At 52.5% G+C, this 57,671-nt stretch carries 38 protein-coding genes (1 of these 38 running past the window's edge); 7 read left to right on the forward strand and 31 right to left on the reverse strand.

Annotated features, from left to right (window positions below; genetic code table 11):
- Window positions 1-83 precede the first annotated feature (83 nt).
- From ACYVI1_RS03705 to ACYVI1_RS03715, 3 genes are read right to left on the reverse strand one after another with little or no spacing between them, the layout of a single operon-like run.
- Window positions 84-3,467, reverse strand: a complete 3,384-nt coding sequence (locus ACYVI1_RS03705) for a DUF6443 domain-containing protein (protein ID WP_460906829.1) — start codon at window positions 3,465-3,467, stop codon at window positions 84-86.
- Window positions 3,464-6,442, reverse strand: a complete 2,979-nt coding sequence (locus ACYVI1_RS03710) for an RHS repeat domain-containing protein (protein ID WP_460906831.1) — start codon at window positions 6,440-6,442, stop codon at window positions 3,464-3,466. The genes ACYVI1_RS03705 and ACYVI1_RS03710 overlap by 4 nt, the downstream gene beginning before the upstream one ends.
- Before the next feature lie 13 nt (window positions 6,443-6,455).
- Window positions 6,456-6,935, reverse strand: coding sequence for a hypothetical protein (locus ACYVI1_RS03715; RefSeq protein ID WP_460906833.1), 480 nt, complete (start codon window positions 6,933-6,935; stop codon window positions 6,456-6,458).
- A gap of 274 nt (window positions 6,936-7,209) precedes the next feature.
- Here ACYVI1_RS03715 and polA point away from each other — a divergent pair, with 274 nt between their 5' ends.
- Both polA and ACYVI1_RS03725 read left to right on the forward strand, forming a co-directional pair.
- A complete protein-coding gene (polA, locus tag ACYVI1_RS03720; protein WP_460906835.1) occupies window positions 7,210-10,287 on the forward strand; it encodes a DNA polymerase I in 3,078 nt (1,025 codons plus the stop codon).
- Window positions 10,288-10,469: 182 nt separating this feature from the next.
- Window positions 10,470-12,212 (forward strand): serine hydrolase, encoded by a 1,743-nt coding sequence (locus tag ACYVI1_RS03725; RefSeq protein WP_460906837.1) that lies wholly within the window; start codon window positions 10,470-10,472, stop codon window positions 12,210-12,212.
- A 101-nt stretch (window positions 12,213-12,313) separates the two neighbouring features.
- Here the strand turns inward: ACYVI1_RS03725 and ACYVI1_RS03730 are convergent, their stop codons facing one another.
- Together ACYVI1_RS03730 and ACYVI1_RS03735 are read right to left on the reverse strand one after the other, a co-directional pair.
- Complete coding sequence (locus tag ACYVI1_RS03730) at window positions 12,314-12,817, reverse strand: hypothetical protein (protein ID WP_460906839.1); 504 nt, start codon at window positions 12,815-12,817, stop codon at window positions 12,314-12,316.
- A 13-nt stretch (window positions 12,818-12,830) separates the two neighbouring features.
- Complete coding sequence (locus ACYVI1_RS03735; RefSeq protein WP_460906841.1) at window positions 12,831-13,985, reverse strand: zinc-dependent alcohol dehydrogenase; 1,155 nt, start codon at window positions 13,983-13,985, stop codon at window positions 12,831-12,833.
- Window positions 13,986-14,189: 204 nt separating this feature from the next.
- Between ACYVI1_RS03735 and ACYVI1_RS03740 the strand changes: the two genes are divergently transcribed.
- On the forward strand, window positions 14,190-15,155 hold the full coding sequence (locus ACYVI1_RS03740; RefSeq protein ID WP_460906842.1) for an SPFH domain-containing protein: 966 nt from the start codon (window positions 14,190-14,192) through the stop codon (window positions 15,153-15,155).
- A gap of 161 nt (window positions 15,156-15,316) precedes the next feature.
- Here ACYVI1_RS03740 and ACYVI1_RS03745 read toward each other — a convergent pair whose 3' ends face one another.
- From ACYVI1_RS03745 to ACYVI1_RS03790, 10 genes are all read right to left on the reverse strand, one after another.
- Complete coding sequence (locus ACYVI1_RS03745; protein WP_460906844.1) at window positions 15,317-16,864, reverse strand: hypothetical protein; 1,548 nt, start codon at window positions 16,862-16,864, stop codon at window positions 15,317-15,319.
- Between the two features lie 33 nt (window positions 16,865-16,897).
- Window positions 16,898-20,542 carry a putative Ig domain-containing protein gene (locus ACYVI1_RS03750; RefSeq protein ID WP_460906846.1) on the reverse strand — a complete coding sequence of 1,215 codons (3,645 nt, stop codon included), beginning with the start codon at window positions 20,540-20,542 and terminating at the stop codon, window positions 16,898-16,900.
- Window positions 20,543-20,682: 140 nt separating this feature from the next.
- On the reverse strand, window positions 20,683-23,838 hold the full coding sequence (locus ACYVI1_RS03755) for a hypothetical protein (protein ID WP_460906848.1): 3,156 nt from the start codon (window positions 23,836-23,838) through the stop codon (window positions 20,683-20,685).
- A gap of 78 nt (window positions 23,839-23,916) precedes the next feature.
- Entirely contained in the window at window positions 23,917-24,330 is a 414-nt protein-coding gene (locus ACYVI1_RS03760; protein ID WP_460906850.1) for a hypothetical protein, read from the reverse strand.
- Between the two features lie 225 nt (window positions 24,331-24,555).
- Window positions 24,556-25,200: a hypothetical protein gene (locus ACYVI1_RS03765; protein WP_460906852.1), complete on the reverse strand. Its 645-nt coding sequence runs from the start codon at window positions 25,198-25,200 to the stop codon at window positions 24,556-24,558.
- Between the two features lie 511 nt (window positions 25,201-25,711).
- Window positions 25,712-26,077, reverse strand: a complete 366-nt coding sequence (locus tag ACYVI1_RS03770; protein ID WP_460906854.1) for a hypothetical protein — start codon at window positions 26,075-26,077, stop codon at window positions 25,712-25,714.
- A 62-nt stretch (window positions 26,078-26,139) separates the two neighbouring features.
- On the reverse strand, window positions 26,140-26,457 hold the full coding sequence (locus ACYVI1_RS03775) for a hypothetical protein (RefSeq protein WP_460906856.1): 318 nt from the start codon (window positions 26,455-26,457) through the stop codon (window positions 26,140-26,142).
- A gap of 299 nt (window positions 26,458-26,756) precedes the next feature.
- Window positions 26,757-28,358, reverse strand: a complete 1,602-nt coding sequence (locus tag ACYVI1_RS03780; protein WP_460906858.1) for a hypothetical protein — start codon at window positions 28,356-28,358, stop codon at window positions 26,757-26,759.
- A gap of 428 nt (window positions 28,359-28,786) precedes the next feature.
- Window positions 28,787-29,452, reverse strand: a complete 666-nt coding sequence (locus tag ACYVI1_RS03785) for a hypothetical protein (RefSeq protein WP_460906860.1) — start codon at window positions 29,450-29,452, stop codon at window positions 28,787-28,789.
- Window positions 29,449-34,959 carry a hypothetical protein gene (locus ACYVI1_RS03790; protein ID WP_460906862.1) on the reverse strand — a complete coding sequence of 1,837 codons (5,511 nt, stop codon included), beginning with the start codon at window positions 34,957-34,959 and terminating at the stop codon, window positions 29,449-29,451. Before ACYVI1_RS03790 ends, ACYVI1_RS03785 begins: the two co-directional genes overlap by 4 nt.
- Window positions 34,960-35,848: 889 nt before the next feature.
- Between ACYVI1_RS03790 and ACYVI1_RS03795 the strand changes: the two genes are divergently transcribed.
- The gene (locus ACYVI1_RS03795; protein ID WP_460906864.1) at window positions 35,849-36,580 is read left to right on the forward strand and encodes a universal stress protein; all 732 of its coding nucleotides are present in this window, start codon (window positions 35,849-35,851) and stop codon (window positions 36,578-36,580) included.
- Between the two features lie 7 nt (window positions 36,581-36,587).
- Here ACYVI1_RS03795 and ACYVI1_RS03800 read toward each other — a convergent pair whose 3' ends face one another.
- Genes ACYVI1_RS03800 through ACYVI1_RS03810 form a run of 3 tightly spaced genes read right to left on the reverse strand, consistent with a single transcriptional unit; the run spans window position 36,588 to window position 38,172 of the window.
- Window positions 36,588-37,055 carry a GNAT family N-acetyltransferase gene (locus tag ACYVI1_RS03800; protein WP_460906866.1) on the reverse strand — a complete coding sequence of 156 codons (468 nt, stop codon included), beginning with the start codon at window positions 37,053-37,055 and terminating at the stop codon, window positions 36,588-36,590.
- Window positions 37,052-37,552 (reverse strand): GNAT family N-acetyltransferase, encoded by a 501-nt coding sequence (locus tag ACYVI1_RS03805; RefSeq protein ID WP_460906868.1) that lies wholly within the window; start codon window positions 37,550-37,552, stop codon window positions 37,052-37,054. The genes ACYVI1_RS03800 and ACYVI1_RS03805 overlap by 4 nt, the downstream gene beginning before the upstream one ends.
- A complete protein-coding gene (locus ACYVI1_RS03810) occupies window positions 37,549-38,172 on the reverse strand; it encodes a pyridoxamine 5'-phosphate oxidase family protein (protein ID WP_460906870.1) in 624 nt (207 codons plus the stop codon). The genes ACYVI1_RS03805 and ACYVI1_RS03810 overlap by 4 nt, the downstream gene beginning before the upstream one ends.
- Before the next feature lie 147 nt (window positions 38,173-38,319).
- Between ACYVI1_RS03810 and ACYVI1_RS03815 the strand changes: the two genes are divergently transcribed.
- Window positions 38,320-39,816 carry an aminotransferase-like domain-containing protein gene (locus tag ACYVI1_RS03815; RefSeq protein WP_460906872.1) on the forward strand — a complete coding sequence of 499 codons (1,497 nt, stop codon included), beginning with the start codon at window positions 38,320-38,322 and terminating at the stop codon, window positions 39,814-39,816.
- On the opposite strand, the gene ACYVI1_RS03820 is transcribed toward ACYVI1_RS03815, so the two are convergent.
- The 5 genes from ACYVI1_RS03820 to ACYVI1_RS03840 form a co-directional block, all read right to left on the reverse strand.
- Window positions 39,810-39,995, reverse strand: coding sequence for a hypothetical protein (locus tag ACYVI1_RS03820; RefSeq protein ID WP_460906874.1), 186 nt, complete (start codon window positions 39,993-39,995; stop codon window positions 39,810-39,812). The two genes, ACYVI1_RS03815 and ACYVI1_RS03820, sit on opposite strands and share 7 nt — an antisense overlap.
- A complete protein-coding gene (locus ACYVI1_RS03825) occupies window positions 39,970-40,452 on the reverse strand; it encodes a Uma2 family endonuclease (protein WP_460906876.1) in 483 nt (160 codons plus the stop codon). Before ACYVI1_RS03825 ends, ACYVI1_RS03820 begins: the two co-directional genes overlap by 26 nt.
- A gap of 56 nt (window positions 40,453-40,508) precedes the next feature.
- A complete protein-coding gene (locus ACYVI1_RS03830) occupies window positions 40,509-40,769 on the reverse strand; it encodes an Ada metal-binding domain-containing protein (protein WP_460906878.1) in 261 nt (86 codons plus the stop codon).
- Window positions 40,766-41,467 (reverse strand): 2OG-Fe(II) oxygenase, encoded by a 702-nt coding sequence (locus tag ACYVI1_RS03835; protein WP_460906880.1) that lies wholly within the window; start codon window positions 41,465-41,467, stop codon window positions 40,766-40,768. Before ACYVI1_RS03835 ends, ACYVI1_RS03830 begins: the two co-directional genes overlap by 4 nt.
- A gap of 98 nt (window positions 41,468-41,565) precedes the next feature.
- On the reverse strand, window positions 41,566-42,417 hold the full coding sequence (locus tag ACYVI1_RS03840) for a methylated-DNA--[protein]-cysteine S-methyltransferase (RefSeq protein WP_460906882.1): 852 nt from the start codon (window positions 42,415-42,417) through the stop codon (window positions 41,566-41,568).
- Between the two features lie 193 nt (window positions 42,418-42,610).
- Between ACYVI1_RS03840 and porU2 the strand changes: the two genes are divergently transcribed.
- Window positions 42,611-45,871, forward strand: a complete 3,261-nt coding sequence (porU2, locus tag ACYVI1_RS03845; protein WP_460906884.1) for a putative type IX secretion system sortase PorU2 — start codon at window positions 42,611-42,613, stop codon at window positions 45,869-45,871.
- Between the two features lie 47 nt (window positions 45,872-45,918).
- On the opposite strand, the gene ACYVI1_RS03850 is transcribed toward porU2, so the two are convergent.
- Window positions 45,919-46,611: a hypothetical protein gene (locus ACYVI1_RS03850; protein ID WP_460906886.1), complete on the reverse strand. Its 693-nt coding sequence runs from the start codon at window positions 46,609-46,611 to the stop codon at window positions 45,919-45,921.
- A gap of 206 nt (window positions 46,612-46,817) precedes the next feature.
- On the opposite strand from ACYVI1_RS03850, the gene ACYVI1_RS03855 reads away from it, so the two are divergent.
- Window positions 46,818-48,716 carry an asparagine synthetase B family protein gene (locus tag ACYVI1_RS03855; protein ID WP_460906888.1) on the forward strand — a complete coding sequence of 633 codons (1,899 nt, stop codon included), beginning with the start codon at window positions 46,818-46,820 and terminating at the stop codon, window positions 48,714-48,716.
- Between the two features lie 23 nt (window positions 48,717-48,739).
- Here the strand turns inward: ACYVI1_RS03855 and ACYVI1_RS03860 are convergent, their stop codons facing one another.
- The 7 genes from ACYVI1_RS03860 to ACYVI1_RS03890 form a co-directional block, all read right to left on the reverse strand.
- Window positions 48,740-49,939, reverse strand: a complete 1,200-nt coding sequence (locus tag ACYVI1_RS03860; protein ID WP_460906890.1) for a nucleotidyltransferase domain-containing protein — start codon at window positions 49,937-49,939, stop codon at window positions 48,740-48,742.
- The gene (locus ACYVI1_RS03865) at window positions 49,936-50,856 is read right to left on the reverse strand and encodes a serine kinase (protein WP_460906892.1); all 921 of its coding nucleotides are present in this window, start codon (window positions 50,854-50,856) and stop codon (window positions 49,936-49,938) included. Before ACYVI1_RS03865 ends, ACYVI1_RS03860 begins: the two co-directional genes overlap by 4 nt.
- 104 nt (window positions 50,857-50,960) lie before the next feature.
- A complete protein-coding gene (locus ACYVI1_RS03870; protein WP_460906894.1) occupies window positions 50,961-51,299 on the reverse strand; it encodes a PqqD family peptide modification chaperone in 339 nt (112 codons plus the stop codon).
- Window positions 51,300-51,346: 47 nt separating this feature from the next.
- Complete coding sequence (locus ACYVI1_RS03875; protein ID WP_460906896.1) at window positions 51,347-51,490, reverse strand: lasso RiPP family leader peptide-containing protein; 144 nt, start codon at window positions 51,488-51,490, stop codon at window positions 51,347-51,349.
- Between the two features lie 147 nt (window positions 51,491-51,637).
- Window positions 51,638-52,693: a T9SS type A sorting domain-containing protein gene (locus tag ACYVI1_RS03880; protein ID WP_460906898.1), complete on the reverse strand. Its 1,056-nt coding sequence runs from the start codon at window positions 52,691-52,693 to the stop codon at window positions 51,638-51,640.
- A 90-nt stretch (window positions 52,694-52,783) separates the two neighbouring features.
- The gene (locus ACYVI1_RS03885) at window positions 52,784-56,719 is read right to left on the reverse strand and encodes an Ig-like domain-containing protein (protein ID WP_460906900.1); all 3,936 of its coding nucleotides are present in this window, start codon (window positions 56,717-56,719) and stop codon (window positions 52,784-52,786) included.
- Between the two features lie 416 nt (window positions 56,720-57,135).
- Window positions 57,136-57,671: the 3' portion of a lysoplasmalogenase gene (locus ACYVI1_RS03890; protein ID WP_460906902.1), read on the reverse strand. The gene runs 166 nt beyond the window's last position; 536 of the gene's 702 nt are visible here — the last part of the coding sequence; its start codon lies beyond the right edge, outside the window — the gene reads right to left on this strand; the stop codon is at window positions 57,136-57,138.

The following is a 57,671-nucleotide window of genomic DNA, read 5'->3' on the forward strand; positions in this document are numbered from 1 at the left end:
CTTCGGCCGAGTGCCCGTTTTTGCGTAAATTGACACTACCACAGCGGGAGCAGGTGTATTGTTTAACTTCGCTTATCATCGGGCTAAGATAAGTCATCAGCGGCTATCTTACCACTACCCCAAGCTCCTCCATTGTGCTTATCTACATCCATTGAATAGTACTTGTTTTCATAACGAAAAACTTTTTGTCCGTGAAGTCTCCCAAACTCTTTAACTTCAACTAATTTTTTTCCTGCTTTAGCAGCCAACTCAATTAAATCTGCTGTTGCTTTAGCTTTTCCAACAGGATTAATCTTACTTAGTAGCGTGAGTCCCTGCAAGGCTTTAAGCGGGCTAAAGATAGCCAATATATTATCCGCCCAATCCACCCACTCACTACCTTCTGATTTGGGCACGATCATCATTTGGCTACTAAACAGATTAGTTGGGTCCCAATAGGCGCTGCCATTCCGATTGATGCGTTGCCCGCTTTCGTTGACCAACCACTCCCCCGACGATGTGCCTGATGAGCCGGTATCGCCCTGTCGCTGAGCTGTCACTGTCAACGCATTCAGCAGGACATCATCCCGCTGGGTGTCAAAGGTGTGCATATCCAACTGGTTGTAGGGCACGGTCGTATCGCCGGTGGGGTCGATGTTGAAAATCGGATTATTCAAGCCAAAACTATAGCCCGACACCGGGGCAAACATCTCGGCGGCTGCATCCACCTGATGCATGCGTCCAATCAGGGCATCATACCCGCGTCGGCTGAAATCCAGCCAACCAGTCCCCAGTTCGGGCAGGCTCTCCTTTCCGTTGAAGCGCAGCCGGTTGGGGTTGGTAGTGCTCTGGTAGGCCAGCCCCGATAGCTCCAGGCCCCAGGGGTCGTAGTCGGTGCGCTGGGTCAGGGTAGCCACCCCCGCCGAGTCCCGAAAGAGTGCCCGGATGCTGCCCAGGTGGTCGGCGTAGGCATACTCGTAGATGCCCGGCGCATAGGCCCGCCCTTCGGGGGTCATCTGGTGGCCAAACGCACCGTTGACAAACTCCGCGTGGGGCAGGTAGTCGCGCACTTCACCTGTGGAGGTGCTCATGCGGAGTTTTTGGCCGCTGGCGGTGTAGGTGAAGGAGACAACTTTGCCCGTGCTGAAACTGATTTGCTTAGGCAGCTTGAGGAGGTTGTACTGAATGGTGGTGATGCCCCGGTTGAGGTCCTGCTTCAAACTGCCGTCGGGCCAGTAGGCGTAGTCGTTGCCCGCTGTGTTGCCATCGGCGAACCCGGCGGTATTGCCGCTGGCATCCGAGACTGAGAGCAGCTTATTGCCTTCGGCGTAGCCATAGCTCAACTGGTCGATGCCGGTCCGGTTCAGGGCGGTGATGTTGCCATTGGCATCGTAGGCCATAGCCGACAGGGAGTAGTTCTCGCCCGACGCCCCGGAGTAGGTGGCCGCTGTCAGGCGTTTGGCCGCATCGTAGGCGTAGGTGTAGTGGCGTATCTGGCTGGGCTGCTGGCTACCCAACCAGCTTTGCTGGCCGATATTGCCATCATAATAGCCTGCGGTTTCGTAGTCTAAGCCGAAGGCGAAGAGGTCGTTTTGTGCGGTATTGAGGGAGGGCTGGCCGCTGGCATCGGTGTTGATACCCCGCAGCCAGCCCCGGATGTGGTAGCGGTAGTCGAGGGTTTGCAGGGCGGGGGTAGGGGTTGGGCTACCTGTGTTTGGCCCAATGCGGGCTTCGTAGATTCCGCTGGGGTTGCTCTGGTGATTGATGTCGAAGTTTTGGGGCAGGATTTCCACAAAATCCGGGGCCTGATCCAGCGTGGTGCCCACCGGTGGATTGGCCGTGCGGGTAATGGAGTTTCCCCCGCCGGTTGCCGTGCCACTGCTGCTTCCGGTGGGCTGAATCAGTTTCTGGCTCATCCGCCCGATGGCATCATAGCCGTAGCGGGCCATTTCGAAGAATTCGTCGGATGGCGTATAACTCACGCTTACCGGGCGGCTGAGGTGGTCATGGGTATATAGCTCCCAGGAGGAACCTCCCGAACCATAGACCGGTACATCCTCGAAAACTCTTTTTTCGGCTACCTCCCCATTAAAACGATACTGTACATCGGTCAGGTTGATACCATTCAGGTGATTCTGAATTTGGGTCTGAATGGGCCGGGCTTTGTCGTCGTACCAGAAGGCCGAGGAATACCAGGCTCCTGTTTCTAAGTTTCGTTCGCCGGTGCGGGTCAGCAGGCCGGTGGCATTGGCCCAGGGAGTCGAGTAGGCACCATCAGGATTGAAACTCAGGGGCGAACCTATGTAATTGTCATAAATGTTCTCGGTCAGCAGGTCGGTTCCGGCGGGGCTAACGGTGGCTGGAAAAGTTTCCTGACTCACGCCGATAAAATCGGTACGCAGGTCGTCGGCGGTCCGACTCAGGGGGAGTCGCCCGGTTTGACTGGCCCGGCTCAGGCCGTCGTAGCGGGTAAACCGCCAGGCGTTGTCGGCCTTGTCCTGCCGGTCCTGGCTCATCACGGGCCGGTCCTGCCGGTCATACACTAAGTCGGTCCAACCCGCCGACGGAATGTGTTTTCGGATAACCCGGCCCCTGGCGTCGTGCTGATACACGTAACAATTGTCGGTAAACTGCGGATTGGGCGTGTTGGGATCGCCACCGAGAGAGAAATACAGGGCGGTGGTGTAGCCCCCGGCCACAAACCAGTCGTAGAGCTTAGGCGGTATCACGGCGGCTAATCGCTCATACGGGTCGTAGACATACATCGTCGTCAGCGTCTGCGCGGGCAGCAGCACGTCGTGCCGGATCAGCCGCCCCTGCAAATCGGTGTAGTCGATGGTTTGGTTAGTCTGCTCGTCGGTCAGGGTCCGGGTCGCCACGTCGTGCGGGCCAAAATAATCCCAGCCCGACGAGCCTTCTATGTTGGCGTAGATGACGCTGGAGAAAAAATTGACCTTAAAGCGCAATACGGTATTGGGGGCGGCCACCCCGTAGCTCACCTGCTGTTTTCGGTTGGCGGTGCGCCAGTTCTGGCCCGGCCCCCACTGCTGGGCGGGGCGGTTGAGCGGGCTGGTTTCGTAAACGGTTTCGCTGTAGGGGTTGGCATCGCCGTAGAACCCGGCTCCGGCAGTCTGGGGGTTGTTCAGCAAAGCCCCGCCCACCCCGCCGGGCACGGGCAGAAAACGCTGGCTGGGTCGGCCAAAGGCATCGTACGTGGTGGCGTTGGTCACAATATCGGTGGTGGCATCACCGGCTCCCCGCACCTGCACGGTTTGGGCAGGCCGCCCCAGTCCATCCAGATACGAGACCGTAGTGGGCGTGTTCACATAACTGCTGCTGAGCGATACGGCACTTTGGGCGGTGCGGGGTGTTTGCTCCACCACGTAGGTCTTTCCAGCGCTGGGTGATACCTGGGCAGAGGCAGAAAATATTCCTGAAAAAATTATGAAAGTTCCTGCAATAATCTTGTTGAAAAAATATCGTCTCATGGCTGGGTTGCATAATGGTATGAATATTGCTTGAGCACGAATCCGTCTTTGTCTTTAAGGGTTATCAGCCGCCCGAAGCCATCATAAACGTAAGTAGTCGTTATGCCCCGCGCATCGGTGGTGGTCTGCGGCCCCAGCAGCGGGCGCGTGTAGGTGAAGGCGCTGGTTTGGGCGTTGGGCTGTCCGGCATTGAGTGTCTGCTGACTCACCACCGAAAACAGGACCCCGCCCGCCGGTGTGTAGGTATTGTAGGCGAAGGCCGTTGCTGACCCATGGGTGAGCGTGTAGCCCGTCAGATTCCCGTTGGCATCGTAGCTATTCAGGGTGAGCCGCAGCGCCATGCGCGGATCGACGGGAAAAGTCCCCGCGTTGCCCGACGCCACATACCGCTGCGCTGACGATTGATAGGGATTGCTGCCCGGAAACGAAGTATACAGCGATTCGAGCCGGTACGTCCGGTAGGGCAGGGCGGTGGCGCGGCCGTTGAGCGTAGTGGGCGTATAGGTGGTCAGCTTTCCCGTTTTATAGTCTTTCCCGGCTGTGGTAGTTTCCTGCCTGAACTGAACTTCCTCAACGGGCAGATAGGCGTTTCGGGCCTGCAAAGCCCGGATACCCAGCAGTTCGGCGCTACCGGCACCGGCCGGAATAGAACCGAAATCCTGCGGATAGCTAAACTGTGTCCCAACGATGGCATTGCCCGACGAAGCCGGTCCTTCGGTCAGCAGGCGGATTTCGCGGGGCATATAAAATCCCGCGTCATAGGCGGTTTGGGTAGTTTTGAGGGTGTAGTTGCCTGAATTGTCGTCGGCATACAGATACTCGCTGCTGCTGCTGAGTTTGGTGGTTCCGTAGCTGAAAGCATAGGTTTGAAACGGCTGATACACGTCATCGACCGTGTTGCACGAGCCATTGCTTTGCTTAAACCCAATCTGTTTAACGGTTCGGTGAATCAGAATCCCTGCCGGGGTTGCCGTGCTGCCTACGCCCAGGGAGGTATAGGCATTCTGGGTTTTGGCGCGTAGTTGTCCGTTGGTATCCGTGATTGTTTTCTGCACCAATTGCCCCCGGTCCCAGCTTCGGCTGGTTCGGAACCCCCGCCCTCCGCCAACCTCGATGTACGAATCCACAGCCGCATCCCGAAACTCATACACGGTTTTTCCGGTCGTATTGCTGCTGGCATCTTCCACATATTCAGCCACTTCCGGGTACGTAACGGGGCTGCCCTCATCGGGCGATAGGGGATAACTCGGTACAGAACTGTAGGTGTATGCCTGGTAGCTGTAACTTTTGGGCGAACCGGTTCCGGCGGGCTGAAAGAAGTTGAGCGTCAGCAGGTCGGTGTAGGTTCTGGCTATGTTGGACCGAAACGTCCCCACGCCCGATTGATTAAGGCCGTAGTAATACGTTTTCTTCGTGGCCAACTGAGTAGGAGCCGTATAGGAACGGATTTGCCGAACGCGCAGCCCGCCCGCCAGGCGTACCGTGCTGTTGTCGGTATAGCGGTTGGCCTCAAAGTCAAATTGGGTGGAGCCACCCGTCGGGTACTGAATACCTGTCAATATCCAGGCTTTCATCCGGCTCTCGTCGGGGTTGCGGTTGGCGTCGCCGATGGTAAAGGTAGTGGTAGCCGGGTTGTTGGTTCGCTCCTGCACCGTCAGGGTTTGGGTGGCAATCAGCGTCAGGCCCGCGTTGGTGTTGTAATAGCCCCAATAGTCCTTTGCTTTGCTGCCAGCGTTGGGCAGCGCAACCGCTTCGTTATACGCAAACGAATACGCTCCCACCACGGTGGTTCCGTCGTTCTGCATAAGCCGGATGGCATCCAAAAAGATTTCGGAACCTCCTCCGCTACTCCGTACTTTGCTGACGTACTGAAAATCAAATCGTTTGATGAGCGAAAATCCACTGCTGACTATGTCGTAGCTGAACACGTCGATATAATCCAGCCCATAACCACCGTCCGTCCGGCTTTCAAGAGCAAACTCGATTTTCCCGCCCGGAAACTGAATTTGGGTGGGTAGTCGCGCACTGATGAGCAGTGCGCCGTCGCGATTGGTTTGGCTCGTAATGCCGGTCTGTACCCCAGAGCCGCCGATTTCGGTTTCGGTCAGGTTGGCCTGTACCACCCAGGTGTCGATGGGTTCGGGAGCTGATGGCTGAGTGAACGGTGCTGTGTAGGTATAAACCGCCCGTTCGGAGGTATTCAGGCTACTAATTTCGTTCAGATACCAGGCACTGGTGTAGGTGCTGTATCCATTGGCGGGCGGGCTTGATATGTTCGTTGCTTCGCCATCGGTAAACCGAAAGCGGGTGCCGGTCGCATCGGTGAGCGTAAACGACGTAAGGTTAGTGTCTGTGGTCAGGCTAATGGGTTCGCTATTCAGCAGGGCAAAGCCCGTAGCCGTGGGTGTTAGGATAAACGAGTTGCTGCCTGCCGGAGTCCGATACGCAAATAAATCGCGCTGACTATCTTTTAGGTTGTCGGCCAAATCGCTGACCGCCAGGTTACTGGCATCGGTAGGACAGGAAGGATTGTAGGCAGGCGACGTAATGGTTTGACCCAATACGCCCGTTGTGGGTGCGCCCTGTTCATCGGGGCGGCTCTGCACGTTCCGGGTGATCATACCGCCGGTTTGCAGGCTCCAGCCCAGTCCTACCCAGGAGGCATGGTCGTTAACTTTGTTGCCCGATGCATGATAGGTTAGCTTGATCGGCACGGTGAGGCTACCCACCTTAAACTCGTGAATCGGAATCTCAATCGTTGGCAAACCAGTGTACATACTAACCGGGTATTCACCGTACCGACTCAGGGCAGCCGCCGTTGGCGATTTAGGGGTAATCTGAGGAATCAGTTCATCCTGAACCGATTGACTGATGGACGGAATAATGACCGAATCAACAGGCATCTTCTGGGCCAGTGCTACACGAAAAGGCACAGCCAGCCACACCAGCAGGGCGTAGCAAAAGGTTAATTTCATCTGAATGGAGGGATTAACGATGACGTGGATTCTGCCGCGCTACCCGTCGGCGTAAACGGGCAATTTCAGCCTCCTGACGAATGACGTACAGGGTTAGTTCTTCAATCTTGCTCATCATCCGGGCCTGCATCTGCGCCACATCAATACCTTCCTGAGCAACCTGGCTGGCGGATGGAATACCGGACAAATGGCCATGCCGACGCACATACTGTTGGACCTCCGAAAGTGGCGCTAATCGGTAGCCTGGCGAAAAAACATAATCGGCCCAGTTAGTGCCATTTTTGGTGGCTACCCGCAACCGTTCCGTCAGAATGCCCCCTTCAACCAGTAAATTGTAGCCGGTCGGCGCGGTTAGCGTATAACATGTAGGACCAATGGCTACGTAGTGCGGAAAATCGACCCGATTGTCTGGCTGAGCTTGCCCGACCATAAAAAATGAAGCAGCAACAACTAAGAGAAGAATCTGAAGAATGGATAAATAAATTGATTTCATTAAATTGGCTCTTTGATATTATATTTACTGACCAAAATAAAGTACAAAACGTATGCCAAAACTTGTTTCTCCTGATTGTTAGCTGTTGATAAGCTGATTTAAAATTCGACCCACTGCGTCGAACCCCAACGAATAAAGCAGGAATCAAAACCTCCTCCCGGCTGTTGTATATATGCCGGGATTGGCCCGTTTTTTTAGCAATTTGTCAAGCCTAAAGCGCGTGATTGTCCGCAGGACTTTCGACCTTTGAGGCCTTGATCTGTGACCCTATCGAATGGCTAAACCACAAAAAAAACTCTTTCTGTTAGATGCGCTGGCCCTGATTTACCGCGCTCATTTTGCCTTCAGTAAATCGCCCCGCATTTCGTCGCGGGGCGTGAATACGTCGGCTATCTTCGGCTTCATGAATGCCATGATTGAGGTACTGACGAAGGAAAAACCCACGCACATTGGTGTCGCTTTCGACTCCTCGAAAAAAACCTTCCGGCATGAGCAGTTTCCGCTGTATAAGGCTACGCGCCAGTCGCAGCCCGAAGACATCAGCGTGGCAACGCCCTACATCAAGCAGATCGTGGAAGCCATGCACATTCCCATCCTGATTCTGGATGGCTACGAAGCCGACGACATTATTGGAACCATTGCAAAAAAAGCGGTACTGGCTGATTTTGAGGTTTATATGATGACGCCCGATAAAGATTACGGGCAGTTGGTGGAAGAGCATATTCACATCTATAAACCCGCCTTCATGGGTAAACCGGCCGAGAAGCTGGGCGTAAATGACATTCTGGACCGCTGGCAAATTGAACACATCGGACAGGTGACCGACATGCTCGGACTGATGGGCGATTCGGTCGATAATATTCCGGGAATTCCGGGCGTGGGCGAAAAAACAGCCCAGAAACTCATCGCTGATTTTGGCTCGGTCGAAAACCTAATTGCCCGCGCCGATGAACTCAAAGGAAAACTCAAAGAAAACGTTGTCAATTTCGGGCAGCAGGGCTTGCTGTCGAAAGAGCTGGCAACCATTCATTTAGACGTGCCGGTGGCGTTCGATGAAGATCGACTCCGGCATACCGAATACGACAAACCCCGGCTGGCAGCCCTGCTGGATGAACTCGAATTCCGGCAGATGAAAACCCGCTTGCTGGGTGCCGGTTATGACGAGCCGCCCCTGCCAGCCGCCTTTAAAACCATTAGCCCGGCAACTCCCAGGCAGATGGACCTGTTCGATTCGCCGGGAGGTGACAGCCCGGCGTTTTTGCCATTCCCGAACATGAGTGCGCTGAAGCCCTCCGGTGCCGACGATTTGCCGTTCGATTTTGAATCGCAGCCCTCAGTTGCGGCTCCACCAGCCGAAAAGCCGAAAGCCAAACGCACCGCCGTGAAAGCTCCCGTTGCATCGGCGGCAGAAGCCACCCCAACGGCCGTGACTGACACCATCACAACGGACGATAAGGTTGGCGCAGAAGTGACAGAACAACCAGCTTATCTCGATGTTTACCCCGACTACGAAATTGACGAAAACCAGCCCGAACGCCGGAAAACCATCCTGTCCGTAAAGCATGATTATCGGTTGGTCGATACGCCCGAATTACGGGCGAGTCTGGTGCATTACCTGAGCCTGCAGGAAAGCATCTGTTTCGACTCCGAAACTACCGCCATCGACCCCGTTGAGGCCGATCTGGTGGGTATGTCGTTTGCCTACCGAGCCGGCGAAGCGTTTTATGTGCCGGTCCCGGAAGACCGCACCGAAGCGCAGGGTGTTGTCGATCAGTTCAAGCCGGTTTTTGAAAACCCGGCGATTCTGAAAATCGGGCAGAATCTGAAATATGATTTGCTGATGCTGAAAAAATACGGCGTGGAAGTGCAGGGCAAACTGTTCGACACCATGATTGCCCATTACCTCATTGAGCCGGAAATGCGCCACAACATGGACATGATGGCTATGACCTACCTCAACTACCAGCCTGTCGAGATTGAATCGCTGATTGGCAGGAAAGGCAAAGGCCAGTTGACGATGCGCGATGTGGACGTGCAGAAAGTGGTCGAATACGCGGGTGAGGATGCCGACATCACGCTCCAGCTCAAGGAAGTGTTTGCACCCCGGCTCGAAAAAGACAGCCTCTACAAACTCTTCGATCAGGTCGAGATGCCCCTCGTGCAAGTATTGACCGACCTCGAACTGGAAGGCATTAGCTTAGATACGAACGCTCTGGCCGACCTGTCGGCCACGCTCGAGGTGGACATGAAGCAGGTGCAGCAGGAGATTTTCGACATCGCCGGTGAACCCTTCAACATCGGGTCGCCCAAGCAGTTGGGCGAAGTGCTGTTCGACCGGCTCAAACTCGACAAGAACGCCAAGAAAACCAAAAGCGGTCAGTATGCAACGGGGGAGGAGATTTTGTCGAAACTTGAAGCCGAGCACGAAATTGCCCGGAAAATTCTGGACTACCGCGAATTGATTAAGCTTAAGAATACCTACGTTGATGTGCTGCCGCTGCTGATTAGCAAGCGCACGGGCCGGATTCATACGTCGTTCAATCAGGCAGTTGCCTCCACCGGGCGGTTGTCGTCGGTTAACCCCAACCTGCAAAACATCCCGATTCGTACTCCGCGCGGGAAGGAAATCCGCAAAGCATTTGTGCCGCGCGGGCCGGAGTTTGTGATTATGTCGGCCGACTATTCGCAAATTGAGTTGCGGATTATGGCCGCCTTCAGTGGCGACCAAACCATGCTCGATGCGTTTAATAATGGCGTCGATATTCACACCCAAACTGCCAGCAAAGTGTTTCATGTCGGGCTGGACGAGGTAACGGGCGACATGCGCCGGAAAGCCAAAACCATTAATTTTGGGATTATTTACGGCATTTCATCGTTTGGTCTGGCAGCCCGGCTGAAGATTCCGCGCAAAGAAGCCGCGCAAATTATCGACGACTATTTTGCGGAGTTTCCGGCGGTGAAAGCCTACATCGACCAGTGCATCGAGAAAGCGCGGGGCTTTGGCTACGCCGAAACGATTCTGGGTCGGCGCCGGTACCTGCGCGACATTAACTCGCGCAACATAACCGACCGGATGTTTGCCGAGCGCAACGCCGTGAACGCGCCCATTCAGGGCAGTGCCGCCGACATGCTCAAAATTGCCATGATTCGCATTCACGAGTTCATGCGGGCCGAGCGGTTGAAGTCAAAAATGATTCTGACCGTACACGACGAATTGGTTTTCGATGCCCACCGTGGCGAGATAGAGTTGCTGCGGGAGCGCGTCAATGACATCATGAGAAACGCCATTCCGATGGGCGTGCAGATGGAAACCGGCATCGGCACCGGCGCAAACTGGCTGCTGGCGCATTGAAAACACCGCTCATCTTTCAATCTCATGCCTGCCCCGTCCCGAACCGCTGAGTTCAGGCCGGGGTTTTTTCTGCCATTTATCCAGACGGTCAACCGACCAATAAGTTTGTCGGTGGTTGAAACGAGGAAAAGACTAATCTTAGCCGACAATTGGTCAACCATCACATTTCCATCGTGTCTCCCATGAAAAAACGAACTACACTCAACCAGCTAAGCCTAACGCTGATTGCTATCCTGCTGGCTGTGTCAGCGACGGTTGCCCAAACCAAATCGGCTAAAATTGACGCACTTCTTCAGCAATACGTGGCCAATCGGCAATTTAACGGGTCGGTGCTGGTAGCCGAAAAAGGACAGGTGATTTTCAAAAAAGGGTATGGCATGGCCAATATGGAGTGGAACATTCCCAACGCGCCCGATACCAAATTTCGGCTGGGTTCCATCACCAAGCAGTTTACGGCCATGCTCATTATGCAGTTGGTTGAACAGGGCAAGCTGAAACTGACGGGGAAAGTCACCGACTATTTGCCCGATTACCCGAAAGCTACGGGCGACAAAATTACGATTCACCACCTGCTGACGCACACGTCGGGTATTCCCAACTATACCAGCTTTACCGATTTTTTTGCGACCAAAAGCCGCAACCCCTACAACCCCGAAGCGTTCACGAAGGAATTCGCCGGCCTACCATTGGAGTTCGAACCCGGCTCGAAGTTTTCATACAGTAACTCCGGCTATTTTCTGCTGGGCGTCATCATCGAAAAAGTGACGGGAAAAGCCTACGCCGATGTGCTGAAAGCCAACATCCTCAGTCCCGCGCAACTGCAGGATACTGGCTACGATTTGTTCAGCCCTATTTTACCGAAACGGGCAACGGGTTACGAGAAGCGCAGCAATGGGTATGTCAATGCGCCCTATTTAGACATGTCGATCCCCTATGCGGCTGGGTCGTTATACTCAACCGTCGAGGATTTATACCGCTGGGATCAGGCCCTCTACACCGATAAACTACTGCCAGCCAGCGCAAAAGCAACGATGTACACACCGTATTTGCAGGGATATGCCTACGGATGGGGCGTTGGCAAAGTGAAGGTTGGTCAGTTAACAGACAGTCTGCTCGTGATTGAACATGGGGGCGGCATTAATGGCTTTAATACATTGATCAGCCGGCTGCCAAAGGATAAACAGTTCGTGGTTCTGCTGAACAACACAGGCGGGGCACCGCTAAACGACATTCGTAAAAACATCGTCAGTATTCTCTACGATCAACCCATTGAAGCCCCGAAAAAGCCCGTTTCTGTGGTACTTCGGCAGTCGGTGCTGACTGATCCGCTGGAAAAAACGAAGCAGAAGTTTAGTGCCTGGAAGGCCGATAAAGCTTATAGCCTGAACGAAAACGACCTGAATAGTCTTGGCTATACGTTCCTGGAAGAAGGGAAAACGGCGGAGGCACTAACCGTCTTTACCCTTAATGTGGAGTCGTTTCCAACATCCGCCAATGTGTATGATAGCCGGGGCGAAGCGTATATGAAAGCTGGCAACAAGCCGGCGGCCATTCAGGATTATAAAAAATCGGTGGAACTAAACCCCCGAAACGCCAACGGCTTCGCTAAACTGAACGAATTAGGGGAAGCCGCTGAGGCCCCTAAGGCGGTAGTCATGGCGGTCGATACGGCCATGCTGGCCTCTTACGTTGGCAATTACCAACTGGCTCCGGCATTTGCCATCCTCATTACGCGGGAGGGCGACAAACTCTACGGACAAGCCACCGGACAGAGCCGGTTTGAGTTATTTGCTGAGTCGAAAACCAAATTTTACCTCAAAGTCGTCGATGCACAGATAACCTTTGCTCCCAACGATAAAGGCGAGGTGGAGCAACTCGTTTTGCATCAGAACGGACAGGATGTGCTGGGTAAGCGGGTGCGGTGAGCCGCTTAACGTTTAAAATCAGGTTAAAAAATAAGTCACGCTGCGGTTCGGTATTCCCGGAATCGCAGCGTGACTCTTTACCTAACCCATTAAACCGCTTCCTATCTCCTGCGTTTTTTGGGTTTGTTGCTTCTGCCGAAGAAAGCCACAACACCCGTTACGACAACGGCGGTTATAACAATGGTTTGCACCAGGCCTTTCTTATCATATTTCCAATCGGCTTTCATGCCCTTCTCCGCAAAAATATTAGGAATATGGCCCCGTTTCAGATCGTCGATGATGCCCTCAATCACATTAACCCGGTCGGCCAGAATTAAGGGAAGCCAGTGCCCATATTCCGATTCGCTTTGTTTGAAAGCCAGCCGGCGGATGGCCCCACTCAGCCCTGAGGGCGGTACGGACGTTCCGAAAACGGCACTCGTATTGGGGCGCTCAATAGACTTAAGCACTTCTATGTCGGTTGGCTGCTGCGAAGGCCGTTCCCAGTTGTAGCCCTCATGCTCGTCGTTGGCGCGGTTTCGCATGGGATATGTCGGATCATTTTTGGGGTCGGCGTCGATACCCCAACCTGGAATATGCGCGTACTCTTTAGGTGTATTTTCCATAAGTTTTGGCTCGTTATGATCGGGCTGATGGTGGAATAAGAACGGTTTTGATGCAGTTATCCAGCTTTGACGAGAAAATGTGATAAGCCTCCGCTACTTCTTCGAGCGGCACCCGATGGGTAATCATTGCTTTCGGATTAAGCACGCCGTTCTGCACGTGCTCAATTAACCGGGGCAGAAGCCGCTTCACCGACGCCTGATTGGCCCGGATCGTAAGCCCTTTATTAAGAACATTGCCAATGGGAACCAGATTATCCGTAGGCCCATAGACCCCGACAATGGAAACAACCCCGCCTTTTTTTACTGAATTGATGGCCCAGTGAACGGCCGTAGCCGAACCCGCCTGCAGCAGCAGTTTTCGGCCGGTAATCGTTTGCAGGGCGCTACCCCTGGCTTCGGCGCCAACCGCATCAATGCAGACATCAGCGCCTAACCAGTCCGTTGTTTTTTTAATGAACACCACGGGGTCGTCCATCTCCCGGAAGTTATAGGCTTCGCAATGCGCGTAGCTGCGGACAAACTCAAGCCGGTACTCAACCTCGTCGATCACGATTACCCGTCCGGCTCCAAACAGCCAGGCGCACCGTGCCGCCATAATACCCACCGGGCCAGCGCCAAACACCACCACCGTATCGCCGGGCTGAATGCCGCCCATTTCGGCGGCCTGGTAGCCGGTTGGTACTACATCGGTCAGCAAAACGGCATCATCGGGGTCCATGTCGGGCGGAATAACGGTAGGGCCGAAATTGGCATACGGCACCCGAACATACTCGGCCTGCCCGCCATCGTAGCCACCCGCCGTATGCGAATACCCAAAAATACCCCCTACGGCCGAGGCCTGGGTATTTGATTCATGGCAATTGCCATACAGCCCCTGTTTGCAGAAATGACACTTCCCGCAGGCAACATTGAACGGTACCAGTACATTGTCGCCCACTTTTAGCTTTTCCACCTCCGGGCCTATCTCTTCAACAACCCCGATGAATTCATGCCCAAACGTCGTGCCCACCCGTGTATCTGGCACGTTGCCATTGTATAAATGCAGATCAGACCCACAAATGCAGGAGCGGGTAACCCGAACAATACAATCTTCGGGATGCTTGATTTCGGGCATGGGTTTGTGATCGATACGGACCCGACGGGGTCCCCGATAATTCATGGCTAACATAAACTGACTTGTTTTAGGATTTCCTCTGTGTATTTGTTAGGTCTCAACCTTATGAATACCCTGCTGGTTGCATTAAATGAGCAAACGGCCGTAGGCAGAAAGCTTCTCCGTATTGAGGCCGGCTACCGGTCAGGCAAAATTTTAACCACCAAAACAAGGTATTCTGTACCTTGCAGTGTCCCATTTACTAAACCACCATTCCATATGAGTTTTTTAGCCATTTTTTTCGTACTGGCGCTTATTATTATTTATCTCTCAGTCGTCATTGTGCAGCAGGGCACGGTGGCGGTCATCACGGTTTTTGGGAAATATGCCCGCGTCATGACGCCCGGTCTGAACTTCAAAATTCCGTTTATCGAGTTCATCTATCGGCGCATTTCGATTCAGAACCGCTCCGTCGAACTGGCGTTTCAGGCCATCACCGCCGACCAGGCCAACGTTAATTTTAAGGCGATGCTGGTGTATTCCGTGCTCAACCAGGGCGAGGAGGTCATCAAAAACGTAGCCTTCAAGTTTATCGACGAAGCCTCGTTCATGCAGGCCCTGATTCGGACCATCGAAGGCTCGATCCGCTCGTTTGTGGCTACCAAACGCCAATCCGAAATTCTGGCTCTGCGCTCCGAAATCATCGAACACGTTAAGTCACAACTCGATGTGCTGCTGGAAAGCTGGGGCTATCACCTCACCGACCTCCAACTGAACGACATTGCCTTCGATGAGGTTATTATGCGGTCGATGGCGCAGGTCGTGGCTTCCTCGAACCTGAAAGCAGCCGCCGAAAACGAAGGGCAGGCCCTGCTCATCACGAAAACCAAAGCTGCTGAAGCCGAGGGAAACGCCATCCAAATCTCTGCCGAAGCCGAAAAAACGGCCTCGCAGTTACGCGGGCAGGGTGTAGCGCTGTTCCGCGAAGAAGTGGCGAAGGGCATGGCCGAATCGGCCAAAGTGATGAACGAAGCCAAACTGGATGCATCGCTGATTTTGTTCTCGATCTGGACCGAGGCCATCAAGCATTTTTCTGAGCATGGCAGGGGAAATGTCATTTTCTTAGATGGTTCGACCGATGGCATGGAGAAAACCATGAAGCAACTATTGGCCGTTGAGAAGATGAACACGCTGCCCGAAGTAGCGTCTATCGCGACACCCGCGCCGAAGCCGAGAAATTCATGATGAATGGATAGCGTGATTTTAGTAGTTAAGCTTGGGTGGAAGGTTAAAAAAGGGCTTCTCGCAATAACTACCTCACCAAAAAGCCACACGATGAGAATATGTGTGGCTTTTTGGTGGCGAAATGAATCCGCTGGAATGGGTTGAGTCGGGCTGTAAACAGCTTAGCGTTTGAGCAGAACTTGTTTTTCAAGGCGTTCAATCCGTTTCTGCTGCTCGATCATATACAAGGTCAACTCCTCTATTTTTTGCAATAGTTTAACATTCATCTCGCCCAGCCCCACACCGTTTGCTTTCACGTCGGCTTCGGACGGAATTTCGGGTAAGTGTTGATGAATTTTTATATAATCGGATACTTCGGTTAAAGGTCGTAAGCGATAGTTGGGCCGAAACACAAAATCAGCCCAGCTTCCGGTTTTAACCTCTACCTCCCGTGCGCCGATTTTGCCTTCAACAGCCAGACGATATGCACCGGGTGTATCGGTTCCAATGCCGATATTGCCAGAAACGGTTATATCGCCGTTATTCTTGAATTTAGTTTGTTTAGCCCAATCCCAGTAAGCGGGAGCAGGTGCGCCGGGTGCTAAAAACAGGTCTGAACGTCCATCATCCGGTGTATGGAAAACCCATGAATTCGTACCAGTGCTGACAATGTCTCTAAACGAGCCGTTTCCCGCTGTTATAATTGACCCGTCGCTATACAATTGAAGCGGCACAATGCCATTGGTATGAACACGGAATGTGTTGCCATAAACATCCATTTGCCAGTTTTGATTTCCGGCAGACCCCTGAAGCGAAATTTCCCCGCCTTCGTCGGTGGTATTCTGCGGATAAACATTTAAATAATCGACCGAGGTTGCTCCCCCCCGTACCTCTAATTTTGTCGCAGGATTAGCCGTGCCGATGCCCACATTGCCGTCTTGTGTAATACGTACCTGTTCCGCACTGGCAGCCCCTGTGTGAAAGGTCAAAAAGGGTTGGTCGGAGAAAGGACCGACATTGGCATTTATCTTAGCCATCCATACGTTTTCACCCGATGTTGGAAATTCAATCCCGCCAATGACCGTATTGACCTGGGTATTTTGGGCTGTAGAATTACCAATCCGAAAGATTGGGTTTACGCCCCGAACCTCTAAAGCACGCGTTGGAATAATTCCTCCAAATCCTACTGATCCATCGCCCCGCAGATAAGCCAGCATTTTCTTTGAATTTGCACCCATCATTTGCCAGAAGCTAAATCCCCCGCCAGAGGTATTGGCAATGTTGCTATTTATCAGCGATAAATCGGTGTAGCCAGCGGTCCAGTTAGCCCCAATGCTCAACTGGGCATCCCCGATGGTGTTTGCATAGGTGGTGGGGTAGAGTCCATCGGTATTTTGGGAGTAAATAGTACTGAATCGACCGGTTGTCGTGCGAAAATCCCCCAATACCTCTAGGGTAGAGCTGGGTGAACCACTAAAATAGGAGCCAATACTTACTTTAGCAGGCAAAATAACATCCCCGGTCGATTTAAACTGAGTGCCCAGCCCCCAATCCCAGGTGCCGTTGTTCCAGGGCGTGAGAAATAATGTTTTTCGGCTGTCTTCAGGATTGTGCAGAATCCATTTGTTAGTTGGCGAGCCATTATCAATAACGGTGCCCTGCGCCAATACAACGGTTCTGTTTAGTATTAGTAACGTGATTACTGCCGCGCAATGTCGTAAAAAGCTCATGATGGTAGGTGCTATCAGGTGATTTATGATGGATTAATTACAAGGTTTATTGTAAGCTCGAAAAGTGGCTCCGGGCTTAATGACAAAGCCGGGTTTGATCTGAATAAGTTGCCCGGCTGTCAGGGTCAACGATGCCGTCGAGTTAACCACAACCGGCTGAACAGTATCCGTCTCCATGCGATTGGTTGCGCTAAAAGATACGGGTGTTGGTGACGAGAACGTGCCGGTCAGGATATAAGGATCATCAACCAGGCACAAATTAACCCTTATTGTAAAGGTGGTGCTTATGGATAAACTGCCCGGATCGGTGGCTGTAACGGTGATCGTTGAGGTGCCAGTGACCGACGGCGCACCCGTGATGGAAAGACCAGTGGCCGATAAACCGGCTGGCAGGCCACTAATCGTGTAGGTCAATAGATCGCCATTCGGGTCAGCGAAAACAGCAGACGAGATAGTATAGCTAAAGGCTTTACCCGGCTGCGCTTGTTGAGCCGGAATCGTATTGACTACAATAGGCGCTAAATTTCCACTTGATAAACCGCTGCTGGTTAATAGTACGGGGCTGCTAACCGAACTGCCCCGGTCGTCGGTAGCCGTTGCCGTTAGCGTGAATGTTCCGCTCTGGGTGGGCGTTCCCTTAATCGTGAGTCCCGAAAGCGAGAGACCGGTGGGCAATGGACCTGTCAGGGTTAGCCCAGTAATACGGCCATCTGGATCAAAAAACAGACCTTCCGGCAAGGTGTACGTTAAGCTATCACCTACCATGCCCTCAATTTGAGGAGGAGACATGGTGACAACAGGGGGTTGATTGGTCGCTTGTCCAATCTGTACCTGCGCTGTGGTTTCGGCAGTAGCCCCGCCGTCATCGGTTGCAATAACGGTCAGCGTATACGTACCCGTCGTAGTAGGTACGCCTAACAACTGGTTTTGGTGGACAGCCAGGCCAGGGGGTAAACCGGCAGCCCGGATACGCACATTGATGAGCTGACCATCGGGGTCGGTGAAGGTTCCAGCCGGCAGTGTCCAGGCAACTACCCGTCCAATCAATGCACTAAATGAATTCAATGGCGTTTGTACCTGCGGTGGTTGATTGCCGATCAATAGCCAGCTCACCGTTGAAGTACCTTCCTGACTATCCTGTGCCTGAGCCGTTAGGGTATAAGGGCCGGGATTGCTCAACGTACCCTGTAGAGTCGAACCAGTTACAAGAAGCCCATTGGGCAGGCCCGCCGATAGAATAGACACCTGGGGTATTTGACTGTCGGCGTCAGTAAAGACCCAGTTCGGTAGGGTATAGGTGAACGATTGACCAATGGTAACGGTCAAATTAGGCAGGCCCGACACGGACGCCGGGGGTTGATTTACGGTCAACGAGAAGGTCGTTGTCACTAAATACCCATCAGACTGGCTTCCCTGCACGGTAACCGTATACGTACCTGCCCGAAGCGGTATGCCACTCAGCATAGGCCCGGTTGCTGTCAGGCCGTTTGGCAATCCCTGCGCCAGAATGCTTGTCGTAATGCCGACATGTTCAGGATCGGCAAAGACGGAATCGGGCAGAACATACGTGAAGGGTTGGTTTACGGTAGCCTGCTGACCAGCTAATGGGCTTACCACATAGGGAGATGCACCGGGACTAACCGTGCTCGATGCGCTTACTGTGGCAGAGGCCGACTGCCAGTTAGAGACGCTTCCATCTTTATAGACTGCCTGAATTTTGTATCGATACGTACCCGACGAGATAGCTCCTTCATCATCCGTAGCCGATTCAAGCCTGGACACCATGCGCCATAAACCAAATGGCTTAGCATCGGTGGCCCGATAAAGCTGGTATTCGCTTACATCGGAGCCGTTGTAACTCCAGCTTAGCCGGATACCGGCCAGATTTGGGTCTGGCCGGGCATTGAACGCGGCCAAAACGGGCCGTCCGGTTCCCTGTGAAGCAGGAACTTCGATGCGCCGGATCGCGGTCGAGTCTGAATTCAGGCCAGCCGCATCCTGTGCCAATAACAAATAGTGATAACTCCCGGTGGGCTGAATATCGGCATCCACGTAAGTAACTTCATTAGGCGATAAGCCCGTCAGTAACTGCCAGGGAGCGGAATCTGATTCCCGGCGAAGTAAGAGCTGCCGAACTACATCGGGTGAGGAGCTGGGTGCCCAGGTCAGGCGTAGTTGCCCATTCTGCAACGTATCCGACAAAAAAAGCGGTGCCGCTGGTCGGACAATATCCGGTTTAAGAAGTTGCAGGGGTAGCGATAATTTCGATGTGTTGTAATGGGTATCCAATGCCTTTACCTGATAATACAAAGCTGGATTGAGGTTATTTAGAAGGAGTGAATCACTAAATTCAGCCTGTAGCAGGAGCATCGTGTCAGATACCGCCGATGCTTCTTCTCCTGACCGTTGACTTCGGAATACTTTGTAGCCCAGCAGGTCAGGCTCCTCGTTGGGTTGCCAGCTCAGATAAACCTGCCCATTGCTGCCAATATATCCTTTTAGCCCTGTTGGAGCGGCTGGGGGAATCGTGTCTACTGGTTCAACAAACAGGGAAGCCGACAGTACTGAATCCCCATCCAGACGCACAGCCCCCACAGTAAAATACAGCGTTGACCCTCCCGGTACTTTGCCCGTATAATTGTCAATGTAAGCCAGCGTATCGGTTGGGTTAATATTGTATTTGACCGTTACGGGCTTATCGGCAGGTTTAGCGGCTACGCTAATGAAGAAGCTTTTCAGAAGTGAATCGGCCCCGGCCTGACTCGATTGGCTCAGGGCTGTATCGCCGGGAAACTGCCAGGTCATGTACACCCGGTTATCGGATTGTAATCGTAAGGTCTTGATGCGGGGAGCAAAAACCAGCGTGTCTTTCGACTGGCCGCTCACTACCAGCGATCCGTTAATCTCATCAAAAGGCGTTTTTCCAACAATGCGGTAATAATAGGTCCTGCGCCCTTTGGGAACGGGGTCCTTATACGCATAGAGGTTGGTCGCCCCGTCAAGCGAAACAAAGGGACGATCATTGACCCGCTTAAAACTGGTTCCGTTCACTGACCGTTCAATCCAGTAACTGACATAAGGCGACTGAAGCGTATCATGGAGCCATTTCAGATCAGCGTAGTATCGCTCAAACGACAATTTTGGCTTCATCGGCGGGGATAGTGGCCTGTAGTCGGCTAAGCCAACAGGATCGGTTACCGGATAATCGACCATAACACCAACCGGTGGCACCGCTAATACGACCCGATACGCATACCGCTCATTGCTTTGAACCGAAGCGTCAATGTAGCCTAATGCGGCTAACCGGGCTGCCGAGTAACTCTGGCTGGCAGCCAGTAACCCAAAAAAGAAGCGTCGATAGGAATCGGGTTCCTGCCGAACCAGATTGGCACTGTCGGCCCCGGTAGCTACCGTATCCTGCCCGGTCACTAACCGGTACAGCGTCTGGTGCTGTACACTATCGGGCAGTAGATAAGGTGTCCAGGTTGATGCTGAAGCCGGTTTTAGTGGCTGGACCATTAAGCGGGTAAACGCTTCGGTTACGGGCGCATTGTTACGGGACACGACCTTTCGCTCCACATAATAGCCATCCCGAATACCCGCTGTCCAGAGCGGCTCCGTAGTTGGCTCCCATCGAAGCAGGATTTGATTCGGCTGCGCCCGGGTTAGGGTTCGCACTGCCGGTGGCTCAGTCTGCGCCAGGACGTCCGCGCAAGGACACAGGAGCAAGGGTACAAACAGGAAAAATAAAAATCTGAACATAATGACGGGTAGGCCAATAAATAAACGGCCAGCTAATGAATCGATTAGTGCGCGGACTAAAGCGCACAAACCTGCCCCGACTGGATGCCGAAGGACAAGCGAGGCTTAATGAAAAGGAGTTTGACCTGAGCGGCCAGCGTACCCCGGAACCAACTGGGGTTGGGCACCCCGCCTTCCAGCAGAACAGCCGCCGAGGCACTAATCAGCTTAAAGCCAAATACACTCAGCCCCGCATTGGCCAGAGCATAGATTTGCCCCCGGCCATACCACCCATTAACACCAATTGGGGTGCGTCCGCAATAGGTGCCGGGATAGTCCCGAAGCATAATGTCGAAGCCAGCCAGGGCCTGCGCTTCCAGACAGCCTACCCAGGCGCAGCCACCCAGTTTCACGTTCATACTGGCACCAAAGGCGAAGCCTCTACCGAGCGTAATGTCCTGTTTTTCGCCAGATGTTCGCGTTTGCTTCAGGTCACGGCCAATCACGCTGAGTACCTCGGCGGGTGGGCGGGGCATTTCAGGGATGCCGTAGCCTGCCATCATGTAGGCTCGGGTGGTTGCTTTGACGCCGAAGTTGATAGTCAGGTCAAAGGGCTGGGCAATCGTGCCGATGTAGATGTGCCACTGGTCGGGCGAGAAATAGAGGTCGATGAGACCCATCCGGTTGCCCGGCCCACCCCCATAAACAATGTTGTCGATATTGACGTAGGCATCCGAAGTGCCTTTGAAAATACGATTCTGATTGTCGTAGAGCAACGCCAGCCGGGCATAGAGGGGCGCTTTGCTGGCGTTGCTGGCGGCCTGGTATTCCACCTTCGCTTTCCGGTCGAGTTCGGCATTGTCGAATGTCTGGGCAGTTTTGTAGGGCTGGCTGTAGAGAATGCTTTGCTTGGCGGCAAAGAAACTGGCGTTGTCCGTTTTATCTTTCCGTCCGGCGGTAAAGGCACAATCGCCATAAAGTCCGACACTGTTCAGGCCCCCGCTCTTGTTGAAGAGCATTTCAAAGCCAGCCGATCCTTCAAACAGATCGTTACTCACCGCTACCAGTCCCATGCCTCCTTTAAAGCCCAACCCAAACGAATTATCAGGTTCGTAGGCGACAGTGGGAGATGGGACAGGTTTCATGTGGTAATAGGCCCCCGCATAGAGATAATTAATTTGCAAGGGACCAACCAGGGGGATATTGGGTACCGAAGCTCCCCCCGAAACATACCAGTATCGATAATCCCTGGTACCGAACATCGCGGCTACATTGACCTGAACTTTAGCCGGTTTAGTCATGCCAAAATCAATGCTGCCCCGAAAGCCGGTTCCGTACCTTGCGTCATTCTCGAAAATCTCAACGCAGCCTTTCAGACTAAACGTGCTGGTGGTACCGCCCACACAAATTTCCGATAGCTTGACCCGTTTGAACGACCAGCGGTGAACGCTGCCTGTTTCAATGGCACCCAACACGGTGAAACCAGCCTGAGCACCAAACGAGCCTTCCATCAGATTGACTTCCATATTGAGCCGTAAGCCGACCGAATCACCCTGAAACAAGGCATCAATCTGATGGATGGTAACAGGAAAGCCCGCCAGTTTGACATCGCCTTCGTAACCAAACGAACTGGCTCGAATATAAGGCCGCTCGGTTTGCAGCACCAGTCCGGTAAAGTTGATTCCCTCGAACTTGAACTGGGCATCATCTTTAGTTTTCTGGCTACCACTCGTATTGGTGTAGATGCCTAATTTACCGTGCAGAATGGCTCGGGGTTTGAACTCCCCATCCACCACGTTTAGCTCAACCGTAGAATTAGGTAACAGGTCAGCCTGTGCCCGCCACATCGCAACGGATAGCGTACTGACATTCGTCAGGTGAAGACCGTAATTATCCGAATCGTCGATGTGCCCATCGTAGCGGATGGGTGTGTCGGGGGCGATGGGTAATTTCAGGAAGCCGCCAAACGCCCCTCCGATCAGGCGGCTTTTCTCAACGTTCAGCTCAAAATCACTCAGCGACATCGACCAGCCCGAAGCGGTCATGCCGTAAGGATTAGTTGGGCGGTGCATTCCGATCTGCCCACTCACGCCCTGCCGGTCGAACAGCAAATGATTGGCGTCGATGGATAGCCGTCCTGGGCTATCGGCGGGTTTAAATTCTTTGGGCAGGATCAGCTTAAAGGCATCGATGTACACCCCCCGCCAATTGCTGTTGCCCGGAGCCGCATCGGCGACCTGATTCTGGGGATTGTCGAAATACCCCGGCGGAAACACCACGCCCGGCGAATTTCGGGTATCGCTCAAATCCAGCGATGCGCCCGTTAACGCAAAACCAAACTTCGGGTATTTAGTGATCGCAAATGGCTGACTGAAACTGATGTCAGCCAGTAAATCACCGAATTCGGGAGCATCGACCCGAAACCGGGCTGACACTCTTATATCAGGTATTACTTCTCCGGTCTGGATATTAATCGGAACCACCAGTGAACGCTCAAAAATAACCTCGGCGGCTACGCCCAATCCAACCAACTTCACGCAACTGACGGTAGCATACGTCAGCGCATCAGTAGCGCCCGTGTAGCGGTTGAGTCCTCCAATAAATCGCAGCGTCATGTTGCCCAGCGGTTGCACAAAGTCCCCCAGCAACACCAGTTTGAAGTCACCCGCCAGTCCTCCATCCCGGCTGAAGACGACATCATCTGCACCGAAGAACAATTCCCGTTCCTTAATGCTCGAATTGGGATCGGGCGACGGAATTTTCAGCCGGACATAAACGGTCAATAAAGCTCTGTCGGCCAGAAAACGCACTTTCAGAATACCAATCTCCAGCGAACCGTTACCACTTCCCAACGCTTTGCGGAGGCCCACTGGCAACACCGTCAGATCACTCCCGCGCAGGCTATCGACATACCCGCCCCGGCTGTCGAGGTAACTGAACAGGCCCGCAGCCGTATCGCGCTCCGATTGGGCCGCTTCGCTGACATGAGCGCCATATGCCAGCCCTTCTGTCTGGAGGTAGGCGGTTCGGGCTGCCAGGCGGGCTTTAGTTTCGAGGATGGATAGCATCAGCGCGGGCGAAAGCTGGCTCTGACCGGTGCCCCAACCGGGCTTGGCCGCTAACGGAATATCGTTGGTGGGGGCCGTGGCTGCTCCTGCCTGGGGAAGGACCAGCGTTACCCAGAGAAAACAGGCACTCAGCAGCCGCGTGAGAAATGTAGCGATTGGGTTCATACAGAATTAGTAGGCAAAGTGGGTGCGGGTCCAGCCGTTGAGGGGACAAAACAGGGCACAAAAAGAAGTTTGGAGGGATTAGTCGAGGAGCCGGGTCGCCCGTATCTGGTACGTAACTGGATGGACGCCACCCAGTTCATTGAGCGTAATACGCAGACTGTCAGCTACCCGAGTCGCCACGCCCCTAAGGGTTCGGCTTTCGGTCGGGGGGCGTTGCGGAAACACCGTTAACAATCGGGGCTGAACCGTAGCCATCAAGGGTTTAGGAAAGAAATTGTTCCGGTGGAGCAGGTCGATTTTCACCGAATCGGGGTGGGGATGTTCGCCAATGAGCACTGTAAATCGATCATACGTCTGGACCGTCGTGCTGGTTCCCACCTGTCGAATCAGTGTCAGGCTGCCGATGTAGCCTCCTGGAAAAGAAACTGCTGGCTCCGGGTCGGGCTGTTTTGCCTGGCAGGCACTCATTAGCCATAGTACAGAGAGGGTCAAGCCATGAAGCCTGTAGGAGTAACCGAGAAAAGAATTGGTAACGGGGGGGTACATACGTTTGTTCATCTGGATAAAGAATAGTACTCGGAGGCATCAGTCAGCAACTGACCGTAAACCAGGATTTCAATTTATGTTCTGGTATGTGTCCTAACAGACCAGAACATAAATGATAAAAACTTAGGGTGATAGCAACGAGTTAATCAAGTGTATATAGTAATAAACCACCTAAATTTGGTTTTTAACTATACTATATACTACATAAATCTTGCCAATGGTTTCATCCAGCAGAAAATTATTACTTTCAGACGTGGCCAACCGCACAGATTGGTAAAACGTCAAGCGTTGCACCGTCAGTGGATTGGTCGTTCCTGTGCCTCCACGAATGCTGAGCCGGGTTGTGGCCGCGTTGTTAAGGACATAGTCGGCATCAGTGGGCCGAACCGACCGCTGAAAGCGGACTGGATTGGGCATCGGCTCTACGCCGATAACTGTTTGGCTTTTCAATTTCAGGTCGGCATCAAACTGGAGCACAAGCACATCGCTGTAAATTTTGCCTGACTCAATGGCTACTGACGCGGGGGCCACCGCCGGTGGTGCCTGGCCGGTTATCTGGTTCAGCCTGTTGGCAAAACCCATCAGCCGAGAGGTGGTAGATGTGAGGGCCGGGGCCGAAGCAGGGGCACTGCCGCCGCCCGGTGCATCGGCCTGGCGTTGCATCAATAGCCAAACCTCACCATTGGCGTCCATAAAGGAATCAATGTAGTGAGCACCTGAATAATTTGCCCATCCGGTACGCTGCCCACTGCTGACTACGCCGGTCGGCGTGTCGATGACTTCGGTCGAATGCTTTGCTACCTCGCTATTAGGCATACTGTTGACTAACGTAGCCTTGCCCGCTTTGTGGGTGACTTTGTAGGCGCCGATGCGCCGGGCCGTTAGGCTGGTGGAGGTGGCCGTGCTGGTGGTGGCACTGGTGCTGGTTGGCTCGGTCCAGCGGTAGCTGTAGCCGCTCAGGTCCTGCCCGTCGAGTTCTTCTACTGAGAGGGTGAGACTGCCCAGCCCACCGCCTACGCGGGGAATCAGGTCCGTTTCAGTCGGTGTGGCATCGACCGCTTTGATGCGGATGTTTTATGTCAATAAGCCAACCCCTCTCAGAGCCAGCCTGGTGGCCGGGCCCCACTCCCACGACCGGGGCCACTCCACCGCCCGGCTCTGGGGGTTGGTAACATCTGTTTTCTGGTAGGTCAACGAACAGCAGGCTCAGCCGTTACCGGGCCATAGGGGTGATCGAGGTTAAGCGATCACTCAGAGGTATTATTTTCTGGCCTATTTTAGACCAGATGATGCGCTGTCATAATCTCATGATAGGCAATAGGCATCACTACAGGACTATTAACTTTTTCTGTAGCAATCTACATCTCTTCTCAGGGGCATGTCCACCAAATTCAACATATACAAGGTATAAGCAGTGAAGGTTTATATAAACTGGACAACCGTTATAAGGATAGAATTGAGCAGCAATTGGTGCTTCTGACGACCAATAGTTTTCTTCACCAGGAAATTCATTTGTACTAATTGAATTCTTGAAAAATGTCAAATTGGCTACAAATTCCAATTGTTTTTCAAAATCAGGATATAATTTACTCCACCCCAAATAACCCTTTGATTTTTTTTGGCATTCTGCTACAGACAAATTTTCATCGTCAAGTAGTTGCATTAGCTCAGGCCAACTTATTTCTTTTTCCATTTGGCAAAGTGTTAGAAGTTTTTCAGTTTCTCTGACTGAAATAGCTTTTTAATGCCAAACTCTCATAAACCATAAGCGTTCAAAAGGTTTACACTAAGTACAGCTAATTCATTTAAGTACTTTTTAGCAGTTTCATATGTGTCTGAATCCCACTCAAATTCATCAAAATATCGGCTCAAACCAGCAGTACTTGCAGACATAGTTTGAACATCACTTTCTGTCTTATTAATAGCACTTTTCATAGCTATATCGTAAGCATTTCTTACGGACAAGACATAGCTTCTAGCTTCGCCAAAAGACTCTATATTGTGTTCTAAAAAGTCAGCATAACTTTTTAGTCTGAACAATATTTGTTCCCATATTTCCGATTTATTTACCATGTCAATTTTGTTTGTTTAATTCCATTCACAAATTCTGGTTCATTGAGCACTGTTTTGGGAATAAATAACTGTTCTGTTCCTCCTGGTAAGTATGGGCTTAAGATACCGTCAGTTATTTGTTGACGGGCAGTATTTCCCCGCCATACTTTAAGTGTTTTGCCAGACGGGACAGTGTATTCATATATATTGCTGAAACTGTTCCACTCTGGCCTCACAGCAGTTCCTCCTATGACATCTCCAACATTGGAAGGTTTTTGTATAGTCCAATAGGGGCCGTTAGCTCTACCTCCGGTTACTCTCTAAATTTTGGTTCCCGCTGGTAGCTCATCTGCAAAAGCATTAACAAAATTTCGAGCATCATCTAATGGCAAATCTAAGGCAGAGTTACCCCAAACAGGATTAGATTTCGCAGCTTTCAATCCATTGTTAGCGTAATAACCATTAGCAACTCCAGGAATATTATACCAATCTTTAATAAGTGCACGTTGGTGATATATGCTTTTTGCTTCTGATAACTGCTTGAGTAGGCCTGCTTTATCTGTAGAGTTTGAAAATGCCAGTTTTAATTTGCCAGCATCTAATCCATTTTCGATGAAAGCAGTAAGTTTAACTTTGGTTCCTACACCCAGCAATGCTTCCACTTCATCAAGCCAGGCTAAGTTTCCTCTTAGGAGTGCTTTTACAGCATCATCAATTTGATTGCTTTTTATTTTACTGGCAACTTCCTGTAATGCCTCTTTCGTAACAATCAGTCCAGACTTGCCTATACTCTGGCCAAACGCCTTTGCCGCTTTCGCAAACTTACTGGCTCCTGGGGCCAACACACTCAGGGTGAATGCAGTAAACTTGCCCCGGCTATAGGCACACTCGTCGTCGGCCAATGAACCACTGCCAGTACACTCGCAGACCTTCGTGGCAAAACTTTTGATGTTATTGTAAAGAGCAGTTGTACCACCTAACAGATCGGTCAGCACTAATTGCAGGGCATTGGAACAACTGTTAAAATTCGATAAATCCCCTGTTACGGCCAGTTTCAGCGATGAGCAATCTAAAAGCCCCTGATAGCGGTGCTCGCCTTCGAGGATTTGCCGTAAGTTGTCACTCAGCGACTTCTTGATCTCATCGACTAAGGTCTGAACGTCAATCTGACTCAGTAACTCATTCAGAAAGCCCTCAGCAAACATCTGCACACAACGCGAATTGCCCGCTAATTTGAAAACAGTGGCATGAGAGCGGGCCTTGTCAAGCTCGGTATTCTCCCGCAGGAATTTGATGACCGTTAAGGCAATATCGGTTTGCTCCTGGGTACATTCTTTTGCCTTCGCGAATTCGGTAGCGACTTGCTGACCCAAAGCGGCCCAATCGGTTGAACCAGCCCTTGCCGCCCGTCGTCCGTTGGGGGAACCAGCAATTGTTTTTAGCTGATTATAGTCCTGGATAAGCTGGTTCTTTTGGGTCTCACTCAGACACGTTGCCTGGGCTAACAACGAATCCAGTTCGGCTTGCCCGGCCACTAAGGAATCCCGGATGGCACTGGCATTTGCAGTTGGATTGGTTAAGAGTTTATTGACGTTGGCTAATTTATTTTGGAAAGCCCCGAATCGCTCAGCAATGGAGGTAAAATAATGATTGGCCTGATTGAGTAGCTTGTCCACATCGGCCACATTGCCCCAACTGGCATCAAACTTGGACTGAACGGTGCCGCTCCCCGTGTACTCATAACAATCGTTTATGCCCGCATCGGTGAAGTCCACGGCTATCCTGTTGTCACCCAGATACGGGATCAGTGTGTAGCCCGTGCCCGTCCAACTCCCTGAGCCGCCCCCCGTTACTTCCACCACAATCACGTCGAAGTCACCCGTGCGAATCGTGTCACCGGGGGCTAAGCTGCTTAGGGCCACACTGCCCGCGTCCAGAATGGGTGCCGCAGGCGTGGTGCCGCAGGCATAGCTGTGAGCTACCTGTTTACAAGGTTTGGCCCGCAGCGTGGTCTAGGCTACCAGCGTGTCAAGGCCGTTGGTGAGTGTCACTTTGTATTCGCCGATACGAGTGTTATAAAACCAACCTTACTCCGAGCCGGGTGTGCTGGCCGGGCCAAACGCCCACGACCGGGGCTATAGCACCGCTCGGCTCAGAGGGTTGGTTATCTATCTGTTTTCTGGTGGGTCAACGAACAGCAGGCTCAGCCGTTGCCGGGCCATAGCGAGTGATCGGATGATCACTCATTACTTTATAGAACCGGTCTCAGACCGGATGATATAGTGAAGACTATGCCATACGGAAGAGGTAGGTGTATTACCTTGATTCACCAATTCATTCAGGGAACGACTTACTTGGTAAACTTCCCAATTGCTTTTCCACGAATAGCAGAATCAATTTCGGAAAATAAAATAGTGGTAACAACTTCATATTTTTGTTTTTCCAAAAACTCTCTATCCCACTGCTTTGTATAATACTGGGTATAGTCAAGTCTTAATGTTCGCATCCATTCCATGGTGATGCGATGATGTATGTAGGCAACATTGAAGTGGGTTAAATGGCCAAGGTGCTTAACCTGATCGAAACTGGCACTTTCTTTATAGTAGTAAGCCAGAGACCCATCAAAGTATACATTCCATTTGGAGTTTCTGGGAATTTCGTAATACGAGAAGGGTTCATCGTATTTCTCCAAAAGTTTTGATTCGGGGATTATTCTATCAAACGATGTGATTGGCAGATACCCCAAGGCTTTCCATTTGCTATCTCCTTTCCGTTGCGGAGGTTTACCCATAAATAAGAGGTGGCTGGTAAGCATATCAATGGAGCTGAAAAACTCAACATCAAATTTAGAGATTGGTTGGTCACTTCTCAGGTTAAGGATTTTCATAATAAAAGATGGGAATCCCGTATCTAAAGGACGCGGATCAATCGTTTGTACGTAGGCAAAGCCTAAATTCTCCATCATGGGTACTTCCCATACTAAACCATCATAGGGATACTCGTCTTTGTATTTCATGGTTCCTCACAACAATTAGGTTCGTTACTGTACTCATTACCAGAGAACTTCATCCCTCCTGCTCGATAACTCTCATTAGGAATTTGTTTGATATAAGGCTGTTTCCATTTAGGATATTGTTCGTTAAGTTTTCGTTCTCCTGCCTGTAGCCTTGTGTCAAATACATCCCGATGACGCGCTGTTGAGTTAATCAGATTGTCAACTTGGGTGCTAAGATAAGGAGTCTGCAAGCCTGGGCTATTCAGGTTAATAATAGCCTGCTCAATACCACGAGCTTCACCCTTCTTCAGATTGTTGAAAATTATCGTAAATTCCGATGCTTGAATATCGCCGGATTTATACCTCCCTGTAGAGCCTATGACGAGTGCAGGATCGATAGTAGAGATGCCTACATATTTTAAGCAATGGTTCACTCCTTTAAACTCACCCTTACACTTATAATTTCGTCTGCATATATAGACTAAGTACTTATTGCCGTCGTCTTCGATATCAAGAGCGGTTTGCGGTCTCTTGCCTGGTTCGGGTTCTATGTCTATATCGGATTCTACTTGGCTATAATCAGGCGTTACTGCTTCTGGCTCAATTATTTGCCTGGCTTGCTGATCCCGCAAGAATTTCACTTCAGCATCCCCACCAGCAGTAGTCGGTGTAAGAATGAATTGGGCGACCATCATGGGAGTCGAACCAATTACTCGCAATGCTTTTAGTAAACCAATTGATTTACCTGCATTTTGACCTACCGCTTTAGTGACTTTTACGAGTCGTCCTTGCTTATCTACTGCTAAATAGCCGGTGCCTTTCGTTTCAGGCCGCAAATCAGTAACCTTGATAAGCTTCTTAATTGGAGGGTCTTGGAATGTATCTAAATAATCGGCGTAAATAGCTGTTATTATAGCTTCACTTTCAAGATAGCTTTGTAACGCATCCGCTTTCGCCACCAAATCACATGAAGTAGAAGCGACACGAGCTCGAGCTCTACGTGCTCCGCCATTATTTACCTGACTACAAGCCAAAAACTCATCAACTTTCGAGAGTAGTTGTTGCTTTAAAGTGTCAGCAAGCGTCGTATTATCAGCTATTTCACTGCGAATTTTTTGAACCAGTGTAACAGCTTGATTATACCTTGCAGTCGAATCAGACAGATTGTTCTGTACTAAATCGACAATTTCAGCAGATAATTTTTTTAAGGAATTGAGTTGGTCTCCTAATAAACTATCCAAGCTAACAACTCCACCCCAACTGGCATCAAACCTGGACTGCACCGTGCCCCCGCCCGTGTACTCATAACAATCGTTGATGCCCGCATCGGTGAAGTCCACGGCAATCTTGTTCTCGCCTAAATAGGAAATCAGCGTGTAGCCCGTGCCCGTCCAGGTGCCCGAACCGCCACCCAGCACTTCCGTCACAATCACATCGAAGTCACCGGTGCGGATAGTGTCGCCGGGGGCTAAGCTGCTTAGGGTCGCACTGCCCGCGTCTAAGATGGGGGCCGCCGGGGTCGTGCCACAAGCATAGCTGTGGGCCACCTGTTTACAGGGTTTGGCCCGCAGGGTGGTGTAGGCCACTAAGGTATCACTGCCGTTGGTGAGGGTGACTTTATACTCGCCGATGTGCCGGGCCGTGAGCGTGGTGGAGGTGGCCGTGCTGGTGGTGGCACTGGTGCTGGTGGGTTCGCTCCAGAGGTAGCTGTAGCCGCTCAGGTCCTGACCGTCGAGTTCTTCCACCGAGAGGGTGAGACTGCCCAGCCCACCACCCACGCGGGGGAGCAGGTCGGTTTCGGTTGGTGTGGCATCGACCGCTTTGATGCGGATGTTGAGCGGGCCACGCGCACAGCGCACACTGACCGAGCGTACACCCGCCCGGCAGGTGTCGGCACCAACGAAAGCGTAGGCATCCACCCGGTAAACACCATCCACCAAGCCCGTAAAGCTGGCCGGGCTGCTGCTCAGGGTGGCCACCAGCGTGGTTTGCTGGTAGAGACTGATGCGGAGACTGCTCCCGGCGGGTTGGTTGAGCAGCTTCACCGTGATGTTGCCCCGGTGGGTGCTGTCGGCGATGGTCGAGTCGCAGCCCACAACGGGGTCGCCATCGAAACTCATCTGGCAAGCCGTTCCCAGCGAAACGCTGGTTTGGGCCGTAGCCGTGCAACCCCCTGGTGTGGTGGCCACCACTGTGTACATACCATTACTGGCCGTGCTCGTCGTGGGCAGGGTGGGGTTGGCCTCGGTGCTGGCAAAAGTAGCTGGTCCACTCCAACTGTAGGTTGCTCCGCTCAGATTCTGGCCGCTGGCACTCAGGCTCAGGGCGTTGCCCACCCCCACCTGCCCCGCCGGGCTGTTGCTGCTGGCCCACAGCGAAGGCACTCCCGAAATAGTGAGGGGGGGGGCACTGCCTTCCGTGATGGGATAGTCGCTCACTACCCGTAGCTGATAGTTGCCCGAAGCCGTAGCGGACGGAATAACGACGCCAATTGGGCTGCTCGTGCCACTGCCCAGCGTGGTAAAAGTGGCAAAGCTGCCCGTTGCATCCGAAAGCTGGACGGTGTAGACATTGCCGGTCGTAAACGTACCCGTCGTCGAGAAGGGCACAGTGAGACTGGCCCCCCCACACACCACCGATGGACTCAGGGGCTGGGTGCTAATGACGTGGGTGCTGCCCCCAACGGTGATGAGCACCACCTGATGCCCGATGCAACTGCTGGTGGCCTGAGCCGCCACCGTATAACTACCGCTTTGGCTGGTGGCCGCCCCCAGAATTTGCAGGATGGGACCCGATTGGGTGAACCCCGCCGGACCGCTCCAGGTATAGCTTACGCTGCCCGGTGCCGAGGAGAGGGCCGTCAGGGAGATGGTTTCCCCCACGTTGTAGCTGGTGCTGCCCGTCACACTCAGGCTGTTGCCCACCGTGACGCGAATCTCATTAGAGCGATCACTAACGACTTGCCCTTCGGCGCACAGGGCCGTATAATTGGCCGTAGCGTTGGGCGTCAACAGGATTGTTTGACCGGTATGTCCACTCGACCACTGCACGGTCTGGCCCGTCGAACAGCCATTTGCCGACAGCGTCACCGATTCCCCGGCGCACAGGAGCGTAGCTGAGGTTTGGATGATGGGTGCCTGTGGGTTTGAGTAGGTGGCCGTTACGGTAGCCACTCCACCGGAGCAGCCATTACCGGCTTCGCAGCGGGCCGAATAGGTCGTGGTTTGGGTGAAGGGCAGTATCCAGATGTTGCCCGTAGCCGAGGTGCCGCCCGGCCCGCTCCAGCGCACCGTCTGGTCCGTCGCGCAACCTGAGGCTGTCAGGGTAATGCTCTGAGTCGTTGACACACCCGCTACCCGCGCCGTGAGAGCGGGGAAGTCGGACAAGGTCATTTCGGTAACGCTGGTGCTGGCGGTGGTCAAACAACCGGCCCCGTTGTCAATGGTGACGCTATACGGTCCGGTCAGGGCGGTGCTGATACTGGCCGTCGTGGCTCCCGTCGACCACAAATAAGTACTGCCTGCGCTGGCGGTCAGTACGGTTGACTGGCCGGAGCAAATGTTCAGGTTGCCGCTAATGCTGGCGGTGGGTTGCTGCCCCTGACACTCACACGAGTTGGCCCCGATGACTTCGGTGCTGATAATCTGATTGAAGGTGGGCGAGCACTCATTGGCATCCCGGTACCGGCGCACCTTATTGACTCCGTCGCAGACTTCGTCCTGAACCACAGGCTGTTGGCCTGTGCCCCGGCATTCGCACGAATTAGCCGCAATGACCTCCGTGCTGATAATCTGATTGAAGGAGGGCGAGCACTCGTTGGCGTCCCGGTACCGACGCACCTTATTGACTCCATCGCAGACCTCATCGGCCACTTCGGGCTGCTGGCCCGTGCCCCGGCATTCGCACGAGTTAGCCGCAATGACCTCCGTGCTGATAATCTGATTAAAGGTGGGTGAGCACTCATTGGCATCCCGGTACCGACGGACCTTATTCACCCCGTCGCAGACTTCGTCCTGAACCACAGGCTGCTGGCCCGTGCCCCGGCATTCGCACGAATTAGCCGCAATGACCTCCGTGCTGATAATCTGATTGAAGGTGGGCGAGCACTCGTTGGCATCCCGGTACCGGCGGACCTTATTCACCCCGTCGCAGACTTCGTCCTGAACCACAGGCTGCTGGCCCGTGCCCCGGCACTCGCAGGCGTTGTACTCTACTACTTCACCAGGTGCAGTAACATTGTAATTAGGGGAACACTCGTTGGTATTTATATATAGTTTCCGCTTATCTGTGCCGTCACAGGTAGTTGCTCCGAACCATTCCCAAACATCATGGTGAGATTTACAATCACAGGTATTTGCTTCTAATAAATCGCCTGTTGCATAGAGGCCATAGCTGCCTGAGCATGGATTTACATCCTGTAGGCGTTTGTATTTATTGCCGTTTTCGCACCAGGTAAGCTGGCCATTCCATTGGTAACTGGGGAGGTTACTTTGACAGGCACATGGGTTAGCCGCGCAAGGATCGACTGGACAACCATTAATCGTTACCGTGCCACTATAAATACGATTATTAGGGCAACCGGCAGGCTTACACCAGGCGTAATAGGTGCCAGGCTGGTAGATCGTGAAGTGGGCCACATTATCACTTCCGGCAGTAGTTGTACCTAAGCTATTCCCATTCCCATTATACCAAATGACCGAGCCAACACAAAAAGAAGCCGTGAGGTCAACGGAGGAGCTTGCTGCAACACGGGCCTGTGGGTTGCCAACAAAATCAGTTACGTCATCAGTGCATATATTATCCGAGCTTGAGGAGATGTAAATAGGGTAATCGTCTGCATTACAATCTTCTACGAGATTTGTAGTGGGCAAGTTCGGATTAGGCGCATTGGCAACATCGTAAGGTAGTTTCCGATAGCAGGTAGGATGGGTCTTTTCACGTATATAGATAAATCCTTTTTGATAACTCGGGGTTACTGTGCGGGAGCTACTAAATATAAGGCTATCGGTGCTGTATTCATATGCTGATAGTGAATCTTTGATGTAAATAGTTATGGTGACGGTCTTCCCTTTCTTGGTTGATGTCGTGGTATAGCTGAGTCGAACCGACTTTTTTACTGCCTGACAAGTCGTATCTGTTACCGCCTTTTGCCTGGCTCGTTGATTGTTGCTAGTCGTTTCTGAGTAGGTGCTTATGCTGATTTCCTGTTTCTTCTCGAAATAACTGGTGCCTAAGACTTCTTTAGGTCCCCGTAGCAACGTGAACGTCGCATCTTTAGTGGGTTTGCTGAATTTACCCCGTAGTGTATACGTTACTAAAACCGGTCCACCCGTTCGCAGTTCTGCCCCGATATAATCGTGATAGTCTCCTCCAGTCTGCTCAAACCCATCGGGCATGAGTACCTTCAGGCTAAATGATCGCTGCTCGTCAAAAAAGAACAGTTGCCTGGGCGAAATCGGTAACAAGTCTGCCGTGATGGTAATCCCAAATTCCTCGTTCAGGTTAACCGAGTCTTTGGAAGGCCACATCCTGAATCGAATGGGGTCGGGGCCTGCCAGTCTCCGAATAGATCCTGTCTGGGGACTCAATAGGGGCGTAACGGCTGAAAAAGGGCGCGGTCCAGTATGACTTACCACGGCAAGGTTACCTGGTGCGGAGAGAGTCGATTGATAGGAATTGGCGGGAAGGAAAGACTTACGTAGTGCAGGCTTTGGCGCAAAACGCATGGCTCCCGGCCGAGGGGGTAATTTTGCCGTCACAGGCGGGTGATCCTTGGGATCATCCCTTTTTGCATTTACGCTGAAGAAGAGTGATGTAGAGAAAACTAAAAGAAGAGCCAGTAAAAATTGTTTCATACGATGGGTTACGAGTAACTGCCTGAGATTACTTAGTCTCAGTAGGGAAAAGGTCAGAAATGGTCTAAATTTTTTTTGTCGGGAAGGCGCTCAGATTAGCGTTAGCCTAAAAATCCTCTCAGGCCTATTTCGAAGGGATAGGCTGGCAAAATAGATGCCATGACTACCCAGTTTTGATCCAGCAAGAGCTTTTTATAGTATTTAATAGTAGTATAGACTACTTAATAGTGGCCAGAATTGCGGTTGTAGTTTTCTGGCACTGAGTGATTTAAGATTTTATGGATCTGACTATGCCACTCTATTTTTTATTTTGCCTAATTGTTTTTATACCAACTCTCCATAAAATATACTTAATGGTATTTTTGAAAAATGTCCCGTTAGCGGTTACCCACAAAAAGGATACCAGTTAAGCAAACGAAGAAGAGTAGCCTATTCATGTATAGAAGCGCTGAGACCGGGGCGGGAAGGTAAATGAATTGGCAGATTGACAAACAAAAAAACCGGACTATCGGGAAGGTAGCCCGGTTTTTTTGTTATCTATAAAACACCATCACCTGCACAGATGACAAACTTGCTCTTTCCTACCGATTTTTCGGCCAGCACTGAGGCAGCCCTCAGTTGGGTGCGGCTCCTGGCGCACAAAACCGGCGCAACCATTACGCTGCTTCACGTTTACATGCCTATGATTCCTGACACTACGCTGCCTACAATCGGCGATCCGGGTCTGGGACTGATGGCCTCGCAGGAAATTGAAGCTATCAGCCGGGAACGGTTGGGCCAATTAGCCAATGAACTCCGCGCTGAAGGCTTATCGGTGGATGTCGATTGGCGCATTGGTTCAGTCGATGAAGGTATTTTAGAGGCCGCCCGCGAGCGTTCGGCTGACCTGATTGTGATGAGCCGCACAGGCCTGAATACGTTCTTCGACCGGCTGGCCGGCAGTGCAGTTACCGGTGTGGCCGACGAAGCCCAGTGTCCAGTACTGATTATACCGACCACGCCCGAAGGCCAGGCCATCCGCCCGGCGCAGGTGAATACCATTGCGTATGCCATGCAGACCCAAACGACCCAGAGTTTGGTGACGTTTCAGACCGAGTCGCTGGTAAAGACGTTTGATGCTCAGTTGGTTATTCTGACCGACGATCAACTCGATAAGGTCCACGCCGACCTGATTGTGATGCAATTGTACCCACAGTCAGGCTTTCTGGACGGAATTCTACACCCGAATCATGCGGCCCGGTTGATTGAAAAGTCCGACGTGCCGCTGTTAGTTTACCACCCCCGCAACGAATAATAGCCTGCTAAACCGACAACTGTTCTGCGATGCGCTTAGTTGGCAGGGTCATGAAGTACAAATCCAAACCCGGCGCCCACACGTCGGGTTTTGTGTATTGTACCTGGAAACCGAATTTCTCGAAAAAACGATAGGCCACCTGCGACGTTTGACTCTCAACGAGCTGAATACCACTGTGTTGCCGGATTAGCGTCAGATTATGCAACAGTAAGGCCCCACCGACGCCCAGGCCTTTGGTGTCGGGATCGGCAAAAATCCAGCAGATTCGCGCGGCTTCTCCATTTCGCGTTTCATACCAGCCACAAGCGCCTACGACCTGTTCGTTGTGCTCGGCAACAAAATACGGGTCGGCGTTGGTCTGTAAAAAACCAGCGTAGTCGGCAATCTCATTTTCAGCGAAGGCCACCGGCACGTTTTTTCGGAAAACGGCCAGTAAATCGTCGGCATCGGTGGGTCGATAGGGGCGGATCGTCATGAGTACAAAAATAGAACCATTTGCTCTTCGTCGTAATACGTATTTCCGTTTTTGATGGCGTTGCGTTCCAGTGAAAACGAGCAAAACCCAAGTTTCTCGTATTGCCGTTTCGCCAGGCTATTCGTAGAGATTACCGTCAGGTTTATCTGTTCTAAATCAGGTACTGATCGCGCCCGTCGGATGGTTTCTTCCAGCAAAAGCCGCCCTAAGCCCCGCCCACTGTATTGTTCGGCTACGTACATCCGAAAAAGCAGTCCTTTGTGCCGCAGTTTTTCACGGGTTTTCCCTTCACGCTGGAAACTCACCACCCCCGCCAACGTGTCCGTGTCGGTAAGTAGGCCCAGTGTGAAACTGTCGGCTTGTTCGCTGGTTGGAAAAGATTCAGTGGCCTGGTCGGCGGGCGTGATACGAAAACAGTTCCCATGCTTTCGTAACCCCTCCATAAAAAACAGATCGTACCCAAAATTACGGTGATCTGTCAGGTCAATCAGTCTCATGCTAAGTAAGCAGGTAAGGGAATGCTTTCTTCTCCGTCGCGTGGAATCGGCGTTAGCCGCACGGTTTGCAGCGGCACCACACCCGACCAGGTGGGTAGATCAGCATCTTCGGGATCATCATTAGGGCCACCCGTCCGGACTTTGGCCGAAGCTTCGGCTAATGAAAAGGCCAGCACGGTCGTTTTCCGCATTTCACTGTCGGTAGTGGGGCGCAGATCATCCCACCGACCTGGAATCAGGTGGTCGGTAATGAGCGCCAGCACGTGCATACGCTCCGCGTCGTCGGTCACTTTTTGGGCATTGGCGAAGATGACCACCGACCGATAGTTGACCGAGTGATGAAACGCTGATTTGGCTAAAACCAGTCCGTCGGCCACCATCACCGTGATACAGACGGGACCGCCTTTTTCGATTTCGCGGAGGAAATGACTGCCCACCGATCCATGAATGTACAGTTTGTCGCCCTGCCGGGCAAAAGCCGTTGGAATGGCCATCGGTTGCCCATCGACCGCGTAGCTGACGGTACAGAACAGGGCGTCGTCCAGAATGGGATGAATGGTAGCCTCATCATAATGAGCGCGTTTCGCTAAACGGCTGGGGGTTGTGCGGGTAGTTTGCATAAGCGTAGAGACGCAATAAGTTGCTACTTAATAGGTCAACAGGTTGCGTCAGTTTAATTTACAGGACAAAAATCGTAAATTTCCGGTCTATTCAAATCGTCCGGTTTGTAAATTATTGATAGTCCGGTTTTCTACTAACCAATCCTGATGCTTCCGTTTAAATCGCTGATTCAACTTGACCGTTCCCTGACTACGCCTGTTTTTCTACAACTAAGCGACCAACTTGGTCAGCTCATTCGGGCGGGTACACTCGCGCCCGGTCAGCGATTGCCGGGTTCGCGGCAACTGGCGATGCTGCTCCAGTTGAACCGCCAGACCATTGTGGCCGCTTATGAGGAGGGGCTGGCCCAGGGCTGGCTCGAAAGCCGCGCGGGGAGTGGCACCTACGTGGCGGCTCATGTCCCGGAAGTTAAGCCGCAGGCGTTAACACCCGACCTGAGGAATGCCATACCCCGAAGATATGGCATTACTGATGGGCAGCCGGGTTATGCCGTTGAGTCGCTGACGTTTCTGGATCGGCCCCTGCTCCTGATGCAGTCGACGGGGCTGCGGTTAGACGATGGCTTTCCTGATATTCGACTGGCGCCAATGGCCGAGCTAAGCCGGGCCTATCGGTCGTATTTTCGCTGGGGCAATCCGCAGGCTCATTTCGGCTATACCGACACGAAAGGGCATCCACTCCTTCGCGAACAGCTTTCCACGCATCTCAACGAAACGCGCGGTCTGCAAACGACGCCTGATAATCTGCTCATTACGCGCGGCAGCATCATGGGCCTGCACCTCACGAGCCAGGTGTTGCTTCGGCCAGGCGATGCGGTCGTGACGGGAGAAACAACCTGGGCCGGGGCTACCATGAATTTCCGGAAAGCGGGGGCAACGGTCCTGACCGTGCCGGTCGATCAGCAGGGAATCGACGTCGACGCGCTGGCGGCTATCTGTCAGAAGCAAGCCGTCAGACTGGTGTTCGTAACGCCCCATCACCATTATCCAACCACCGTAACGCTTCGGCCCGACCGGCGTATTCGGTTGTTGCAACTGGCTGAACAATACGGATTTGCCATTCTGGAAGATGATTACGACTATGATTTTCATTACCTGAGCCGCCCCATTTTACCGTTGGCCAGCGCCGACCGGTCGGGCATGGTTGTCTATGTCGGGTCGCTGACGAAATCGGTCGCTCCGGCTTTTCGGGTTGGGTATGTTGTAGCGCCAGCGGCACTCATCGATGAGTTGGCCCGGTATCGGCGCATCATCGACCGGCAGGGCGACCCGATGCTCGAATTTGCTATTGGTCAGCTACTCAAAACGGGCGAACTGAAACGCCACTTCCGGAAAGCGCTGCGGACGTACCACGCCCGGCGCGACCGTTTCTGCGACCTGCTCACCATCGAATTAGCTGATGTCGTTCAGTTCACGAAGCCCGATGGTGGTATGGCGGTCTGGGCTACGTTCGACCCGGCCATCGACATGGACGTAATGGCGCAGCGGGCCAGTCGGGAAGGGCTTTTATTGGCGAGTGGAGTCTCACACAATCCACCCGGTCAGCGGCTCAACAGCACGCGGCTGGGGTTTGCATCGAGTACGGAGGACGAGTTGGAACGGAGTGTCGCCGTATTGAAAAAGGGGATTGCCGGAGTTCAGTAAGCGATTTCTTCATCGTCAAGCAATTGCTTGATATTCAGAATGCAATCGTCCAAAACGGCAATGTTTTCAGACCAGTTAACCACATACCAGGTTGGGTCGTTGCGGTCGATAACGTAGACTTTCTGCGTGCCGGTAATAATCCAGAGCACCTTCTCAACCGCACGGGCGGCCCCGGCCAAAATCGAGGAGTTTTTGCGATTTCCGCATGATGTACTCGTCGGCTTTGCTGGGAAAGTCGGACAGGTCAGCCTTAATGTCTACTTCAATCACGATTTTGGGGGCTACGTCGAAGTATTTTCCTTTGAGTTTACCGAGTTTTTCTTTCTCAAAAATAACGACATCGTTACCGAGCTTATCCTTCAGGGCCAGATGCAAACCAATCTCGTTCGTCGCCAGCAGGTACTTTTTTCGATTGATGAGACTGTATAAATGACCATTCAGCAATGACACTAAAACTCCTTGTAAATCAGAACACGACATAATTTCTTCAATTGTTTTCTTACCCGCCAGAACCTCCAGATAGCCCCTGTAATAGACGGGCTTCCCTTTCCACATTTCGTAAATGAGGGCAGGCGGAATGTTTCGGGCAGCCGGGCGACTGACCCTACGCGGTTTTTTCTCGTCAACGACTGACATACGGGTGTTGCGTTTGTGTTCTTACAAGATTAGTGAAAAAGAGGCAGGTGGGCAACTTATCGGTTCCCTTTCCATACCTTATATTTCTCCGGCAGGCATACCGCGCAGGGGCGATACCCGTGTGCAATAGCGTCAGTTTCGCTCTGAAAGAACACCCGGTTTTCGGACTTCATTCGCTTACCGACCCGGCAGGTAAGCGTGCCGTAAATCTTGCCGGGACGATGACCACCTACCCTAATCGCTTCGCTGTTTACCATCGTCACCAATGCCCGAAGCTGGGCAAAGCGTGTTGGCCCGAGTGCCATGTGCCCAATCATGCAGCATCGTGAAAAATAAGGCCCAATGTCATCCGTTGACCGCTTTTGACTTCACTGACCCCATGTTTCATGCCAATCCGATAATAGCCCCGTGCGCTTTTTGCGGGCCGAAACTTCGTGGTAAAAAGCAGAATCTGACCCTGTTCGGGTTGCAGCACAATGGCCCGCGATTGCATCCGGGGGCGTTGTTCGATTAGGACGAACTCACCCCCCGAAAAATCCTGATTGGGCTGATTCAGAAACAGTACGGCCTGGAAGGGGAAGTAGAGGTCGCCATACATATCCTGATGCAGCGCGTTCCAGTCGCCCGTTTCGTACTTCAGCATCAGGGGTGTGGGGCGGGTTTGTCCGGTTGCGTGGCAGGTGGCCAGCCACTGATCGAGGTCGGTTGGGTAGCGTTGAGCAATGCCGAGTTTTTCGTTCCAGTCGTTGGCTACCGGGACCAGCCTGGTAAATAATCCGTGCCGAAGTTGAGCTACAACGGGCGGCAATGGGTAATTGAAGTATTTATACTCGCCACGCCCGTAGCCATGTTTTTGCATCACAATCGTTTTGCGAAAGTGGTCCGATACCTCGAACAGGCCCGCCAGTGCCCGGCAGTCGTCGGGCGATAGGCACGGTGGCAGTAACGCAAAACCCGTTTCCGAGAGGATAGTCTGGTAGTCGGGCCAATTGATTTCCTGAACGGATTGCGTCATTATAGAACTGGTTTCAGGTTCCAGGTTTCAAGTTTGATTCGTCGGAGTAGCCTGGAACCTGAAACATGGAACCTGAAACACAAATGGTTAAACAAAACTTACCCGTCAACGCGGGCGGCTTCCCAGCCGAGCATGGCCTGTTTGCGGGTGGCTCCCCACCGATAGCCACCAAAGAGTCCGGTTTTTTTGATAACCCGGTGGCACGGAATCAGGTAGCCAATGGGGTTGCTGCCGATGGCAGTGCCAACGGCCCGCGAGGCTGTTGGTTGCCCGATGGCTTCGGCAATCTGGTCGTAGCTGCTCAGCCGGCCTTCGGGAATTTTCAGCAGGGCTTCCCATACTTTGAGTTGAAATGCAGAGCCACGCAAAAGTACGGGAAGGGGATTCTTGGGGCTGGTTCCGGTTTGACCAGCCGCCGGGAAAACCTGGTCGGCTAAAGATTGCACAGCGGCTGGGTTAAGTTGCAGGGAAACTTCGGGCCAGGCATCCCTTAGAATCGGTTCGGGCAGGTCGCCCTCGTTCAGAAAGTGAAGCAGTGCAATTTTTGCGTTGATAGCGCCCAGCACGTAGTTTCCGAAGGGACTCTCGAAGACACCATACAATAAGGCTAAACCCGAACCAGCCTGCTTAAACTGCCCCGGCGTAACGCCTTCAAACGTTATAAATAAATCGTGTAGCCGACCTGTACCGGAAAGACCTGCCTCATAAGCCGCATCGGCCAGCGGAGCGCCATTGCGGAGCCGGGTTTTGGCGTGTTCGAGGGTCAGATACTGGCCGAACTTCTTCGGACTAACGCCCGCCCACTCGGTGAAGAGCCGCTGAAAATGAAACTCACTCATATTCACTTTTTCGGCCAGCTCGCCCAGCGACGGCTGCTCCCGGAAATTGGCTGTGAGGTGTTCGATAGCCTGGGCAATTTGCTGATAGGTGTATGTGCTGTTTGTGTTCATTTGTTTCGGACCGACATATCGGTTGTTTGACCGCTACAAAGGTCGCTATAAGGCAATGGGTGGCAAACCCGGTTCTTGCGGAGTTAATACGGGTATAAATGATAGCCCATTAATTCGGGCAAATCTGGTTATCTTTGATTAAAACTTGCCACGCTGCACGTTTAGTTCAGTGCACGATGGCGCTCATTCGCGTATGAAAAAAGGAGTACTCTTGCTGTGGTTTATCGCTCAGGCACTGCTGCTGACTGCCCAAAACCGCTTTGGTAACGAGTGGATACAGACGGGTCAGAAATACCTGAAGATTTCGACGAATCAGACCGGTATTTACCGCCTGAGCTACGACGATATAAAAACGGCCGATGTGTCGCTTCTGCAAACGAATCCGGTGAACTGGCAGCTTTTTTTCAGAGGTCAGGAGGTGGCTATCCGGGTGGTGGGTCAGCAGGATGGTGTTTTTAATGCCCAGGACTATATCGAATTTTATGGGGAAGCCAACGATGGCAGTCAGGATTCGCTGCTCTACCGCCCGCAGAAACGCCTGCATCCCTACCAAACCCTGTTCTCTGACAAAACCGCCTATTTTCTGACCAGCAGCCCGGCACAGACCGGAAAGCGAATGCCCGAACTCAACCTGTCGGCGCAGGGCCTTTCGCCCGAACCCTTTCACCTTGAACAAACGGTTCAGGCATTCACCAGCGAGTATAGCTTCAACAATTTGAAAGGCATTGAACCGGCGTTGCAGCAAAGCTTTTTCGAGCCGGGCGAAGGCTGGTCGGGACCCCTGCTGACCACCGATTCGGTAGGCGTCGTTCAGCTAAAATTAACAGGCCGGGTGCCAGCCGCCGGGCCAATCACCCTGGAGGGCATGGTGAATGGCCGGGATAATTCATACCATTCCATTGGCGTTCAGGTGAATGCGTCTACCAAAACGCCCATCTCCCCGTTGCTTGTTCAGGGGTTCGCCAGTCAGACGTTTCAGGCTGCCATTGCGCCGGAGACTATTCAGAATGAGCAGCTTACGGTTCGGTTTATATCCGAAAAAAACGGATTTACCAACAACTTTTCCATCACCTACGCCAAATTATCCTATCCGCAGGCATTCGACATGGCTGGGCAAACCAGCAAGGTGTTTCATCTGCCGCCCAACTCGCGGGCAACGTCGCTGCTTACCATAAAAAATGTACCGTCGGCCACGGTAGCTTATGACATTACGGATAAAGCGAATTGCCGGTATGTAGTCGCGCAGGCGAGCAATGGACAAACCCAGGTAGTAGTCAATGAAACAGCCCGAAACCGGAGCCTTTTTCTAACCAGCCGGATTCTCAAACCGCTTTCTGTTCAGGTCGTCCGCTTCGCGACAACGTTTCCGAAATCGGCCGACTACCTGATTATCACGCATTCATCCCTGCGGCAGTCGGCAGAAACCTATGCTGCATACCGGACCTCGGTACCGGGAGGAAGTCACAAGCCTTTTATCATCGACGCCGACTCGCTCTACGATCAGTTTAACTTTGGCGAACGAAGCCCACTCGCACTCCGGCGTTTTGCCGATTTTATGCTGGCCAACACGGCGGTCAAAAACCTGCTGCTCATTGGGCGGGCGTATAGTTATCCGTATTTTATTAAGACGACCACCGAGGATCTGGTGCCAACGATTGGCTACCCCGGCTCGGACATTCTGCTAACGGCCGGTTTGGGCAGTTATTCGCCCAACACCCCGGCTATTCCTACGGGGCGGCTGAATGTGACAACCAACGCACAGGTGCTGACATACCTGGACAAAGTCAAACAACTGGAAGATGGCGCCAACAATGGGTTGTGGCGTAAACGAATTATTCACATCAGCGGGGGCAAAAGTGTTGGCGAAGCGCAAAGCCTGCGCCAGGCCCTGAGTACCATCGGCGAAACCTACCAAAATGGGCTTTTGGGGGGGCAAATCAGTGCATTTAGTAAAACCACGACCAATGAGGTTGAACCGATAAACATTGCTCCCTTAGTGAATGATGGCGTGAGTTTAATCACATTTTTTGGTCATGCCGGGCCAACCGTCACGGACTTGAATTTCGGGTTTGCTTCGCCGTTGGAGAATGGGTTTCGCAATCAAAACTACCCGCTCATGATTTTTAACGGCTGCGGGGCCGGTGAGATTTATTCCCGCTTCAACACGCTGTCGACCGACTGGCTGCTGGCGCCCCAGAAAGGGGCGGGCGTGGTGCTGGCGCATTCCTACTGGAGTTTTGAACAACCCACCACCCGCTACCTGACAAAATTGTATAACTCGCTGTTTGCCGATGCCACCACGCTTGGCATGCCCTTTGGCAAGGTGCAGCAACGATTGAATCAGGACCTTGAAAAAGAAGGTGTTGGCCCGTATGACGAGTCGGTATTGCTGGAGATGATTTTGCAGGGCGATCCCGCCGTGAGCATTTACCCCCTGCCAAACCCCGACTTTTCCGTCGAGCCAAAAGGCCTGTACATCCAGTCGTCGGTGGTAGGGAGTTCACTCAAAAACAGCGATTCGCTCCGGGTCGTCGTGCCCCTGGCTAATCTTGGTAAATACGTTGCCGGTCAGGTAGTTCCGGTCGCTATCCGGAAAACGATGAGTGCTGGTACTATAGTCACCAGCCTGGTTCGGTTCAATGCGTTCCGGTACCGCGATACGCTGGTGTATACGATAGCCAAAGATGAAAAACTGCAAAAAATAGAGGTCTCCATCGACCCCGATAATCAACTGACGGAGCTAAGTAAAACCAACAATACCGCTGCATTGACCATCGACTGGGCGCAGGCGCAAAGCAGCACCAGTTACCCGCTAAACGCCCTGCCCGACCGAATCAGCCCCGAAATTAATGTGTTCGTCGATGGGAAGATCCGGGAGAATCAGGCGGTGGTGGGTGTGAATCCACGAGTCGACGTTTTCGTTCTGGATGAAAACCCGCTTTCGCCGAAAGATAGCAGTGCCGTCGACGTGTACCTAAAGAGTTGTGTAACCTGTTTGCCCCAGAAACTCTCGTCGCGTTCCTTTGCGGTCTCGGCGGTTTCGGCCAATCAGCTACAGGTTGCCACCAACTTATCGCTCACAGTGGGTGGCGTTTACCAACTCGTTGTGTACGGGAAGGATGCCGCCGGAAATCAAACCCAGCCGCCCTATGTACTCGACATGAACGTAGTGGCTCAGGATGAACCCATACGGGTGCAGATTTATCCAAATCCAGCCATAACCTACGTGAAATTCGACATCACGCTGAACGTACAGGAGCTACCCGTGGAGACCCGGCTGCTGATTTACAACCAGGCGGGTCAGCGGCTTTATGAGGCCGATGTGCCGGTGTCGACGGGGAAAAACACGGTGCTCTGGCAGGCGGCAACACCGGGCGTTTATCCGTACTCGGTGCAACTCACCTGGAAAGATGGCCGCACTGAAACCCACACGGGCAAGGTTATTCATTATTGACTTAGCCGGTTAGTGACAGGTGCTACTCAATGATTTGTCCTCTCGCCCTACGGCAAGCGGTTGCTGGTGAGCAACTCCCATTTTTGGCGGGTGCCGGAGGTAATAATGCCTTTGCCAATGCAGTCGGGGGAGGATTGGCAAAAAGCCAGCGATGCGTCCTCCCGGTAAACTAAGCCCACTGCCGCTGCATACACCCGACGGTATTTCTGCTGGTTAATTAACGTTGAATCGTTGTCGCCGACAACCGAAATTGTGCGGTCGAAGAGTCGATTGCCCACGCTGAAGGCCTGCCCACCATCCTCATACCGAAGCAGCGTGTCGGGTCGGGCGTTGTAAGTATTGACATTCCAGGAAGTAGTTGGCGAAACCGGAAAAACCAGGTTCAGAATAGGTACATTGTTGTCCTGGCTGACAACTTCGGCGGGATTTTTATAAACCGTGCGAATGGCGTTGATTTGCCAGTTGGCCTGGGCTGTTTTTCTAATGGATTCTTCGACCTGAAAAATCACCTGACCGTTCCGACTGAATGAACTGCCTATTTTTTGTTGCACCTGAAAAACCTGTTTAGTTGGCGTATTGATGAGCGAATAGGTTTCCTGGGTCACCTGATAAATCCAGTAGTCGCCGGTTTGCAGGGGGAAATAGTCGGCATCAGCCGCCAGCGAATCAACGGCCTGCCGGCACCCCTGGCCAACTAAAACGAGCAGAATAAACACCCAAAAACAACTATTTTTTTGCATTTTGACCGTCATTTGTACAATTGCTTAAACAAAAATAAAGATTGTGGCACAGAGATTTATCTTACCTGCTCTGTGTAGTTCTAACTCTCTCCGTGAATCCGCTCCGGCGGCCCGGTCTGTGTCAAAATTCTTAAAAATATATGGGCGGGATTGCTGGCATACTTCGATTTGACGGGCAGGCTGTAGATCTGGACGACATAACCAACATGTCTGAGTTGCTACAGCACCGGGGAACCGTTATCAGCCGACCCATTGGCAAAGGTACGCTGCTAATGTTTGGGGGCAACGTAGAAGATAATCCGTTAGCTTCCTCGCTGGTTACTGTGGCCGATGCCGACGTCTATGAGACTCAGTCTGGCAGCCGGGCGTCGGCCGGGTACTCGTTCAGTGTAAACTTTGCTCACGCTGGCCCGGCTTCATTCAATAACCTCAGTGCCGATTTTGCGGTGGCCCTGTGGGATTTGGATCAGCAAACGCTTAGTTGTGGGCGCGACCCGCTGGGTATCAAGCCCCTTTATTATGTGCATCAACCGGGACGGTTTTTTGCCTTTGCGTCTGAAATCAAAGCGTTGCTGGTTCTTCGGGAAGTAGTCGTTAAGCCCAATGAGGCCAAATTCAGGGAGTATCTGACCTGGACCACCGACTATGTGCCCTATAGCGCAGAAACGTTTTATGCCCACGTCTACAGCGTCTTGCCGGGCCATTGCCTGCGGGTGAACGCCGAAAAGATGGTTTCGGAACCCTACTGGAAGCTCGACCCTCAGAAATTTAATGGCCTGCGTGGGGCCGATGCTTACGCCGACCTGTTCCATGAGTATTTTACCAAAGCGGTCGATAGCCGGATGCGGGGAAAAAACAGCATCGGGTCGCACCTGAGCGGTGGGCTGGATTCCTCGTCGGTAAGCTGCGTGGCGCAGCATCTGCTCATCCAGCAACAGCGGCCTTCGCTGCACACCTTTAACATCGACACCGAACAGCCCGCAGCCGACGAGCAGCAATACGTGCAGGCCGTTGTCGATCAGTGGCAGATGCACCACCACCGGGTCCGACCGATTGCCGATGTGCTGGAGTCCGTTCTAAAAATAAATTACCTCTTCGACCGCCCAGAGCAGTTCATTATTCCATCGAGTTTTCACCTGAGTGTTTCAGAAGAAGCGCGTCGGGCCGGGTGCGATTTGCTGCTTACCGGACATGATGGCGACAGCATCGTGACAACCGGCCACGACTTTCTGGACGAACTGGTGGACGCCGGAGATTGGGCGCAGTTACAGCAAGCCTGTCAGCAGCTTATTTCCGCCCGAAACGGGGACCTCGTATATGGCAGCGCCGACTGGCTTCGGTCGGGTCTTCAGGATAAGTACGAGGCATTTGTTTTATCGAAGATAGGTACGAATCTTAAGGGCCGAATCACGGCGAAAACGCTGCCTTCGTTTTTGCTGAACCTTCGGAGGCAAAAACAACTCTTTGGCCTCTCTACCGCTGCCATCCTGACCTATAGTTACAAACGGCTTACGGAAAAATTAGCCCGTCAGGCGCTGATCGACAACGCACTAAGCGCTGATTTTAAACAGCGTGTGCCGGGGAAGCGGAAAGACACAACCGAACAACTCGCCACGACCTTATCCGTTGGTCAGCAAATGCCCGTCAATCAGGTATTGAACACGACCAACGTCATTTGCAACGAACAAATGAACCACATTGGCGCCTACTACGGGCATTCGTATTCATTCCCGTTTTTCGATAAAAATGTGGTTGAACTGGGGCTGGCAACCCCGCTGGCGATTCAGTTTGATGCCGGGCGCGGACGTGGACCAATTCGGAATGGCCTGCGCGATACCTTACCCCCGGCCATTGTGTCGCGGTTTTCGAAAGCCAATTTTGTGGAATATGGCACCTTAGCGGCCCAGCAACTCTATACTGCCACCCGGGAGCAATTTGCTCTGGCCAGCCATCCCATCTGGAATGTTGTTGATCGGCGGGTATTTGCGAAAATTGTCAGCATTGTGTTCGACCAGCGCGTCCCGGTCAGGACAAAAACCCGGTACAACTGGTTAGTTAGCCGGATAATCTACCTCGCCCTCTGGTTAGATAAACTGCCCATGTAGAAACCACCCCCAGCCTCCCCGTTTTAAGAAGGGGGTGGTTGACCTGTTGCTGGTTTTCCCGGAAAGAACCGATATAGCGACCCAATGGCGCGGATGAAGATGGTGAGGAACCCCAGTTCTTTCGGTACGAGAATAATACGACCACCCAGCCTGAAAACACTGGCCCGAAAGATGCGGCTGCTTAAAAAGGTGAAATAGATTTTCAGTCGGTTACTGACTTGCGTTTGCGCGGCTGAAAAAAAAGCTAACTGCCCGGTAATCAGGTTGCTGGCAACAATTGGTTCGGTTCTCTCCCAACTCGTTGCGTAGCTAACAGCCAGCGTCGGAAGTTCGCTTGCTGTCAGCGTTTCGGCCACCGATGGCGGCAGGGGTAATGCCCAGATTTGCTGACACCAGTATAAACCAGCCAGAAATACCCGCTCCAGCCCGTACCGGCGCATCTCGTCCATCAGCCACTCCCAATCGATGGGTTTATCGTTCAGAACAAAATACAAGTCATTGATGAAATAGATGTGCTGCCAGATGTTATTTACGCCATGGTGGGTGACTAATAGAACAAGTTCGCGCTCTGTGGAAAAAGTGGGTTGCGAAGCCGCATAGGGCAAATCGAACAAGTTATAATCTTTGTTGAAACACAACACACGCCAGTGCAGGTCAATATCGAATTGACTGTTGTTGAAAAAAGGTTTGAACAGACTGACTTCGAACAACTCGGTGAGCATGAATTGCTTTCCATACCGAAAATAAGCCGCTTGTTTTTGGTTCAGTCGGTAGTGGTTCGCCTGGAGGAGACGAATGGTTTTTTCCACATCGGTTTCCTGAATCAATACATCGATGTCGCCACAGATTCGCAGGCTGCTGTCGGGGTAAGCATGTTCGGCAAGGTATATTCCTTTAAGAACTTTATGGGGGATGGTATGCTCATCGAGTAATGCTGAGAGTTGGTAATACTCATGCCGTTTCAGCAGGTAATCAGTTGTATTCGCCCGGCAGTTGGCCTGGAGTGTAGCCAGAAAGGCGGCTGGAACGCCGGGTATGTCCTGGAGCGTTCGGTACAAAAATGGTGTAACCCGGTGCCGCGTAGCCAGCCTGTAGAGCCGGTCCCAGTTGATGGGCTGTTGCGTTAATGCCTGCATCAACTGCGCTTTTTTTCGGGCCGTTAGCTCCATCGCACAGGTCAACAGCAACAGGTTGAGTTCGGGCGTCATTTTGGGGTGGTTCATGCTGGTAAACTACCACATACCAACTGATCGACAAAGGCATGCAGTGCCGTGAAGTCGGGCGGGCGGCTCATTCTAAAGACCGGCACTGCATTGGCCAGGATAATACTTTGCTCAAAGTGGTTTTTCAGCGCCTGACCCTGCAGGAGCGCGTCGGCTAAGGGAAAATAGCTGAGCAGCTCGATGGGTGTCTGGCTTTTGGCTAATTGGCAGCCTGAATGTTCGGCTTCCTGGGGTGGGGTCAACACAAAAATCCGGTCGAGTGGAACAGGCCGTTCATCAAACGCGTCGGGCTGCTGCCAGGCGAACTTATTAACGCCCTCCCGAACGGGTGTCAGGCTGTCTTTGCTCAGTTGTAAGCCATCGACGGTGTTGCCCCAGATTTTAATTTGCGGAAAGGAGGGTATCAGGAAGGGCTGACCGGTTTCGTCCAGTCGGATGCATACCATATCGTCGCTCAGGACCGGAATGTCTTTTTGGGCAAAGGCGGCAACGGTTGTTGATTTTCCGGCACCGGGTTCGCCTAAGAAAATGATCCCTTTGCCGTGTAGCCGAATGGCGCTGCCATGAAGCAAAAAGTAGTTTTTCTGAAACAGAATTAAGCCGATTGCTTCACTTAACGTAAACAAAGACAGGACATCCGGGTCCGTTTGGGCCGTGTCGAGAATCAGCTCTTTGCCATTGATGGCCATAAACGACAGTAGTGGCGACCAGTCTAACCAGAGTTGGTTCGGTCCGTTTTGAGCGAACTGAGCCTGCAAACCGGCCCGGTAAATTTTGGTGGGCAGGAGGGGCGGGGGGGGAGGTAATCGCCCCTGCCTGATGTGTAAATCAACCGGGGCGGGGTCTGTTTCGTTGAGGTGAGCCAGAAGGATGTCGGAACCAATGGCTAATCCGTAAGCCTGGTAATAATGTTTCATTGAATTCATGCCAGATGCTGAATGGAGTTTCCTCATCCCTGCCTCTTTTCCTATGGGCGGTCCGCCGTTGCGGGAGGGGCCGGGGGGGAGGGAAGCCAGTGAGTTTACGCGCTTGTTTCAATGAGTTTTTCGCGCAGCAGGTTCGCTAGAAACGATGCTAATTCGCTTTGGCAAACGGCGGGTTCAACATCAAATTCATCCAAAATCCGCGCCTGAATTTCCTGAACGGTCATCGTTTTATTCGTTTGCAGGAGCGACCAGATAAACCCGCCAACTTCGTTCAATTCATAATACGTACCGGCGTCGTAGTTGAGCAATATGGTTTCTTTACCGAGCGCCGACGAGGACTGGTTTGGGGCCAGTCGAATTTGGGTAGTGGGGTCAATCAGCATCATAGAAAACAGGAAAATAAGCTGGAAGATAAAGAAAATAGCCTGGAGCATCAAACGAACGATGCTCCAGGCTATTTTCTTTATGCATCTACCAATAATTAACCAAAGGTACCGCCAAAGCTATCCATATTGGAGCCGCCTTTTAAGGTTAACTTTTGCACACTGCCCAACTCCTTGAGTTTGGGTGTTTTATAGGCCCTTTTGGGCTGGGGTACTATAGAAAGTTTCGTGTTCTTATTCATTGCAGGAGATATCTAAAGTTGTGAAAGTAGTTTGGGGTTGACTAAATAGCCCACGCGTTGAGGCTAAGAGAGGACTGCTAAAGGAATATACTCTACCTAACCAGATGGTGCATTCGGGAAAAATCAGAGAAGGGTATACCCCGTTCCTTACTTGACCACGATGCGGTGCTGGCGGGTTTGTCCCCGTTCTTCGACCGTCACAATGTAGACCCCCGCCGATAGATTCCCCTGTGTTTTTACTAACAGATTCCCCGATTCAATCCCGGCTTTCTGCAACGGCAACGCATGACCATTGGCGCTGTAGAAGTTGATTGTAGCCGTTTCAGGTTCATCCAGCCCCAATGCAAACCGCCCGTCGCTCACAACAGGATTGGGGAATACACCATAGGCAGCATCCCGCAACACGACCGATACGGCTGGGAAGACAGTAGCCTTGCCACTCAAATCGATTTGGGTGAGCCGATAATAGCTGGTGCCGGCATAAGGCGTCAGATCCAGTAATTTGTAGTTTTTCAGCGCATTGCTCTCAGGAGCCAATTCACTAACCTCGCCTACTTTGTCAAAGTGCTTCAGGTCCTTACTCCGTTCAATCAGGAACCCTTTGTTGCTCGTCTCCAGCGAGGTTGTCCAGGCCAGTTCTACGGTGCGGTTGTTTTGGGATTGCGCCGTAAACGACACCAGCGCAACGGGCATGGCACCGGCCGTTACGGCAACGGGCGTACTGGCATTATCGTTACTGGGGTTGTTGGTGCCAACGCCTGAGGCAGCCGCATTGCTGAGCACACTGGGCGGCAGACCGCTGGTTGTCCTAACACCAACTATACTTAATACCAGATTATAAAGGGCATTGCCGGGAACGTCACCCAAATTGCTTCTAACGGTGATAATCGTCCCATTCGTAGCGTCATAAGCGCCCCGGGTGATGGATAGGTTGGCCGTTGTACCAGCAGGAGGAGATGTGGCAACAATGGATGCACTGGTAACCCCTATATTGGGGGGCAAATTGAAGGTGTACGTGGCCGTAGCACTTTGCGGAATAGCCGTTGAACTGCCGTTGCCAAAATTGGCTGTAATACTGCCGGGCTGGCCCACCATGATGGGATTGGGGCTTATCACAATGCCGCCCACCGAAGGGTCCTGGGCAAGGGCAGCATACCCACTGCCCATACCGATAAGGACAAAAAGTAAAAGTTTTCTGATCATAATCGTAAATACTAAGTTTGATTAATAGAAAAGTTGGAAACTAAACTTGTACCAAATATCTAAAAAAAGATATTTGGTACAAGAGAAACTTTACAAACCAGTGATAATTCTGGCATAAACATTATTTAACGGATTGCTGTCGTATGTTTTGGTTGCATCATCAGTAACATTGACTGTAATATTAGACGAACTGCCCGTATTGGCCGTGGTGCGGGTGATGGTGAAACCCAGGGTGCCTTTGCTCATGGCGGCAATAAACTGACCGGCGTTCATCTTCAATGAAATCTGCTCGTTAGTCGGTGCTATGCTGGTAACCATCCACTTCGTATTGTCCACGGATACAGGGTTATTCGCACCCCCCGACACATTGATACTGGTCAGGCTGTTCGTAAACGAAAGCGTATAGCCCGACGGTGCCGAGATTGTGATGGCTGCATTGCCGCTCGACGTAGACTGCCCCGCTAATTCAAAGATTTCCACGATGAAGTCCCGCGTGCTATTCGCACCTGATGGGGTGAAGTTAGCCTGGGGCAAGGTGATAACCGGCGTTAAATCAGGCAAACCGGCCTGACCCACCAGCACATGCAGGGTTCCGTTGGCACAGGCCGACGGCGACCCATTGTCACACGTGGTGTAGGTGAACTGAACCGGACCCGTGAACGCACCATCGGGGGTAAAGGTGTAACTGCCGGCATCGGTCAGTACCAGGGTGCCCTTACCCGGAATCGTCGTGTTCTGAGCCGCTACCGTCTGGGTGTTGCCTTCGGGGTCGCTGTCGTTGGTTTTCACATTGCCCGTTGCGGTCACCCCTTTGGGCGTACTGACGTAGTCATCGGCTGCCGTAGTGGAGTTGGCGCTGCCCGGTACCTTGACGGTGATGGTCACTTTGGCCAGAGCGCATAGGCCGCCCGGTGTTTCACATACCTGATAGATTAGCGCGTCGGTACCAGCGAAGCCCGGATTAGGCATGTACACCACATTGCCGCTGCCATTCACCCCGGCCACACCGTTGGCGGATGGGCTAACGATAGTGGGTGTGCCCAGGGTACCGCCCGGATTGCCCGGTCCGTCGTTGGCCCGCACGTTAATCGTAACAGACGCGGGGATGGTGGGCGAGCCGGTCGTGGTGGCAATGTCGGGGTTGGCTACGGGCTTGTTGGTGTTGACCGTTGGGTCGAGCACGGTGACCGTCAGCGTCTGCGTAGCACAACCGCTTGTTTGCCCGACCAGGCATACCGGCACGGCATAGACATAGACGCCGGGCGTGGCGGTGCTGAAGGAATACGTGCCATCCGGGTTGACCGTCAGCGATGGCGTGGACCCAGCGGGCTGGATGGATGGAGCCGGAGCGGGGCCGTAGGTTGTGCCTACGGGTACAATATCGTTCGTTTTTACACTACCGTTGACGGGTACGTTTTTATTCGTGACCGCAAAATCCGGTTTGGGATCAAACGGATTCACCAGCACATGCAGGGTTCCGCTGGCACAAACCGAGGGTGTTGCGTTATCACACGTGGTGTAGGTGAAGTCAACCGGCCCCGTGAACGCAGCATTCGGTGTGAAGGTGTAAGACCCATCAGCCAGCAGGACCAGCGTGCCCCGGCCCGGAATGGTCGTGTTCTGAGCCGTCACCGTCTGGGTGTTGCCTTCGGGATCAGTATCGTTGGTTTTCACATTGCCCGGAACGGCAACACCCTGATACGTGCTGATGTAGTCATCGGCAGCGGTAGTCGAGTTAGCGCTTCCCGGTGCTTTCACCGTGATGGTCACTGTGGCGGTGGCACACTGGCCACCCGGTGTTTCGCATACCTGATACGTCAGCATGTCGGTGCCGTAGAAACCTGGGTTGGGTGTATAAACCACGTTGTTGCCAACTACCGCAGCCGAGCCGTTGGTGGGCGACGTGGCAATGGTGGGTGTGCCCAGGGTACCGCCCGGATTGCCGGGGCCGTCGTTGGCCCGCACGTTAACCGTAATAGCGGTGGGGCTGGTGGGCGAGCCGGTCGTGGTGGCAATGTCAGGGTTGGCTACGGGCTTGTTGGTGTTGACCGTTGGGTCGAGCACGGTGACCGTCAGCGTTTGGGCAGAACAGGCCGTTCCTGATTGACCAGCCCCACACACGGGCACATTGTATACATAGACACCCGGGGTCGCGCTAACGAACGTGAAGGTGCCGTCTGAGTTGACCGTCAGGCTGGGCGAGGAGCCTCCAGGCTGGGTAGCTGGTGCCGGAGCAGGGCCGTAGGTCGTGCCGGCGGGTACAGCATCGTTGGTCTTGACGCTGCCGGTAGCAGGCACATTCTTGTTGGTGACCGCAAAGTCGGGGTTAGTTGTTAAGGCACAAACCAAACCACCACCCGACGACGAACGCGTGTCGATAAACGCCCCATACACATCAACACTGCCTGCCAGTGCATCCAGTCCGACTAAGTTAGCAACGCTCAATTGGAGTTCATCGAACGGTTGTGAGGTGGTAAAGCCGACGTTGATAAAATCGGTCGATGTACCAAACAGCGCAATGGATAAATCCAGCAGACTGGCCGCGCTCCGTGATTCTTTCTGCACGCCATCCAGATACGTGGTGATGGTCAGTCGTGAAAACAAATCAACTGCAGCGATGCCAGAGACTCGCCGGATGGTGAAACCGCCAAACGTACCGGTGGGATACGTATCGACCGGGTCGAGTACAGAAATCGATGCAATGGTGCCGACCGACCCGGTATTGGTGATCCTGGCAAAATCGGTGGTGTTGGCCGAAACCGCGTTCCAGGGGTCTCGGATCGTAGTTGCCGCAGCCACAACACCCGTAACACCGGTCCGTTCGGCATTAATTACAACCGGAAAATCGGGATTATTCAGGGCATAAGTCGTATTACAGGCAATCGTTCTGGGACAGGTTTTCTCAAATACAGCATTATAAATGTTGATCGTACCGAGGTTGGCGCCCACCAACTGAGCGAACGCAACCTGAATCTCATCGTAGGGAACGGTGGCGACAATGCCGACCGTCTGCCGACTTCTGCCGGTCAGTAAATTCGTTGTGGCCCCCACAATCAGGGCATTGCTGCCGGGGCTGGTCTGAACCACCGAGCCGTTGTTCAGCAACCGGATTGTTGCCGTACTTAAGACCGATGCGGAAACCAGCGTGTTTGTTTCGATGTCGAATCCGGCAAAACTATTCGCCGGATACGTATCGAGGGCGTTCGCTACGGAAAATGTTGCACTCGTCGACACACCTGCGGTCAACACGACCCTGGCAAAGGTAGCTGGATCGTTATCGACGGCGAAGTCGGGGTCAACAACGGCACACAAAGCACAGACCAGCGCATTGACGCCTGTGTTATCAGGATTGACATATACGGGGAAAACAGGGGTATTGAGTGGGACGAGCGTATTTTTTGGAATCGTATTATCTGCACAGGCCAGGCTCGGTCCACTACAGAATCGCTCAACAATGGGTGAAAAAACACTCAGGCTTCCCGTCACTAAGCCGGAGAACGTAAGACGAATCCGGTCGAAACTACCTGAGCTGTAAAATCCAACTCTTGATTTACCGCTTAAAATTCCGGTCGACACCAACGAACCTGTTGTTCGGCTGTCGACGGGCACATTACTGTTGCCTAAATAAGTCGAGATGGTTATGGTGCCAACGGCGGTCAATAACGAGTTATTATTAATCACAAACCCGGCAAAACTGCCCGCAGGATACACATTAGCCCCCGTAGCGTTGTTGTCTTTCACCTCAATATAGGCCGACCCGCCCAGGATGAAACTGTAAGTTGCAGCGGTTGAAAACGTAGGGTCGTTGTCAATAAGATTTCCTTTTGAGGAAAACTCGTCTCCCAAAAGACCCTGGCTTGATGTAACCGAAACGCTGCTAAACGAACCGATTGTGGGTGGCGTGAAGGTGTTACAGGCTGCATTGCCCGACTGCGCCGAAACGGGTCGGGCAAGCAATAAGGACAGGCAGAACACCGCCCAGACCAGACTAACCCGCTCCAGCAAGAGAGTAGAGTTTTTTTTCATGCACATTGAAAAATAAGGGTTGAAGAAAATGACAGGTGAATTAATTACTACACAGTATTAATGAAGTAGCACTAAACTATGTATTTATAGAATTTATCATAAATGTATGTATATGTTACCGTGTGAGAAAAAAATATATTAAACGGTACTGACTTTTTTGTATGTTGAATAAGGGTTACATAAACTATATATATGTGTATCTAATTGATAATTAATAATTTATAGTTAACTGATTTCTGAAAATAGAAACTATTTAGTTAATATTAACAAAATGTGTTCGGCTTTTAAGTATCCAGGTCAACCTACCTGTCTGACCAGTTGATCTTGTCCTATTTTGCCACTACAAACCTTATCCTCCCGAACCTTAGAAGCTGTTTGGCAGGCTGTTTTTTTAATCAACCCAACCCTTGTCCTACTCATACGGTAGTTTTTGAGGGCCAGCCCAGCCCCGCAATGATCAACCATTGGGCGGCCGCATAGGTACTGATGATGAGCCAGACAGCCCCGCTAAGGGGGCGAAGGAATTTGTCGATGGCTATAAATGAGTCAGACAGAATAAACAGCAGCGCACCAGCCAATACCCAGCCGTATCCGGGCAGACCATGCCGTTGACTGGCCAGCACACCCATCGTGCTCAGGCAAACAACATAGCCCACAACGGGCCACCACAAACCGGCTAAAGCCGGATTCTGGCTAAAAGCGGGCCTGAGAAAGACCAGAAAGAGGCCCGAATAAAGCGCAAATGGCAGGGTAGCCCGTAAAAACGAACCGACCCCGATGCGTCGCCCCTGGGCCCGAATGGACTGCCAGAAAACGACACAATAACAAACCTGCATCAGGGCAAATGAGCCTAAACCGGGCGCAAACAGATCAACTTCACGTATCATCAGAAAGACGTCGCCCAGCAAGGCGAAAAGCATCCCGGTCAGCAACCAGCTCACCGGAACCGAAG

This window comes from Spirosoma areae (assembly GCF_054781775.1).

Bases quoted from the DNA above. Each gene is read 5' to 3' on its own strand.
- ACYVI1_RS03770 (WP_460906854.1), bottom strand. From the start codon at position 26,077: ATGGAAAAAGAAATAAGTTGGCCTGAGCTAATGCAACTACTTGACGAT.
- ACYVI1_RS03850 (WP_460906886.1), bottom strand. From the start codon at position 46,611: ATGCAAAAAAATAGTTGTTTTTGGGTGTTTATTCTGCTCGTTTTAGTT.
- ACYVI1_RS03740 (WP_460906842.1), top strand. From the start codon at position 14,190: ATGAGTTTTTTAGCCATTTTTTTCGTACTGGCGCTTATTATTATTTAT.
- ACYVI1_RS03825 (WP_460906876.1), bottom strand. From the start codon at position 40,452: ATGTCAGTCGTTGACGAGAAAAAACCGCGTAGGGTCAGTCGCCCGGCT.
- ACYVI1_RS03805 (WP_460906868.1), bottom strand. From the start codon at position 37,552: ATGAGACTGATTGACCTGACAGATCACCGTAATTTTGGGTACGATCTG.
- ACYVI1_RS03860 (WP_460906890.1), bottom strand. From the start codon at position 49,939: ATGAACCACCCCAAAATGACGCCCGAACTCAACCTGTTGCTGTTGACC.
- ACYVI1_RS03800 (WP_460906866.1), bottom strand. From the start codon at position 37,055: ATGACGATCCGCCCCTATCGACCCACCGATGCCGACGATTTACTGGCC.
- ACYVI1_RS03810 (WP_460906870.1), bottom strand. From the start codon at position 38,172: ATGCAAACTACCCGCACAACCCCCAGCCGTTTAGCGAAACGCGCTCAT.
- ACYVI1_RS03765 (WP_460906852.1), bottom strand. From the start codon at position 25,200: ATGCCTAATAGCGAGGTAGCAAAGCATTCGACCGAAGTCATCGACACG.
- ACYVI1_RS03735 (WP_460906841.1), bottom strand. From the start codon at position 13,985: ATGTTAGCCATGAATTATCGGGGACCCCGTCGGGTCCGTATCGATCAC.
- ACYVI1_RS03815 (WP_460906872.1), top strand. From the start codon at position 38,320: ATGCTTCCGTTTAAATCGCTGATTCAACTTGACCGTTCCCTGACTACG.
- ACYVI1_RS03830 (WP_460906878.1), bottom strand. From the start codon at position 40,769: ATGATTGGGCACATGGCACTCGGGCCAACACGCTTTGCCCAGCTTCGG.
- ACYVI1_RS03870 (WP_460906894.1), bottom strand. From the start codon at position 51,299: ATGCTCCAGGCTATTTTCTTTATCTTCCAGCTTATTTTCCTGTTTTCT.
- ACYVI1_RS03755 (WP_460906848.1), bottom strand. From the start codon at position 23,838: ATGAACCCAATCGCTACATTTCTCACGCGGCTGCTGAGTGCCTGTTTT.
- porU2 (WP_460906884.1), top strand. From the start codon at position 42,611: ATGAAAAAAGGAGTACTCTTGCTGTGGTTTATCGCTCAGGCACTGCTG.
- ACYVI1_RS03785 (WP_460906860.1), bottom strand. From the start codon at position 29,452: ATGAAATACAAAGACGAGTATCCCTATGATGGTTTAGTATGGGAAGTA.
- ACYVI1_RS03865 (WP_460906892.1), bottom strand. From the start codon at position 50,856: ATGAAACATTATTACCAGGCTTACGGATTAGCCATTGGTTCCGACATC.
- ACYVI1_RS03775 (WP_460906856.1), bottom strand. From the start codon at position 26,457: ATGGTAAATAAATCGGAAATATGGGAACAAATATTGTTCAGACTAAAA.
- ACYVI1_RS03725 (WP_460906837.1), top strand. From the start codon at position 10,470: ATGAAAAAACGAACTACACTCAACCAGCTAAGCCTAACGCTGATTGCT.
- ACYVI1_RS03885 (WP_460906900.1), bottom strand. From the start codon at position 56,719: ATGAAAAAAAACTCTACTCTCTTGCTGGAGCGGGTTAGTCTGGTCTGG.
- ACYVI1_RS03855 (WP_460906888.1), top strand. From the start codon at position 46,818: ATGTCTGAGTTGCTACAGCACCGGGGAACCGTTATCAGCCGACCCATT.
- ACYVI1_RS03835 (WP_460906880.1), bottom strand. From the start codon at position 41,467: ATGACGCAATCCGTTCAGGAAATCAATTGGCCCGACTACCAGACTATC.
- ACYVI1_RS03715 (WP_460906833.1), bottom strand. From the start codon at position 6,935: ATGAAATCAATTTATTTATCCATTCTTCAGATTCTTCTCTTAGTTGTT.
- ACYVI1_RS03875 (WP_460906896.1), bottom strand. From the start codon at position 51,490: ATGAATAAGAACACGAAACTTTCTATAGTACCCCAGCCCAAAAGGGCC.
- ACYVI1_RS03710 (WP_460906831.1), bottom strand. From the start codon at position 6,442: ATGAAATTAACCTTTTGCTACGCCCTGCTGGTGTGGCTGGCTGTGCCT.
- ACYVI1_RS03790 (WP_460906862.1), bottom strand. From the start codon at position 34,959: ATGTGGCCTTCCAAAGACTCGGTTAACCTGAACGAGGAATTTGGGATT.
- ACYVI1_RS03880 (WP_460906898.1), bottom strand. From the start codon at position 52,693: ATGATCAGAAAACTTTTACTTTTTGTCCTTATCGGTATGGGCAGTGGG.
- ACYVI1_RS03840 (WP_460906882.1), bottom strand. From the start codon at position 42,417: ATGAACACAAACAGCACATACACCTATCAGCAAATTGCCCAGGCTATC.
- polA (WP_460906835.1), top strand. From the start codon at position 7,210: ATGGCTAAACCACAAAAAAAACTCTTTCTGTTAGATGCGCTGGCCCTG.
- ACYVI1_RS03730 (WP_460906839.1), bottom strand. From the start codon at position 12,817: ATGGAAAATACACCTAAAGAGTACGCGCATATTCCAGGTTGGGGTATC.
- ACYVI1_RS03705 (WP_460906829.1), bottom strand. From the start codon at position 3,467: ATGAGACGATATTTTTTCAACAAGATTATTGCAGGAACTTTCATAATT.
- ACYVI1_RS03745 (WP_460906844.1), bottom strand. From the start codon at position 16,864: ATGAGCTTTTTACGACATTGCGCGGCAGTAATCACGTTACTAATACTA.
- ACYVI1_RS03795 (WP_460906864.1), top strand. From the start codon at position 35,849: ATGACAAACTTGCTCTTTCCTACCGATTTTTCGGCCAGCACTGAGGCA.